This window comes from Herpetosiphon sp., assembly GCF_003512625.1.
In the GTDB taxonomy this organism is placed as follows: domain Bacteria; phylum Chloroflexota; class Chloroflexia; order Chloroflexales; family Herpetosiphonaceae; genus Herpetosiphon; species Herpetosiphon aurantiacus.
The window spans coordinates 1-57,671 of the sequence record NZ_DOPT01000006.1; the positions used below are offsets into that span (position 1 = coordinate 1).

At 51.2% G+C, this 57,671-nt stretch carries 47 protein-coding genes (1 of these 47 running past the window's edge); 33 read left to right on the forward strand and 14 right to left on the reverse strand.

The window, feature by feature from the left end:
• Positions 1-331 precede the first annotated feature (331 nt).
• From DEF47_RS01155 to DEF47_RS01170, 4 genes are read right to left on the reverse strand one after another with little or no spacing between them, the layout of a single operon-like run.
• Positions 332-709, reverse strand: coding sequence for an FmdB family zinc ribbon protein (locus DEF47_RS01155; protein WP_012191685.1), 378 nt, complete (start codon positions 707-709; stop codon positions 332-334).
• Between the two features lie 14 nt (positions 710-723).
• Positions 724-2,274 carry a DUF2357 domain-containing protein gene (locus DEF47_RS01160; RefSeq protein WP_012191684.1) on the reverse strand — a complete coding sequence of 517 codons (1,551 nt, stop codon included), beginning with the start codon at positions 2,272-2,274 and terminating at the stop codon, positions 724-726.
• Entirely contained in the window at positions 2,262-3,116 is an 855-nt protein-coding gene (locus DEF47_RS01165; RefSeq protein ID WP_012191683.1) for an arsenate-mycothiol transferase ArsC, read from the reverse strand. The genes DEF47_RS01160 and DEF47_RS01165 overlap by 13 nt, the downstream gene beginning before the upstream one ends.
• Positions 3,117-3,140: 24 nt before the next feature.
• A complete protein-coding gene (locus DEF47_RS01170) occupies positions 3,141-4,484 on the reverse strand; it encodes a nickel/cobalt transporter (RefSeq protein WP_012191682.1) in 1,344 nt (447 codons plus the stop codon).
• An 82-nt stretch (positions 4,485-4,566) separates the two neighbouring features.
• Between DEF47_RS01170 and DEF47_RS01175 the strand changes: the two genes are divergently transcribed.
• On the forward strand, positions 4,567-5,046 hold the full coding sequence (locus DEF47_RS01175; protein WP_012191681.1) for a hypothetical protein: 480 nt from the start codon (positions 4,567-4,569) through the stop codon (positions 5,044-5,046).
• A 105-nt stretch (positions 5,047-5,151) separates the two neighbouring features.
• Here DEF47_RS01175 and DEF47_RS01180 read toward each other — a convergent pair whose 3' ends face one another.
• Together DEF47_RS01180 and cutA are read right to left on the reverse strand one after the other, a co-directional pair.
• Entirely contained in the window at positions 5,152-5,850 is a 699-nt protein-coding gene (locus DEF47_RS01180) for a response regulator transcription factor (RefSeq protein WP_012191680.1), read from the reverse strand.
• The gene (gene cutA, locus DEF47_RS01185) at positions 5,850-6,185 is read right to left on the reverse strand and encodes a divalent-cation tolerance protein CutA (protein WP_012191679.1); all 336 of its coding nucleotides are present in this window, start codon (positions 6,183-6,185) and stop codon (positions 5,850-5,852) included. Before cutA ends, DEF47_RS01180 begins: the two co-directional genes overlap by 1 nt.
• Positions 6,186-6,413: 228 nt before the next feature.
• Between cutA and DEF47_RS01190 the strand changes: the two genes are divergently transcribed.
• Together DEF47_RS01190 and DEF47_RS01195 are read left to right on the forward strand one after the other, a co-directional pair.
• Positions 6,414-7,403 (forward strand): ABC transporter substrate-binding protein, encoded by a 990-nt coding sequence (locus tag DEF47_RS01190; protein ID WP_012191678.1) that lies wholly within the window; start codon positions 6,414-6,416, stop codon positions 7,401-7,403.
• A 29-nt stretch (positions 7,404-7,432) separates the two neighbouring features.
• Positions 7,433-8,710 (forward strand): HAMP domain-containing protein, encoded by a 1,278-nt coding sequence (locus DEF47_RS01195; protein WP_012191677.1) that lies wholly within the window; start codon positions 7,433-7,435, stop codon positions 8,708-8,710.
• Between the two features lie 35 nt (positions 8,711-8,745).
• Here DEF47_RS01195 and DEF47_RS01200 read toward each other — a convergent pair whose 3' ends face one another.
• Complete coding sequence (locus tag DEF47_RS01200) at positions 8,746-9,399, reverse strand: HAD family hydrolase (RefSeq protein ID WP_012191676.1); 654 nt, start codon at positions 9,397-9,399, stop codon at positions 8,746-8,748.
• Positions 9,386-10,285, reverse strand: a complete 900-nt coding sequence (locus DEF47_RS01205) for a DMT family transporter (RefSeq protein ID WP_012191675.1) — start codon at positions 10,283-10,285, stop codon at positions 9,386-9,388. The genes DEF47_RS01200 and DEF47_RS01205 overlap by 14 nt, the downstream gene beginning before the upstream one ends.
• Positions 10,286-10,578: 293 nt before the next feature.
• Between DEF47_RS01205 and DEF47_RS01210 the strand changes: the two genes are divergently transcribed.
• The 4 genes from DEF47_RS01210 to DEF47_RS01225 all read left to right on the forward strand — a co-directional run bounded on the left by DEF47_RS01210 (position 10,579) and on the right by DEF47_RS01225 (position 13,635).
• The gene (locus DEF47_RS01210; RefSeq protein ID WP_012191674.1) at positions 10,579-11,373 is read left to right on the forward strand and encodes a GNAT family N-acetyltransferase; all 795 of its coding nucleotides are present in this window, start codon (positions 10,579-10,581) and stop codon (positions 11,371-11,373) included.
• Positions 11,374-11,506: 133 nt separating this feature from the next.
• Positions 11,507-12,451, forward strand: coding sequence for a terpene synthase family protein (locus DEF47_RS01215; RefSeq protein WP_012191673.1), 945 nt, complete (start codon positions 11,507-11,509; stop codon positions 12,449-12,451).
• A gap of 69 nt (positions 12,452-12,520) precedes the next feature.
• Entirely contained in the window at positions 12,521-13,375 is an 855-nt protein-coding gene (locus tag DEF47_RS01220; protein ID WP_012191672.1) for a GNAT family N-acetyltransferase, read from the forward strand.
• Complete coding sequence (locus DEF47_RS01225; RefSeq protein WP_287044922.1) at positions 13,375-13,635, forward strand: hypothetical protein; 261 nt, start codon at positions 13,375-13,377, stop codon at positions 13,633-13,635. The genes DEF47_RS01220 and DEF47_RS01225 overlap by 1 nt, the downstream gene beginning before the upstream one ends.
• Positions 13,636-13,746: 111 nt before the next feature.
• On the opposite strand, the gene DEF47_RS01230 is transcribed toward DEF47_RS01225, so the two are convergent.
• On the reverse strand, positions 13,747-14,874 hold the full coding sequence (locus tag DEF47_RS01230; RefSeq protein WP_012191670.1) for a citrate synthase/methylcitrate synthase: 1,128 nt from the start codon (positions 14,872-14,874) through the stop codon (positions 13,747-13,749).
• 139 nt (positions 14,875-15,013) lie between these two features.
• Between DEF47_RS01230 and DEF47_RS01235 the strand changes: the two genes are divergently transcribed.
• The 14 genes from DEF47_RS01235 to DEF47_RS01300 all read left to right on the forward strand — a co-directional run bounded on the left by DEF47_RS01235 (position 15,014) and on the right by DEF47_RS01300 (position 31,715).
• Complete coding sequence (locus DEF47_RS01235) at positions 15,014-16,201, forward strand: citrate synthase family protein (protein WP_012191669.1); 1,188 nt, start codon at positions 15,014-15,016, stop codon at positions 16,199-16,201.
• A 393-nt stretch (positions 16,202-16,594) separates the two neighbouring features.
• Entirely contained in the window at positions 16,595-17,605 is a 1,011-nt protein-coding gene (argC, locus tag DEF47_RS01240) for an N-acetyl-gamma-glutamyl-phosphate reductase (protein ID WP_012191668.1), read from the forward strand.
• A gap of 9 nt (positions 17,606-17,614) precedes the next feature.
• Entirely contained in the window at positions 17,615-18,361 is a 747-nt protein-coding gene (argB, locus tag DEF47_RS01245; RefSeq protein WP_012191667.1) for an acetylglutamate kinase, read from the forward strand.
• Positions 18,361-18,882, forward strand: a complete 522-nt coding sequence (locus tag DEF47_RS01250) for an NUDIX domain-containing protein (RefSeq protein ID WP_012191666.1) — start codon at positions 18,361-18,363, stop codon at positions 18,880-18,882. Before argB ends, DEF47_RS01250 begins: the two co-directional genes overlap by 1 nt.
• A gap of 168 nt (positions 18,883-19,050) precedes the next feature.
• The gene (locus DEF47_RS01255) at positions 19,051-19,554 is read left to right on the forward strand and encodes a GNAT family N-acetyltransferase (RefSeq protein WP_012191665.1); all 504 of its coding nucleotides are present in this window, start codon (positions 19,051-19,053) and stop codon (positions 19,552-19,554) included.
• Positions 19,555-19,676: 122 nt separating this feature from the next.
• Positions 19,677-20,888, forward strand: a complete 1,212-nt coding sequence (locus DEF47_RS01260) for an argininosuccinate synthase (RefSeq protein ID WP_012191664.1) — start codon at positions 19,677-19,679, stop codon at positions 20,886-20,888.
• Between the two features lie 2 nt (positions 20,889-20,890).
• On the forward strand, positions 20,891-22,078 hold the full coding sequence (gene argJ, locus DEF47_RS01265; RefSeq protein WP_012191663.1) for a bifunctional glutamate N-acetyltransferase/amino-acid acetyltransferase ArgJ: 1,188 nt from the start codon (positions 20,891-20,893) through the stop codon (positions 22,076-22,078).
• A 353-nt stretch (positions 22,079-22,431) separates the two neighbouring features.
• A complete protein-coding gene (gene argH / locus DEF47_RS01270; RefSeq protein WP_012191662.1) occupies positions 22,432-23,796 on the forward strand; it encodes an argininosuccinate lyase in 1,365 nt (454 codons plus the stop codon).
• 50 nt (positions 23,797-23,846) lie between these two features.
• A complete protein-coding gene (gene argF / locus DEF47_RS01275) occupies positions 23,847-24,815 on the forward strand; it encodes an ornithine carbamoyltransferase (protein WP_012191661.1) in 969 nt (322 codons plus the stop codon).
• A 424-nt stretch (positions 24,816-25,239) separates the two neighbouring features.
• The gene (locus DEF47_RS01280) at positions 25,240-26,214 is read left to right on the forward strand and encodes a dienelactone hydrolase family protein (RefSeq protein WP_012191660.1); all 975 of its coding nucleotides are present in this window, start codon (positions 25,240-25,242) and stop codon (positions 26,212-26,214) included.
• A 297-nt stretch (positions 26,215-26,511) separates the two neighbouring features.
• Positions 26,512-28,287, forward strand: coding sequence for an arginine--tRNA ligase (gene argS, locus DEF47_RS01285; protein WP_012191659.1), 1,776 nt, complete (start codon positions 26,512-26,514; stop codon positions 28,285-28,287).
• Between the two features lie 113 nt (positions 28,288-28,400).
• Positions 28,401-29,204, forward strand: coding sequence for a class I SAM-dependent methyltransferase (locus DEF47_RS01290; RefSeq protein WP_012191658.1), 804 nt, complete (start codon positions 28,401-28,403; stop codon positions 29,202-29,204).
• Positions 29,205-29,519: 315 nt separating this feature from the next.
• Complete coding sequence (gene argS / locus DEF47_RS01295) at positions 29,520-31,250, forward strand: arginine--tRNA ligase (RefSeq protein ID WP_012191657.1); 1,731 nt, start codon at positions 29,520-29,522, stop codon at positions 31,248-31,250.
• 174 nt (positions 31,251-31,424) lie between these two features.
• The gene (locus DEF47_RS01300) at positions 31,425-31,715 is read left to right on the forward strand and encodes a hypothetical protein (RefSeq protein WP_012191656.1); all 291 of its coding nucleotides are present in this window, start codon (positions 31,425-31,427) and stop codon (positions 31,713-31,715) included.
• A gap of 441 nt (positions 31,716-32,156) precedes the next feature.
• Here the strand turns inward: DEF47_RS01300 and DEF47_RS01305 are convergent, their stop codons facing one another.
• Positions 32,157-32,369, reverse strand: coding sequence for a hypothetical protein (locus DEF47_RS01305; protein WP_041304812.1), 213 nt, complete (start codon positions 32,367-32,369; stop codon positions 32,157-32,159).
• A 245-nt stretch (positions 32,370-32,614) separates the two neighbouring features.
• Here DEF47_RS01305 and DEF47_RS01310 point away from each other — a divergent pair, with 245 nt between their 5' ends.
• From DEF47_RS01310 to DEF47_RS01325, 4 genes are read left to right on the forward strand one after another with little or no spacing between them, the layout of a single operon-like run.
• Entirely contained in the window at positions 32,615-33,001 is a 387-nt protein-coding gene (locus DEF47_RS01310; protein WP_287044923.1) for a hypothetical protein, read from the forward strand.
• Between the two features lie 11 nt (positions 33,002-33,012).
• Positions 33,013-33,411 carry a hypothetical protein gene (locus DEF47_RS01315; protein WP_012191652.1) on the forward strand — a complete coding sequence of 133 codons (399 nt, stop codon included), beginning with the start codon at positions 33,013-33,015 and terminating at the stop codon, positions 33,409-33,411.
• Positions 33,412-33,448: 37 nt separating this feature from the next.
• On the forward strand, positions 33,449-34,819 hold the full coding sequence (locus DEF47_RS01320) for a peptidase MA family metallohydrolase (protein ID WP_012191651.1): 1,371 nt from the start codon (positions 33,449-33,451) through the stop codon (positions 34,817-34,819).
• A gap of 11 nt (positions 34,820-34,830) precedes the next feature.
• Positions 34,831-35,184 carry a cupin domain-containing protein gene (locus DEF47_RS01325; protein ID WP_287044924.1) on the forward strand — a complete coding sequence of 118 codons (354 nt, stop codon included), beginning with the start codon at positions 34,831-34,833 and terminating at the stop codon, positions 35,182-35,184.
• Here DEF47_RS01325 and DEF47_RS01330 read toward each other — a convergent pair.
• The 4 genes from DEF47_RS01330 to DEF47_RS01345 all read right to left on the reverse strand — a co-directional run bounded on the left by DEF47_RS01330 (position 35,176) and on the right by DEF47_RS01345 (position 38,489).
• Positions 35,176-36,804 carry a flippase gene (locus tag DEF47_RS01330; protein ID WP_012191649.1) on the reverse strand — a complete coding sequence of 543 codons (1,629 nt, stop codon included), beginning with the start codon at positions 36,802-36,804 and terminating at the stop codon, positions 35,176-35,178. The genes DEF47_RS01325 and DEF47_RS01330 overlap by 9 nt on opposite strands.
• A 20-nt stretch (positions 36,805-36,824) precedes the next feature.
• Complete coding sequence (locus DEF47_RS01335) at positions 36,825-37,517, reverse strand: 7-carboxy-7-deazaguanine synthase QueE (RefSeq protein ID WP_012191648.1); 693 nt, start codon at positions 37,515-37,517, stop codon at positions 36,825-36,827.
• The gene (queD, locus tag DEF47_RS01340) at positions 37,514-37,915 is read right to left on the reverse strand and encodes a 6-carboxytetrahydropterin synthase QueD (RefSeq protein WP_012191647.1); all 402 of its coding nucleotides are present in this window, start codon (positions 37,913-37,915) and stop codon (positions 37,514-37,516) included. Before queD ends, DEF47_RS01335 begins: the two co-directional genes overlap by 4 nt.
• Before the next feature lie 217 nt (positions 37,916-38,132).
• Positions 38,133-38,489, reverse strand: a complete 357-nt coding sequence (locus DEF47_RS01345; protein ID WP_041304808.1) for a hypothetical protein — start codon at positions 38,487-38,489, stop codon at positions 38,133-38,135.
• 320 nt (positions 38,490-38,809) lie between these two features.
• Here DEF47_RS01345 and DEF47_RS01350 point away from each other — a divergent pair, with 320 nt between their 5' ends.
• The 8 genes from DEF47_RS01350 to DEF47_RS01385 form a co-directional block, all read left to right on the forward strand.
• Positions 38,810-39,232, forward strand: coding sequence for a PEP/pyruvate-binding domain-containing protein (locus DEF47_RS01350; RefSeq protein WP_012191645.1), 423 nt, complete (start codon positions 38,810-38,812; stop codon positions 39,230-39,232).
• 143 nt (positions 39,233-39,375) lie between these two features.
• A complete protein-coding gene (locus DEF47_RS01355) occupies positions 39,376-39,837 on the forward strand; it encodes a hypothetical protein (protein WP_012191644.1) in 462 nt (153 codons plus the stop codon).
• A gap of 3 nt (positions 39,838-39,840) precedes the next feature.
• Positions 39,841-41,130 (forward strand): cytochrome P450, encoded by a 1,290-nt coding sequence (locus DEF47_RS01360; RefSeq protein WP_012191643.1) that lies wholly within the window; start codon positions 39,841-39,843, stop codon positions 41,128-41,130.
• 11 nt (positions 41,131-41,141) lie between these two features.
• Positions 41,142-44,000 (forward strand): excinuclease ABC subunit UvrA, encoded by a 2,859-nt coding sequence (gene uvrA / locus DEF47_RS01365; protein WP_012191642.1) that lies wholly within the window; start codon positions 41,142-41,144, stop codon positions 43,998-44,000.
• Between the two features lie 170 nt (positions 44,001-44,170).
• A complete protein-coding gene (locus tag DEF47_RS01370) occupies positions 44,171-44,821 on the forward strand; it encodes a hypothetical protein (RefSeq protein WP_012191641.1) in 651 nt (216 codons plus the stop codon).
• Positions 44,822-44,985: 164 nt separating this feature from the next.
• Complete coding sequence (locus tag DEF47_RS01375; protein WP_012191640.1) at positions 44,986-46,284, forward strand: DapH/DapD/GlmU-related protein; 1,299 nt, start codon at positions 44,986-44,988, stop codon at positions 46,282-46,284.
• A gap of 38 nt (positions 46,285-46,322) precedes the next feature.
• Entirely contained in the window at positions 46,323-47,258 is a 936-nt protein-coding gene (locus DEF47_RS01380; RefSeq protein WP_012191639.1) for a response regulator, read from the forward strand.
• A 40-nt stretch (positions 47,259-47,298) separates the two neighbouring features.
• A protein-coding gene (locus DEF47_RS01385; protein ID WP_041304806.1) for a GAF domain-containing protein crosses the window boundary here: on the forward strand, positions 47,299-57,671 show its 5' portion. Its footprint extends 76 nt past the window's final position; the window shows 10,373 of its 10,449 coding nt (coding positions 1-10,373); its start codon is at positions 47,299-47,301; the stop codon falls past the right edge of the window.

A 57,671-nucleotide genomic window follows, 5' to 3' on the forward strand; every position in this document is an offset into this window, starting at 1 on the left:
CTGAAACCCATGTGCCAAATAAGCTTGGCACGAGAACGATTGTTGTTAAGCCCCCTCACTCACGCCTTACAAGGGTAAGTTTTTAACAATTCATTGATCACCACCCTTCCGTCCCGCCTCCAGGCGGGAGACGCAGTGGGCTTTAATCCCCCTGCACCCCCTCAAGGGCATGGATCGGCAGGTATTCATCCACCGATGAACCAGCCTATCCGTGGTTTGCAATGAAAACCTACCCTTGTAAGCTCTCCCGCACGCGAGGCGAGGGGGAGAGGCTAGGGGTGAGGGAATGAACCATTACAGCTATGCTCTATGTGCTATGCTCTATGCGCTTTTAACCCCAACCCAAATCGTTGCTGGCAGTACCGCCTGTTTGATTATCGCCCTCGCCACCCATTTCTTCATCGATCATCTGATCGACCATTTCATTCCAATCACCACCGAGATCATCGCCTAGCTCACGGCCCATTTTCTTGGCCCAACGAGCAACTGAACGCGGGTCGTTTTCATCAAGATCGTTGAACATCGACGAATCGGCCATTGCATCCAAACGGGCATCTTCGCTGCGCACCACCGCAACTCGTGAGATCGCCCGCCGCACTGCTTGGCTCGAACAGCGTGGGCATTGCAAATCGCTGGGGTCGCTAAAACCTCGTACCAAGCGGGCAAAACGCCCTTGGCATTCCGAACAAACATATTCATAGACTGGCATGAATTCGGTTCCTTTTATTGATCAAGCTGGTTGAGCCAACGCTCCAACCAGGTTTTTAGCTGATTAAGCTGATTGGGAATGAGGCCAATTGCCGCAATCGAGCCAAATTCCTCAAGTGTGTTTGCTTGTGGGTACAGAATTGCGGCGGCTAGCACACATGGCTGACCATTGTAGCCCAAGCTGCCACGATAGGCATAGACATCATCAAGCGCACTTTGCGGAACCCGCTGGTCAGGCGCTCGGCGATATTTGGCATCAAGCACCAACACCTGCTTGGCATTGGCCGTGGCAGTTTGTAACACCAAATCGGGGATGCGCAAATATCGATCAAGGCTATAAAAACCATCAGAATCGGGCTGGGCGCTAAATCGCGCTTGGTAGCGCAAATGCCAAAGCTGTGAGCCAATCCGCACGCTCAACAACGGTGTGGCGGAATTTAATTCAAGCACCCAACGTTCACGCTGAGGGTTATCGATCAGCAGATGTTGGGCTTCAACCTGGCCTAATTCGGCTAAAACCTGGGCGACAGCTAGCGCACACCATTGCTCATAGAGGGTTGGCACATCGGCCAAGGGCAAGGCCAAACTGCCAACTTCCAAGGTGAGCAACGGCTGTTCATGCAAACTTCGCGCCAACTGGCGAATCGGTCGGTAACGCGCATCACGGTTGATCAGTTGGCTTTGGACTGGCTGCTGGCGAGCTTTTAAACCCGCCAAGGGCGCTGCTTGGCGTAATTGGCGCAAAGCCGTCAGTCGTTGCTCAATTGTTGCTTGAATACTGGTTAAATCAAGCTGGCGTTGTTCACGAGCAAGGCGACGTAAATTGCGTAAACGCCGCTCAATTTGCTGAATCAAGCCAATCAACCAGCGATGCTCTGGCAGATCGAATGAAGCTTGGGCATGCTCAGCCTGCACCTGCTCTGGCACGAGGCCATACGGTTCGAGCACGTGATAACGCTCGCTGGGCTGAGCCAATTGATCGAGCTTAAATTGCTGAGCCGTGCCCAAGTCAGTTGTTCGCGGTTGGCGTTCAAGTGTCGATTTGGCCTGACGCTGCAAGCTGCGTACAATCTGGCTCGCTTGCTGGCTACTTTGGTTAATCAAGCTCAGCGCTTCTAAAAATGGGCTAGGATCATCGGGGAGCAACGGCACTAACACCGCTTGGGCAAAGCTGGGGCTGGCAATTCGCAAGGCGAGCGAACGAGCCAACGAGCTGAGATCGTTCAGCAATGCTCGCCACAATTCACGATCAAGCAAATGTGGCTGAAGCTCAAATTGAAACTGCTGCTGCTGAATTTCGCCATCAGCCCATTCAATCTGCAACCGGCCATAAACTGTGCCCGCCTGGCCACGTGGCAACCACGACCAACGCCAAGTTGGATCAAATGGGCTGACTTGGGGCACACCCAAATTATCAGCACCAATCGAAAGCTGCGCATTGCGCACATTGGTTTGGGCTGGGCAAGCCATGTTGACCACGGCCCACTCATTCCAAGCGCTGGCAGTGACATGCACAGTTGCTTGGCTATCGATACCGTTAATTGTCAGTGGAATTAACTCTGCCACCGCCCGATTGCTCCTGCTAAGCCCGCCAAATCTTGAGGATCAAGGGTTTGGGCCACCCGCCCGACAATTTCGCGTAGAATGGCTAGTTGATTCGCGTTTAGTGGATCGCTGCCATTGCCCAACACCCCGCCCAGCATCGCCAACGCCGCAGGCCGCAGATCGCTCGGCCCAGCACTAGCAGCGAGATAATTGGCAAACTGTTGCATGGCCTCGCGTAAACTATTCCGCGCTTTGCTCCAATCGATCACTTCAGGAATACCAGCGATGCCGAAGGCCAAAATATGCAAACGCCGATAGGCCGGATGCACCTCGGAAGCAAGCTCAACTGGACTAGTTTCTGCTTGAGTGACAGATTCAACCTGCGCTGCTTGAGCGGTTGGAGCGATTGCTTGGCCTTGGCAATAGGCAATAATTTTGCTCAGCGCTACTTTTAATTGATGCTCAAGCTCACGGCCATAAATCAGCCATGCATCAAGGGTCATGCGAAATGGGTCGAGCACCTCGCGCGGGGTTTCGGCCAAATCGGGCAGCACTTGCCAACGCCCGTTGGGGTATTGCAACTCCAAAGCGCGGCCAACCCCCCGATCAACCGCCAACAGCAAATCGGCTTGGTGGGCTAGTTCAGCGCTCAACGAACGCGCAGTATGCGTTGGTGGCGTAGCGCTCAAATGCTCCAAGGCCATGCGAGCTTCTGGTTGCCACGTATCGCCATCGTGGCCCAACACCCCAGCAGATTCAATTTGCCAGGTTGGGTACGATTCGAGCAACAAGCGGCGTAATAGCACCGCACCCATCGGAGCACGTCCAGTATCAGCTCCCCCAACGACCACAATCAATGCCATGCGCTGCTCCTGATTGCTAGAAATTTAGATTGTTTGAAGCATAAGCCCAATTCCAAGGATTGTCACCACACCAGCGCTGGCGATTGGCAGCCAACGCAACCAACGGGCATCGGGCTGGCTGGTTTTGATCAGGCGCGAGCCAAGTGTTACCAGCACAATCCCAATGCCGATTAAGACCGCCGCCAAACCAGCACTAAACGCCACAATCATCGCCAAGCCGAGGCCAATTCGGCCAAGCGTCGCCGCAACAATCATAATCACCAAGGCTTCGGGGCAGGGCACAAGCCCACCCGAAATGCCCAAGCCTAGTAATTTGCGGTTGCTCACATGGCTATGGCCTGCCCCACCATCGCCATGGCTATGAAACAAGCCACCATGGGAATGGCCTTGGTTGCCAGAACGCAGCGCTTGCAGCCGCTCCCAGAGCATGCGCAAACCCAAGCCTGCTACCAAAACTCCCGAAACGAATGTCAGAATTGGGATAAAGCGCTCAGGCGTAGCCCAAGCACTGAACAGCAACATCAACCCGCCCAAGGCAAAAACACTGGCAGTATGGGTCAGCGTAACAATTGCGCCCAGCAAGGTCGCTTGTTGAATCGTGCCGCGTGAGCCAACCAGATAGGCCGCGACCAAGGTTTTGCCATGGCCAGGTTGTAAGGCATGAACCGCGCCAAATCCAAAAGCCAGCCCCAGCGTTGCCGCGATCAAGCCAAACGAACTATCGCCAGTTTGCAAACGGGCCACGAGGCTTGAGCTTGGTTGTTGCGGGGCACTCGGTTCCGCCGTTGGCAAGGCAATCGCGCCATCGCTGCGAAAATTGCTAGGCCATTTAATTGGAAACTGAGCACTATGCAAGTCCATGGTGCTAGCATCTTGGGCCACAATCCCTGCTCGGCCACGGGTTTTGCTCCAATCGACAACACTAATATCATGGTAATTATTCGATTTTAAGCTGAGCAGATGTTCGCCTGTGGCGATTGGCCCAAGCGCTGCCTGCACCGTCCAGGTTAAATTCGTCGCATTCGAGCCAATAAAATCAGCTTTGGTGGTCGGAAATTCGCTGACTTCATACAAGGTCAATGAGAGTGCTTGGTGATCAAACGCCAATTCCAAATTGCGATTAAACTCAGCACACCAACGCTCAATTTCAATTTGATCCAGCGTTTGCGAACGATCAGTATCCAAGTGCTCCCACAAACGCGGCGTAATCAGCGGGCCAGCGATTAAGTGTACGGTCAGCACAATTTGAGTTGGCTGAATCTGCACCCGCATATCTTGAAAAAGCTGATCAAGGCTGTGTGCCTGAGCGGTTTGTGGTTGGCTGGCAAATAGTAACAGCAGCCAGCATGCGCATAAACAACGTTTCATAGCCGCATGATAACAAATTAATCCTAAACGCTGGCATAGCGCTTGCCTACAAATCGGTAGTTTTTACGATAAAGGAGCACATATGGCACGCTATCGCGTTATGGGAATTTTGACCGATCGGGCGGCGCTCGACGGATTACTCCAGCAATTGCATCAATCAGATGTCAAGCCTGATGATATTGGGGTTTTGTATGCTTCGGATGCAACGGTTGAGGCCAAACAGGATCGTACTGAAGTTGCTGCTGGGGCAGCGGCAGGGGTTACGGCTGGCAGTGTCGTCGGCGTTGTAGCTGGCTTAATGTCATTTGCCATTCCTGGCATTGGCCCAGCCTTGGGTGCAGGCATTCTTGGCTCGACGGTGGCAGGGGCAGCAGCAGGCGGAGTTTTAGGCGCTTTTAGCCAAATTGGCCTTGGCAACGATTTGGCCGCCTCGTATGAGCAAGCACTCAAAGCTGGCGAAACGATTTTGGCGATCGATAACGATAACGCCGATCAAGCTGGCGTGGTTGAAAGCCTACTGCGTGAACGCAATATCGAACTCGTCAATACCTTCCAGATTTAACTCAATTGAGTGAGTTTGGGCATTCCGCAATTGACGATTTTTGTATCCCCAGCCCTTCTCCCAGAGCGATAGGAGCAGTGGCTGGGGATGAACCATGGCTTATTTCTAACCCTCGATAAAGCGATAGCCAATGCCCCACTCAGTCTGAATCAAATTCGATTCAGCATCGATCTCGCTTAATTTTGAGCGCAAACGCCGAATATGTACATCGACGGTGCGGGCATCAACATATTCATCATAGCCCCAAACTTGCCCTAGTAGCACTTCGCGGGTAAACACTTGGCCTGGGTGCGAAGCCAAGTAGGCCAATAAATCGAATTCTTTGGGCCGCAAGGTGAGTTGCACATCACGGAAGGTAGCGCGGCGACGAGCATTATCGAGCTGTAAGCCACTTGAGGTTGGGGCTGCATCACCAATTTGTTGGCGCAAACGGCTAGCCTCAGCAGTACGCCGCAACAATGCACGTACTCTGGCCACTAGTTCACGCGGGGAAAATGGCTTGACCACGTAATCATCAGCGCCCAGCTCCAAACCGACCACTCGATCAACCTCATCGGCACGTGCAGTTAACATAATCACTGGTTGCTCAAAGCCCTCGGCTCGCATTTGGCGCAACACGCCAAAGCCATCGATCCCAGGCAGGCCAATATCCAAAATTAACAGATCATAGGTTTCGTTGCGCAAGCGTACCAAGGCATCTTCGCCTGAGCCAGTTTCGCCCACGGCAAAGCCTTCGCGCTCGAAGCGCGAACGCACTACATCAACCACACTTGGTTCATCATCAACAATTAAAATACGTTGCATTAGGCATCCTCATTGGTCATGACTTCGCTCAAAATCCAGTTTAAAAAGCGTTGTGAGCCATCAACAATTGGCAAAGCAATAATTTCGGGTAGCGAATAGGAGTGCAATTGTTCGACGCGCTCGATCAAACTGCCCAAGGCATCGGCTCGGGTTCGCACAATCAACAAGATTTCAGGCTCTTCCTTGAGTATTCCATCCCAATGATAAATCGAGGTAACTTGGGGCAAAATATTGACACTGGCGGCCAGCCGTTCAGTAACCAAGGCGCGGGCCAATGTGCGGGCCTCATCAGCATTGCTGGTGCTGATCAAAACAACATGGGCTGTATCCGACATAGCTCCTCCAGATCGATATAACCGATTGCTGCGTTTACTCTACCTTAAAGCCATCGATCTGCAAGAGGGTTAAGCTGTTACCACTTGTTAATCCCCCATAGCATCGAAGGCTATACCTAGAGAGTTTAGCGATTTAGCCTATTGAGTCGGGCGAATTGGCTGTGTTAGGATCGCCAACGCAGCATCACATGAGAGTGAGTGTACATAGCGTCCATCGGAGCGTACCCTATGTCACAGCATGCATTGATCAAACGTTTATTGATTTTGGTAACTCTGTTGAGTTTGGTAGCTTGTGGCTCAAGCCAAACCAACCAAACGGTAACTGCCGATAAACCCACTAAAACCTATGCCGATTTGGTGATTGGCTATTCGCAAATCGGCGCTGAAAGCCGCTGGCGCACCGCTAATACCCTCTCAATCCAAGAAAGTGCCCAAGATTTGGGCGTTGACTTACGTTTTGCTGATGCCCAACAGGAACAAATTAACCAAATTAATGCGATTCGTTCGTTCATCACTCAAAAAGTTGATCTGATTGGGGTTTCGCCAATTGTTGCCGATGGCTGGGATGAGGTGTTTGCTGAAGCCAAAGCCGCTGGAATTCCAATTATTGTGGTTGATCGCACGGCCAATGTGCCCGACGAATTAATTACCGCATTTATTGGCTCGGATTTTGTATTAGAAGGTGAACGCGCTTGCGAAGAAATGGCTCAGTTGCTCAATCAAAAAGGCACGATTATTGAGCTAGAAGGCACGGTTGGCTCGGCTCCCGCCCGCGATCGTAAAACTGGCTTTCATAATTGCTTGAAAAAATATCCCGAAATGCAGGTTTTGGTCTCAAAAAGCGGTGATTTTACCCGTGCTCAAGGCAAAACTGTGTTGCAAGGCTTGATCAAGCAATATGGCACTGATTTTGATGCGATTTATGCTCACAACGATGATATGGCCTTGGGTGCGATCGAATTGCTCAAAGAATTAGGCATCAAACCAGGGGTCGAGGTCAAAATTGTCTCGATCGATGCCGTTGAAGATGCCTTCAAAGCCATGATTGCTGGCGATTTGAATGTAACGGTTGAATGTAACCCGTTGCTTGGGCCACAATTTTTTGAAACTGCCCTGAAAATCGTCAACGGCGAGCCATTTGAACGCTGGGTTAAATCGAACGAAGGAATTTTTCGCCAAGCAACTGCCGCCCAAGATCTGCCTAAACGGCGCTATTAGTCGGTTGAGAATTGGCTGAGGTATGGTTCATGCAAGCTTTTGGTTTGTTCAAAACAATGGGGTTTCGTCAGCGTTTATTTTTGGCGCTCAGCAGCCTGAGTGTCTTAGTGCTAGCGGTCGCGCTGTTGGCCTTCTTTACCTTGCAATCAATTCGCCGCACCTCACGGGCTGCGGCGAACGACCGTGAAATGAGCATTTTGGCCAGCGAAATTTCAATCCATGCCTTGCAATGTCGGCGCTACGAAAAAGATTTTTTGCTCAATGCTGGCAATATTGCAGCCCAAGATGAACCATTGCAACAGTGGCATGCCGCCAGTTTTGAGCTAGGCAAGTCGATTAAAGCCTTTGAAGATGCGTCAACCAACGAACTTGATCAAGCACAGGCTCAGGCTTGGCGTGAGGCTTGGCGCGACTATGTGCGCGGCTTCAGCAGTGTGGAAATTGCGGTTAACGAAGGCTCGATCAACGATACGCAGGCGGCAGTCAAAACCTTTGAGGCTGCTCAAAACAACATTCAAATCTTAACCGACCAGTCCTATGATCTGGCCGAAGTCAAAAACCATGCTTCGCAGGCCAGTAGTGCCGAGCTTGATTTAGCAGGGCAGCAAGCGATTATGCGCCTAACGGTTATTTCTGGCGTGATTGTGCTGCTGGCATTATTGACCTCGTGGCGCTTCCCACGTTGGTTGATCAAGCCGATTCAGAAATTACAAACCAGCGCTGAACGCCTAGCCAGCGGCGATCTTTCGGCGCGAACTGGGCTGCGACTGAACGATGAAATTGGCATGCTGGGGCGCAGCTTCGATGAAATGGCCCAAACGCTTGAGCAAAATACCAACGATTTGGCCAATGAATATATTGTTGCCCAAACCGCCCGTGAAGAAGCCGAAGCCGCCCGTAGCCAAATCGAGCAACAGCTATTTATGATTCAGCAGCAAGCTCAAGTGATTGCTGAAATGAGCACGCCAATTTTGCCATTAACCAGCCACGCTTTGGTCATGCCCTTGGTTGGCGCATTGGATCAACAACGGATTCAACAGGCTCAAGCTCGTGCCTTGGAAGCAATTCAAGAACGGCGGGCCAAATATTTGTTGCTCGATATTACCGCCGTGCCAGTGATCGATACCCAAGTTGGACAAAGCTTGCTGCACCTCCTTCGTGCGGCGCATTTGCTTGGTTGTCGTTTGATGTTAGTTGGTGTGCGCCCCGATGTTGCCCAAACCATCGTTGGGCTGGGGATTGATCTTGGCGATATTGCCACCTGTAGCAGTTTGCAAAGTGGCATTGATCGGGTGCTTAATCACTAGGCTAAGCCAGAACAACGGCGTTCTGGCTTAGCCGATTAGGCATGAGCTTGCAGTTCAGCCAAGACTGCGGCTAAACTGGCATATTGGCGGGCCGCTACCGGGAATTCTAGATATTTGGTGACGCTATTGGGCACTGCATACACGGTTGCTCCCGCTGCCAAACCTGCTTGCACTCCTTGCGGCGCATCTTCCAACACAAGGCTAGCTTGGGCGCTGACTCCTAACAATTCGGCAGCCCGCAGAAAAATATCGGGTGCTGGTTTGCCGTTGGCAACTTCCTCACCCGTTACCGTCGCCCCAAAACAAGCATCCCAGCCAAATTTGCGCAACACCATGCTCAAGTATGGGCGCGGCGACGAGGTTGCAACCGCAATCGGGAATTGCTGTTGATTAAGCCAACGAATAATTTGATCAGCATAGGGCATGGCTTCGGCTTCGTGCGCAACCAGTTCAAAAATCAATTGGCGATGCTCGGCAATCGTTTGCTCGATACTCAAGGGCAAATCGAAGCTCTCGACCAACATTTTGGCATTATCATAAGCCCGCCGACCAACCATGCGATGGCCCCAGTCGGGCGCACAGGTTTTGCCATAACGCGCCAGAAAAACATCCAATGCTCGCATGCTAACAGGTTCGCTATCGACCAATACCCCATCGCAATCAAATAAAATCGCCTCAAACTGTTTCATTCGGCTCCTGCTTGTTAAATATCGCTAGTGGTGGCAATTCAGCAATTACAATGCCGATCATCATTAATAGGCCACCCCAAACAAAGGTTGATGAAATGGTTTCGTTGCCGAAGGTCGAGGCAAACAGCGCTGCAAAGACTGGCTCTAGCACGAAAATCAGGGCGGTACGGGTTGGCGAGGCATAGCGCTGCACAATAATCTGAATCGCTAGCAATACCGCCGTACAAATGATGCCCAAATAGGCTCCAGCCCAAAAAACATCGGCGGGCAAGGCGGGTACAGTTTCAAACAGCAGGCTGCCAATCCCTGCAACAACGGCCACCACTGCCACTTGAATCAAGTTCATGGCAATTGGCGAGGCCTGTTTGGTCCAGTGTCCAATCGCCAAAATATGGCCAGCAAAGGTCACTGCACAGATAAACACCAAGAAATCGCCCCACAGCGAAACAGGCTCCGTGCCAGCTTGAGCCGCAGGGTCAATCGAAAGTACATATAAACCTGCGACGGCCAACACCACTCCCGCCCAAACTTTGGCGCTGACTTTGGTGCGCCACAGCACTGCGCCCATCAGCGGCACAAAGATCACGTTCAAGCCTGTCACGAAGCCAGCCCGTGAGGCGGTGGTCATACTAATGCCAATGGTTTGGGTGATGTACCCAACACACAGCAAACCACCAGTAATCAAGCCTGCTTGCCAATCGGTGCGCGTCCACTGACCAAACGATTTAATCGCCCATGGCAGCAGAGCCAAGGTTGCCAATCCAAAGCGTAAAGCTACAAAAGCCAACGGCGGCCAATGATCAGTGGCATCGCGAACCACAAAAAATGTGCTGCCCCAAAGCATCACAATCAACAAAAGAACCCCATCGCTTTGCCAGCGCTTCATTGCAGCACCCTTTCAGGCTAGAATCAGATCGTGCTCATAGTATACGGAGATTTTGCTGGCCTATAATTGAGCGATTGATTGAACTAGCTTGGGTTTATGCACTCTCATCCAAAATAGATTTTCTCATACTTCGTCAGGCGAATGAGAATCATCAATTGTGCTTTAGGGGGTGCAGGGGGATGAAAACCCTCTGCGTTTCCCTCCGGCGGAGGGACGGAAGGGTGGCGAACCATGATGAGCATTGATTAATATACAGAATACGTAAATCCTATTGATTTAGAAGGATGGTTGAAATGCGTTTAATTTCTTTGCATGACCAAGAACGAATTGCAGCGTGGCTTAGCCGCAATGCTGATCTCAATATTTATCAAATTGGTGATTTAGATCGCTTTTTCTGGCTATCGACGGTTTGGTATGGGCTTGAGCAAGCAGGTGAATTATTCCAACTTGCGTTGATTTATCTTGGGCATAGCACCCCAATTTGGCTGATGTTTGATGATCAGCAGCACCGCTATTCGGCGTATTTGCGTGATGCCTTGCGCCCATTGCTGCCAGCCAAAATCTATTGCCATTTTTCGCCTGGAATTGCCGAAGGCTTGGCTGATCGCTACCAGATTGAGGATCATGGCCTGCATCAAAAAATGATCTTGCAGGATTTCAGCAAGCTTGATCAGGTAGTGATCGATCAAGCTGTGGTGCAATTGCACCCAGCCGATTTGCCAGCGATTAATCAATTGTATGCCGAGGCTTATCCCGACAATGCCTTCGACCCGCGCATGCTGGAAACAGGTTGTTGCTATGGGATTTGGCGTGATGATCAATTAATCAGCATTGCGGGCATTCATGTTTATTCGCCAAACTATCGGGTAGCAGCCTTGGGCAATATTACGACCCATCCGGCCTATCGTGGCCAAGGGCTGGCCAAGCAAGTAACTGCCAAGCTTTGCCAAAGCCTGCGCCACGAGATTAATCACATTGGCCTGAATGTGCATCGTGCCAATCAAGCGGCAATTAACACCTATCAAGCCTTGGGTTTTGGCTGGGTTGCTGATTATAGCGAAGTGCTATTACGCCAAAAAGATTGTTAAATCTAGCCAATACTCACACCTGCGCCTGCCGAATGTCATGGGGTTGGGTTAGGAATAAGGCACTATAGGTAATAGTAAGAAATCTCCGCATAATAATTTTAATGTTTTTTTGATCACTCGCGGAGGTGAAGTGGTGTTTGTGAATATTCAATTACCTTTTACGTCGAAACTTAACCCTCACCTAGAAGCAGTCTATGCTGAACACAGCCAATGGTTGAGTCAATCGCCCCATAGCGCTAAAAGTCAATGGGGGTTTTATCAGCGTTTGCGTTTGCCACAGCTCTTGGCGCGGGTTTATCCACATGCCTGCAGTGAGCGTTTGCGTTTGATTCTCGATTGGGGTGGCTGGCTGTTTTTTCAAGATCAATGGTTTCGTTCGTTGGCTGGGCAGCCCGAATTGGTCGCTAGCCTGGCCAATGACCTGATTAATGTTTTTAATGGAGCAACCCCGTTGTATCCCCAAAAACCGTTGGTGGTGATGTTTGCCGATTGGAGCCAACGCATGGCTGGCCTGACATCGAACCAATGGCGTGAGCGTTTTGGCCAAATGTTGAGCACCTATCTCCACGATTGGGTTTACGATGTGTATTGCAATGCCTACCAACCCACAATCAACAACCAACTAGCGGTTGAACTTCACCAACGCATCGGTGCGGCCACGAGTTCGCTCGATTTTGTCGATTTTGCCCAGGCTGAATTATTGCCTCCCTCGGTCAAGCAAGATCCAACTTTTCAAAGTTTGAGCGAAATCACCAACAATGTGGTGTGTTGGATGCACGATATTGCCTCATTAGAGCGTGATCTAACGCTTGCCGAACCTCAAAATATTGCTGTGTTGGTCAAGCAGCGTGAGCATTGCACTTGGAGTCGGGCGATCGAGCGGGTTGAGCAAATGTGCTATGGCGAGGTAGCAGCCTTTGAGCGAATTGTGGCTGAACGCCCGCATTATGGCGAATTTGAGCTGGTGGTCAGCGATTACATCGAAAACCTACGGGCTTGGATGCAAGGCACCATTGATTGGCTGCGGCTTGATTTAGTGGTAGCTAATGAGCCAGCAAATCGTTTAATTGCTGCTTAAGCACGATGATTTAGGCATTGGTTTACGTTATCCTCACTCAGCATACGGCTAGCTTAGTGAGGGTGATGTATGCGCGTCGAACAGTATTTTTCGGTTGATCCGTTTATTCATGAGCATCGTGAATTTCTTTTGCAGCACGAAGCGGAGAATAATCTGCCGCTTGGCTTGAGTATGCGCATTCAAAATGGTTGGCTGCCAGCAAACCCACCATTTTTCGCAGCAATTCGTGATGAGCAGGGCGTGGTTGGCGTTGCAGTGATGACTGCGCCGAATGCACTGACGATTTCGGCCTTGCGCGATGCCAGTTTAGCCGACCAAGCCACTCAAGCCTTAGCTAATTACTTGGTTAGCCAGAACATTGCACCTAATGGGGTATTTAGTGCGCCTGCAACGACCACCGCTTTCTGCATGGCTTGGCAAGCTAAAACTGGCAGACGACCTCTGTTGAGTATGCATGAACGCGTTTATACGTTGACCGAAGTTATTCCACCAACCCCGGTTGCTGGTTCGCTCAAACAGGCAACCAATGCCGATATTGAATGGTTGACCGAATGGCTAGCAGCGTTTCATGCCGAGGCCGTGCCCAACGAACCTGCCTGGGATAGTCGGGCGGTGGCCGAGCGCCAAATTGCCACAGCTAGCGCTTGGTATTGGGAAGTTGATGGCAAGCCTGTTTCTTCACTAGCTTCGAGCCGCCCAACAGTCAATGGCATCTGTATTGGCGCAGTTTCTACCCCACGCCAATTTCGCGGTAATGGTTACGCGAGCAATGCAGTGGCTGCATTAAGTCAACAGTTGTTGGATCAAGGCTTTCGTTTTTGTATGCTCTTTACCGATTTAAGCAATCCAACTTCGAATAAAATCTATCAAGCGGTTGGCTTTCGGCCAGTATGCGATGTTGATCAATATCGTTTTGAGGAGTGATGATGTATCACGTGCCACCAAGCTCGCCGTATGTGCCATGCCCTCGCTGCCAGAATCCACTACCCACCAAAGTAACCATGAGTTGGTGGGGTGGGATTGTTGGCCCAAAAATGGTCAACTTAGTCAAATGCCCGCAGTGCAAGCTACAATACAACGGCAAAACCGGAGCTAGCGTCAGCAAATTTATTGTGATCTATGTTGGGGCTTGGGTGCTATTGTTTTTGATTGTGGTCGCGGTGTTGTTTTTTGCCCAAGGCTAGATTGGGGATGATCCCTCACCCCCTCGCCCGCCCAGCAGACGAGGGGAACCATTCTGAAATTGCACCTCTCGTTCGCCGCAGTGGGCGAGGGGGCGAGGGTGATGGGATATTTTACCGCTCGGCAACCTCAACCCACGTGCGGTTGCGTTCGCCAGTATAAATCGATTGTGGGCGAATAATTCGGCCAACGGCGCGTTGCTCGAAGGCGTGGGCAATCCAACCAACAGCGCGGCTGATCGTAAAGGTTGGGGTAAACAGGTCGGTTTCAAAATCGATGCCATGCAACAGCAAGGCAGTGTAGAACTCGACATTGGTTTGCAATTTGCGGCCTGGCTTGTGTTCTTCGAGCAGCCGAATCGCGGTTTGCTCAACATGGCGTACAAGTTCGTATAACTCGCGGTTGCCATCGTTGGCAAAAAGTTGATCGGCTGCGCCTGCCAAAACCTCGGCCCGTGGATCGCGCACCTTGTAGACGCGATGGCCAAAGCCCATCAAGCGCTCGCCGCGTGCTAACTTGGCGCGAAGTACTTCCTCAGCGCGATCGGCTGTGCCAATTTCAAATACCATATCCAAGGCTGGGCCAGGTGCGCCGCCATGCAACGGCCCTTTGAGCGCTCCAATCGCCCCAGTAATCGCCGAAACCAAATCCGATTCAGTCGAGATGATCACGCGAGTAGTGAAGGTCGAGGCATTCAGGCCATGGTCAACTACGGTGTTGAGATAGGTTTCGAGTGCCCGCACCTTCTCAGCGCTTGGCTCTTTGCCAGTCAACATCCACAAATAATTGGCAGCATGGCTTAAATCGCTGCGTGGCTCGATAAATTCGGCTTGGTTGCGTGCTCGCCAATAGGCCGCCACAATCGTGGGCAAGGCTGCCACAATTCGTTGGGCCGTAGCTTTTTCGTCAGCCAATGGGTTTAATGTAGCGGTCGCAGCCCGCAATGCATCCATCGGGTCGGCCTGTTCGCGGCCCAGCTGTTGAGCGACTTCTAAGGTAAGGGCTGGCAATTGGCGCTGGCTGGCAAGGCTCTGGCGCAATTCGGCCAACTCGCTTTGGCTTGGCAAATGGTCATTCCACAAGAGAAAAATCGTTTCCTCGAAGGTCGCAAACGGGGCCAAACGCTCCAAGGGAAAGCCTGCAATAATTAATTCCCCAGCTTGGCCATCGACACTGCTGAGCCGCGTTGCCGCTGCAACGATCCCTTCTAAACCTACATGAACTTGGGTTTCAGTCGCCATTGACAATCGATCCTTTCCAGCGTGTTAGGCCTTGAGCGGCAATTTTGCCGCTTGAAATTCCTGCTGCTATCGACTATAAATAGATTTATCAATGTTGTCAATGTTGATTGATAAATCAATATTGGAATGGAGCAACGCAATGACGCGCTATTTGAGTGCTCGCGAAGTGGCCGAGCATTTGGGAATTAGTGTGCCAACCGTTTATGCCTATGTAAGCCGCGGGTTGTTGCACTCGGAGCCAGCCGGAGCGCATGCGCATCGCTATTTATTTGATGAGGTTGAGCAATTGAAATTACGCCGCGAAGGTCGGCGCAATCCGGCCAGTGTGGCGGCTGGCGCATTGCACTGGGGCACGCCAGTGCTCGATTCAGCGATCACGCTGATCGACAATCAACAGGTCTATTATCGTGGGTTCGATGTGCGCGAATTGGCCAGTAGTGCCAGCATCGAAGAGGTTGCGAGCCTGATTTGGGTCGGCGATCGGCAACAAAGCCAGCAATTATGGGGAGATTTGCCAGCGCTAAACATTCCCCAGTTGCCTGATCTACCGTTGCTTGAGCAATTTGTCGTGGCGTTGGCGATGGTTGGCAGCAACGATCATGCCGCTTTCGATCAACGCCCGCAAGGCTTGCAACGCACAGCGGTACGCGTGGTGCAGTTGTTGATCAGCGTAGCCGCCAAACGTCCCTTGCAAGGCCCAATCGTGGCGCAATTGGCCGAGGCATGGCAGATTCCGCCAAATTTACAGCCGTTGCTCAACGCTGCATTAATTGTCAGCGCCGATCATGAACTCAATGTTTCATCGTTTACTGCTCGCTGCGTAGCTTCGGCAGGCACAACCTTATATGCTGTAGTTAGTGCGGGTTTAGCGGCGTTGGGTGGAGTGCATCATGGCAAGCAAAGCGAATTAAGCGAACTGCTGTTGGATGAACTTTTGCGTAGCCCCGATATCTATGCGGCGTTGGCTCAAAAACTGCGCTTAGGCCAGCCAATTCCAGGTTTTGGCCACCCGATGTATCCCAATGGCGACCCACGCGGCAAGGTGTTGCTCGATCTGATTCGGCAATTAGCGCCGCAATGTAGCAACGATATTGATCGCATTATCCAAGCCGTTTATGAATTGTTGGGCGATCATCCGACGATCGATTTTGGCTTGGCGTGGGTTGGGCGGGTGCTAAATTTGCCCTTGGGCAGCGCAATGAGCCTATTTGCCCTAGGCCGCAGCGTTGGCTGGATTGGTCATGCCTTAGAGCAATATAGCGATGCACGGTTGATTCGGCCACGCGCTCGCTACACCGGCGAACGGCCAAATATAATCAAGATTTAACCTGTGCTGCAACGCGTTATTTAGCCGATTCTAATGGGCTAAATTGAGCTTTTAAGCACTACTTGACAAAATATCTAAATCGCACTATTATTCGCGACATTATGAAGAAACAAATGCTCACCAACCTTTTTTCGCCAGCATTGCGGCTGCGTCGTCCCCGTACCAACGAGGTTCGGTGGGCTTGCGCCGTTTGTGCTGCATAACAGGCAACGAGCAAGATAACAAACGCCCAAGCGTTTCCCCCCGAACCTCATTTGATGGTTCGGGGGGAATCTTTTTTAGGCAAAAATTTGGCAAGGCAAAAATCAAAAATCAAAAGTCAAAAAATCCTATCCAAGCGGCCATTTTGACTTTTGACTTTAGCCTTCTGCCTTTTCGCATAGGGAGTTCGCAATGATTCGTGTTGGTATTTTTGGCGTAACTGGCTATGCTGGATACGAACTAGCTCGCTGGTTGCAGCGCCACCCAAGCGCCAGCGTGGTTTGGGCTGTTTCCGAATCGTCGGCGGGCAAACGCTTGGCGCAGGTTGTGCCTGGCCCACTTGACATGCCGTTGTTGGCTGCGAATCAGGTTGATTGGCAGGCGGTTGATCTGATTTTCACGGGGTTGCCGCATGGTGTCGCTGCCCAAACGGTGGCAGAGGCCCGCAAGCATGGTGTCAAAGCCATCGACCTCTCCGCCGACCTTCGCCTGGACAGCCCCGCCGCTTACACCCGCTGGTACGACCACACGCATCCCCACCCTGAACTTTTGAATGCTCCCTATGGCTTACCTGAACTGAATCGCGCTGTATTGGTTGATGTGCCAGCGATCGCCAACCCAGGTTGCTATCCCACTAGTGTTTTGCTTGGTTTAGCACCTTTGCTGGAACAAGGCTGGTGGCAAACTGGCCAAACCATCATCATTAATGCTGCTTCGGGAGTTTCGGGCGCTGGCCGTGCACCCAAACAGCACTTACATTTTGTCGAGGCTCACGAAAATTATAGCCCTTACAACATTGGCCATACCCATCGCCATGTTGGCGAAATTGAGCAAGAACTGAGCAAGTTGGCAAACGCACCAGTTAATACGATTTTTGCACCACACCTCTTGCCGACCCAACGCGGTATTTTAAGCACAATCTATGTGCCAATTCAGCCAGAGCTGGATTTGGCCAGCATTCATGCGCTTTATCGCCAACGTTATGCCGCTGAACCATTCGTCAATGTGCTCGATCAAGGTCAGTTGGCAAGTTTGGCGCATGTTGTGCATACCAACGATTGTGCAATTGGCTTGACGCTCGCTCAGCCTGGCATGTTGATCGTCACAGCGGCGATTGATAATTTGCTCAAGGGTGCTTCGGGTCAAGCAATTCAAAATATGAATATTATGTTTGGTTTGCCTGAAACCACGGGCTTGCGCTAGGAGTGTGCAATGCGGATCTTGAAGCTTGGCGGCAATGAAATAGATGACCCAACTTGGTTGGCTCGCTTGGTCGCGGTGATCCAAACCATGGTCAATGTCAACGATGTGCCGATTTTGGTGCATGGCGGTGGCAAGGAAATTGGCCAATTGCAGGTAGCGCTTGGTGGCGAACCGCAATTTGTGGCTGGCCTGCGCGTGACCGACCAAACGGCGCTCAAAGCGGCCACAATGGTGCTTTGTGGCATGGTCAGCACTCGCTTAGTTGCAGCCTTGAATGCAGTTGGCGTAGAAGCCCTCGGCTTGTCAGGCGTTGATCGCAACTTGGTGTATGCCACCCGCTTGGAGCATGCCGCTGGCGATTTGGGTGCCGTTGGCAAGCCAGCCCGCATTCGTGCCACGGTTTTATATGAAGCCTTAGCGGCAGATGTTGTGCCTGTGCTAGCTCCCTTGTGTGCTGATGGGGTTGGTGGCACGCTGAATGTCAATGCTGATGTGTTTGCGGGAGCGATCGCCGCCGCCGTTGGAGCCGATGAAGCGGTGTTTATCTCGAATGTGCCTGGAGTTTTGGTTGATGGTGTGGTTGCGCCACGGCTCAACACCGACGACATTCAGGCATTAATCGCCAACGGTACAATCAGCGGCGGCATGATTCCCAAGGTCGAATCGGCCTTGAGCGGCTTGCAAGCTGGCGTAAAAATCGTGCGCATCACGAATATCGATCAGCTTGATGCTGGCACAATTATCGAGGCCGCCTAATGCCGAGTCATTCGGTTTACGACAATATTCGAACCCGGGTGATTGTGCTGCGTGAGCAAGAACTCTTGATTATGGCCACCGAAGATCAGCCAGAATTGGTTTGGCGCTTGCCTGGTGGTGGTTTAGAACAGGGCGAATCGTTGGCCGATTGTGCCGCCCGTGAAGTTTGGGAAGAATGCGGCATTCGGGTGCAAGTTGGCAAAGTTGCTTTCTTGCGCGAGTGGGTTATTCCAACCTATGCCATCATCGACCCAAATGATCGTGAGCCAAACTATGGCTTAGAAGTGTTTCTGTATGCTACGCCGTTAGATCCACAGGCTACACTTCGTGCCGAGGCTGCCGATAAACCAATGCCCGAATGGCGCAGCTTGGTTGAAATAGCCAGCATGCCATTTTGGCCCAAAGAGCTGAAATCGTTGGCAACGTTTTTGGCCGAAGGCCAACGCCCAAGCGCCGCCCATTCATTCGTTAGCAGCTTTGAATCTGGTTGGGCAATCCCACCAGCAATCGACTGGGCCTGATACCCTCACCCCCTGACCCCCTCTCCCGCCCAGCAGGCGAGGGGAACCGCTCTAAGAGTCTCCCCCTCGCCCGCCGCAGTGGGAGAGGGGTTGGGGGTGAGGGCATGGTACATCATTATCGATATTTAAACATTATCCGGCGCAAGCCGTTTTGGGAGTAACCAATCAATGGTTGCCATTCAACACAGTACACTTTTGGCTCCAATCGATCCTGCGGACATTGTAGTTCGGCCCGCCCATGAAGACGATGTGGCTGGCATGAGTGAATTGGTAGCTGAAAATGTGCGGGCTGGGCATTTATTACCCCGTTCCGCTGACGAAATTCGTGCTTCTTTAGCAAATTGGGTAGTTGCCTGCCATGGCCAACGGGTGATTGGCATCGGCTCGTTGTTGCTGATGAATCCTGATCTGGTTGAGGTTCGCTCATTAGCTGTGGCAACCGAGTATCGTGCCGCTGGCGTAGGAGCCAAAATTGTGCTCGAACTGGTTGCCCAAGCCAAATTGCGCCGCATTCATACCGTTTTTGCCTTGACCCGCGCTGTCTCGTTTTTTGTGCGCTTGGGATTTAGCATCACCGACAAAGAACGCTTCCCCGAAAAGGTTTGGCGCGATTGTGTCAAGTGTCCACTCGTCACCTGCTGTGACGAAACCGCCGTCGTTTGGGAACATTAATTAAATCAAAAGTCAAAGGGCAAAAATCAAAATGTCCCTATGAAGCATTACAATTCGATGATTAGCCTACGATTTTGCCTTTTGCTTTTTGCCTTCTGCCTTTCATAAGGAGTTCATTGGTCATGTCGAATGCGACTGCAAATAAAGTTGTGCTGGCCTACTCTGGTGGTTTGGATACCAGCGTGATCGTGCCGTGGTTGAAGGAACACTATGGCTGTGAAGTCGTCTGCTATTGCGCCAATCTTGGCCAAGATGACGATCTGAGCGGCGTAGAGGCCAAAGCGATTGCTTCGGGCGCAAGTGCCTGCTATGTCGAAGATTTGCGCGAAGAATTTGTGCGCGATTTCTTGTTCCCGATGTTGCAATCAGGTGCAACCTACGAACGCACCTACTTGCTCGGCACAAGCATCGCCCGCCCATTGATCGCTCGTGGTCAGGTGCAAACCGCCTTGAAAGTTGGCGCTGATGCACTTTCTCACGGCTGCACGGGCAAAGGCAACGATCAAGTGCGCTTTGAATTGACCTACATGGCCTTGGCTCCGCATATGAAAATTATCGCCCCATGGCGTGAATGGCATATTCGCTCACGGGAAGATGCATTGGATTATGCTGCATTACATAATGTGCCAGTCACCAGCACTCGCGCCTCGATCTACAGTCGCGATGGCAATATTTGGCACTTGAGCCATGAAGGTGGCTCGTTGGAAGATCCATGGTTAGAACCAGAATTGACCATGTTCCAACGCACCGTGACCCCTGAAGAAGCTCCCGATTTACCAGAATACTTGGAAATTGGCTTCGAACGTGGTATTCCGGTGAGTGTGAATGGCGAGCAACTTGGCCCCGTGGCGTTGCTGCAAACCCTTAACGACATTGGCGCTCGTCATGGCGTTGGTCGCGTCGATTTGGTCGAAAATCGCTTGGTTGGCATGAAAAGCCATGGCGTATACGAAACACCAGGCGGTACATTGCTCTATCGTGCCCACCAAGGCCTCGAAGAATTGGCGCTTGATCGCGAAACCTTGCACTTCAAAGATACCTTGGCAATCCGCTTCTCAGAGTTGATTTACAACGGTCAATGGTGGTCGCCGTTGCGCTATGCCTTGTCGGCCTTCTTCACTGAAACCCAAAAGAACGTTACAGGCGTGACTCGCTTGAAAGTCTTCAAAGGTGGCGTGTATTTGGTTGGGCGCAAGGCTGAACGCAGCTTGTACGTACCCGATTTGGCAACCTTCAGCGAAGATGCCGTTTATAACCAAGCCGATGCTGAAGGCTTTATCAAGCTCTTTGGCTTGCCTCAAAAAGTCGAAGCCTTAACCTCAGGAGCCGAATAAGCATGAGTATCTTTCGTTTTGCCGCCGGCTTCCGCAGTGCTGCGGGGCGATGTGGCTTGAAGGCCAGTGGTAATCCTGATTTAAGCTTACTTGTTGCTGATAATGTTTGCACCGGGGCTGGGGTTTTTACTACCAGCCTCGTCAAAGCCGCGCCAGTGCTCTACGATCAAGCAGTTTTGGCCGAGCATGCCAGCGAAATTCGGGCAATTATTGCCAATGCTGGCTGTGCCAACGCTTGTACCGGAGCGCAGGGCGATGCGGCGGCTCGTGAGATGGCACGTTTAGCGGCTGAAGCAGTTGGTTGCGAGCCACACCAAGTTTTGGTGCTCTCAACGGGCGTAATCGGCCATCAACTGAATGTTGAAAAAGTTGCCAAGGGCGTGGCGGCAATTGCGCCTGAACTGGGCGTTGAGCATGCTCCAGCGCTGTCCGAGGCGATTATGACCACCGATACCCGCCCCAAAACGTCGAGCGCCACGGCGGTGATCGATGGAGTTGAGGTAACGGTAGCTGGGGTGGCCAAAGGCGCAGGCATGATCCATCCGATGATGGCAACCATGCTTTCAATTGTCACCACCGATGCAGCAATCGATGCCGATTTGGCCCAAAGTTTGTTGCGCGAAGTCACCGATGCATCATTTAACTGTGTAACGGTGGATGGCGACCCGAGTACCAACGATACGCTATTGTTGTTGGCCTCAGGCGTGAGTGGTGTGACGATCAATGCCAGTAATATTGCAGCCTTCCGCCAAGCGCTTGAAATTGTCTGCATTGATTTGGCCAAACAAATTGCTGCCGATGGCGAAGGCGCAACCAAGCTGATTACGATTACGGTTGATCATGCGCCGAGTGTGGCTGCCGCCCGCACCGTTGCCCGCAAAATTGCCTGCTCACCCTTGGTCAAAACCGCGATTCACGGCGGCGATCCCAATTGGGGGCGAATTTTGGCAGCAGCCGGAGTCGCGGGTGTGCCATTCGATCCCAGCCACGTTGAATTGTGGTTGGGCGAGGTGCAATTAGTTGCTGGTGGCACGCCCACCAACTACAACGAACGCGAAGCCGCCAGCCAAATCGGCGGCCAACAAGTGGCAATTCGCCTAAATCTTGGGGCTGGCGCGGCCACTGGCTACGCTTGGACCTGCGATTTTAGCGCGGAATATGTGCGAATTAACGCTGATTATCGGACGTAGAGGTTGGGGATCGGGGATCGGTTATTGGGGATCGGGAGTTTTAACCCAGAGGCACAGAGATGAGTAGGCTATAGGCTATGTGTAATGGTTATAGCATTAACAACGGCTTGCATGCCCTCACCCCCTAGCCCCTAGCCCGCCCGCGAGGCGAGGGGGAACCGCGCTCGGAGTGATCCCCTCGCCCGCCGCAGTGGGAGAGGGGCTGGGGGTGAGGGGGCGAAATTCACTGCGAACCGTATAAACCATTACAGCTATAGGCTAGTGGAATTTCGTTGGAAGATCAACAAAAGCCTATAGCCTTACCGATCCCCAATCCCCAGCTACCGACATCCAAATAACGAGGTAACCAAACCATGTGGGGTGGACGATTTAGTGGCTCGTTGGCTGAGCATATGCGCTTATTCAACGATTCGTTTCCAATCGATCGGCGCTTATGGGCCGAGGATATTCGCGGCTCAATTGCTTGGGCCAATGGCTTAGAACGCGCTGGCATTTTGCAAGCCGCCGAATGCCAAGAACTGATCGCAGGCTTGCGCCAAGTCTATCAAGAGTTTGAAGAAGGCCTGTTTTTGCCATTAACCAGCGACGAAGATATTCACACGGCGGTCGAACGCCGCTTGGGTGATTTTATCGGAGCCTTGGCGGGCAAATTGCATACTGGCCGCTCCCGCAACGATCAAGTGGCGACCGATACCCGTTTGTGGACATTGGGCGCACTCAAATTGGCCGATGATCTTATTCGTGATGTGCAAGCGGCCTTGCTGGAACAAGCCAAAGCGGTTGGCGAAGCAATGTTACCTGGCTATACCCACCTGCAACGGGCGCAGCCAGTCTTGTTATCGCACGCACTTTTAGCCCATTTTTGGCGTTTAGATCGCGATCGCCAACGCTTGCACGATGCAACCAAGCGCGTCAGCGTACTGCCGTTAGGCTCAGGCGCACTGGCTGGTACAGCCTTCGCGGTTGATCGGGCGGCACTGGCAGCCGAATTAGGCTTTACCAGCATCAGCCAAAATAGCCTCGATGCTACCAGTGATCGCGATTATATTGTCGAAATTTTGGCGGCAATCGCGCTGTTGGGTGTCCACATTAGCCAGCTCGCCGAGGATTGGATCATCTGGAGCAGCTCGGAATGGGGTTTTGTCGCGCTAGACGATGCCTATTCAACTGGCTCAAGTTTAATGCCGCAGAAGAAAAACCCTGATTCGTTGGAGTTGGCTCGTGGCAAATCTGGCCGTTTGATCGGCAATTTAATTACCGTTTTGACCTTGCTCAAAGGCCTGCCATCGGCCTACGACAAAGATTTACAAGAAGATAAAGCGCCCTTATTCGATGCGATCGATACATTAAGCCTGACGTTACCAGTGGTTGCAGGTGCAATTCGTACCGCTCGTTTCAACACCGAACGCATGGAATCGGCGCTTGATGATGCAATGCTGGCAACCGATGTAGCCGATGAATTGGTACGCCGGGGAGTGCCATTCCGCGAGGCGCATCATATTGCTGGGCGTTTGGTGCGCGAAGCCGAACAACGTGGGGTTGGCATGCGCCAATTGCCTGCCGAAAGCTTCGTAGCCGCCCACCCAAGCCTGACCGATGTTGCTGGTTTATTCGATTTTGCTCGTTCCGTCGCCATGCGCGACGTACCTGGTGGAACAGCGCCCAACGCCGTGCGCGACCAACTGATTGCTGCTCAACACGTTTTAGCAGAAGGTTGAGGTGGCTGCTAGCACCCTCGCCCTGCCGTTAATCAAACGGAGGCTTCCCAATGACACACCCACTTCTTGGTCGCGATTTACTGGCCTTGGCGGATTGGAACGACACTGAATTATTCGACGTGCTGGAAACTGCCGCCGAACTCAAACTACGCCAACAACGCCGCAAAGCTCACCCTCTTTTGGCCAACCGCACCTTGGCGATGATTTTCGAAAAGCCCTCAACCCGCACCCGCGTTGGCTTTGAATCGGCGATGGTTCAACTCGGCGGGCATGGCATCTACCTCAGCCCACGTGATACCCAAATTGGCCGCGGTGAGACGATTGGCGACACTGCTCGGGTACTGAGCCGCATGTGCGATGCGATTATGGCACGGGTCAATGATCATGCAACGTTGGTCGAGTTGGCTCAGGCAGCCGATGTGCCAGTGATCAACGGGCTTTCCGATTGGCTGCATCCAGTGCAAGCACTTGCCGATGCCCTGACCATTCGCGAGCATTTTGGCAGCTGCCAAGGCGTAAAATTAGTCTATCTCGGCGATCCCAATAATGTTTCCAATTCGTTGCTTGAGCTTGCCCCACGCTTGGGTATGGATTTTGCGATCGGCACGCCATTTGTGGCCAATGTTGATCAGCATTTGTTGGCCCAAGCTCGCCTGCAAGCCGCTGCCAATGGCACCAAAATCATTATCACCAATGATCCCTTGGAAGCCGTAAAAGATGCCGATGTGTTGTATACCGATGTCTGGGTCAGTATGGGTCAAGTCGTGGCCGAAGGTCATTTGGAAGCCTTACAACCATTTCAAATTAATGCTGAGCTTTTAGCCGCAGCGCGGGCTGGAGCCAAAGTTATGCACTGTTTGCCAATGCATCGCGGCGAAGAAATTAGCGCTGATATTGCCGATGGCGAACGTTCGATTGTGTTTGATCAAGCTGAAAATCGCTTGCATACCCACAAAGCCGTTTTGGTTGCAACCATCGCTGGCTTAGCCTTACGCCGCACCAAGCGCCTAGCGGCCTAAGCTGAGGGATCGGTTGTCAGGGGTTAGGGTTCAGGCGGACGGAACCACGAAGGATATGAAAGGGAGAGATGAGGATCGGTTATTGGGGGACGGGGATCGGGAATCATCTATTGCTAAGTTCATCAAAAAACCGCTGTTTACCACCAATCGTCCTTTAGGGGGTGCAGGGGGATGAAAACCCCTTGCGTCTCCCTCCGGCGGAGGGACGGAAGGGTGGTGAAATAATCAGGCATCAGTTGTCAGGGGCTAGGGTTCAGGCATATGGAACCGCGAAGGACGCAAAGAGCGCGAAGGCGCGAGTGAAGAGGAGTGATGATGTATAAATAGTAAATGAAATTAATAAATCCTCATTTTTCAAGCCATCCGTTAAGGCCAAACCAGGCGTAGACTGAGCTATGGACTGAAATTCATGTGAGGATGAACGATGAATCATTTACAACAGTATCTGGTCGATGAGTTCGTCGAGGATTATCAAGAAGGGCTGATTAGTCGGCGGCAGGCCTTGAAGAAAATCGCAGGTATTACGGGACTAGTGGTAGCAACCCAGTTGTTGGCAGCCTGTGGCGATCCTGCTACGCCTGCAACGGCAACCAGTGCCCCCAACCCAACTACCGCGCCAACTGCCACGACTGCCGCTGCAACTGAAGCCACGCCAACCACCGCCAGTACAGGCGGCAGCGTGCCCAACAGCGTGGCCGAAAATGATCCAGCGATCAAAGCGGCAATGGTGGAGTTTGCTGGCGGCGACGGTCAGTTAATGGCCTATCTGGCGCAGCCGGTTGGTGATGGTGCATTTCCAGTTGTGTTGGTTTGCCACGAAAACCGTGGGCTTACGCCGCACATTCAAGATGTTGCGCGACGGGTCGCCAAGGCTGGCTATATTGGCTTAGCTGTCGATTTGCTCTCGCGTGAAGGCGGCACGGCCAGCATTACCGACGCTGATAGTGTGCCTGGCTTGCTCAGCGGTGCACCACCCGAGCGCCATGTAGCCGATTTCAAGGCCGGAGTCGAGTATCTCAAAACCCAGTCGTTTGCCGACACCAGCAACATTGGCATGGTTGGGTTTTGCTTTGGTGGTGGGGTTACCTGGTTGGTTGCGGCGGGCATGCCCGAATTAAAAGCCGCCGTGCCATTTTACGGCCCACCAGTGCCAAGCAGCGAAATTCCCAAAATCAATGCCCCAGTTTTGGCAATTTACGCCGAACAGGATGATCGAATTACCAGCACGGTAGCTGAGGTTGAAGCAGCAATGCAACAAAACAACAAAGTCTATCGCAAAGAAATTTATCCTGGGGTCAATCACGCTTTTCATAATGATACTGGACAGCGGTATAATGCAGAGGCTGCCCAAGCGGCGTGGGCTGAAACGCTGGCTTGGTTTAAGCAATATTTGGTCTAGTCGATAGCATCCAGCAGCTTTTTCTGCTCGCACTCATCGACGACGATGGGTGCTTTTTGATCGGCTAAAATAAGGCTTTTCGGCTATACTGCCGCTAGATATTAACTGTAATGGTTTATGACCTTAAAAAACGCTGGTATTCCCTCACCCCAACCCCTCTCCCACGGAGCGGGAGAGGGGAGTACGAGTGGCGATTCCCCCTCGCCTCGCGTGCGGGAGAGGGGGCTAGGGGGTGAGGGAAGGCGATTCATTGCCAACCGAATCAACCATTACAATTAACCAATTGGAGTTTTAATAATGTATACCTTTGCTCGCTTCGAGCAAGCCATTCGCGAGGCCTTGCTTGCCACCAATTTAATTAGCGCCGCCGATATTGATTTAGGCGCACCCAAAGCTGCTGGCGTACAGGCCGATTTAGCCTTGCCTTGTTTTCGTGCTGCCAAAAGCCGTGGCAGCACCCCTGCTCAAGTTGCCCAAGAATTAGTTGCCGCGCTGCAATTTGCCCCCGATAGTTTGGTTGCCAGTGCGACTATTTCTGGCCCCTATGTTAATTTCAATCTCAACCCTCAAACCTTTGCTAAAGCCGTTTTGGCCGATATTCAGGCTGGCGGCGCAACCTATGGCAGTAGCACCAAGGGCAACAATCGCAAAGTAATTGTCGAATATTCATCGCCCAATATTGCCAAGCGTATGCACGTTGGTCATATTCGCTCAACGATCATCGGCCAAGCGATTGCCAATCTCTACCAACGCTTGGGCTACGAAGTGATTCGCGATAATCACTTAGGCGATTATGGCAAACAATTCGGGGTCAATATTGCCGCCACCTTGCGTTTTGGCAAGCCCGAAGGCGAAGGTGAGGCCGTGCTCGCAGCGATTGAAGAACAATACAAACGCTATAATTTGTTGATGAAGGGCGCAGTTGCCGAAGATACCGAGTATGACCCTGATTCAGATGCTGGCTTGGATGATGAAGCCCGCGCTTGGTCGTTGAAATTAGAACAGGGCGATCCCCAAGCAGTTGAAATTTGGCAATGGATGGTTGATTTGACCAAAACTGCCAATCAGCCCAATTATGATCGTTTGGGCGTGCATTTCGATCTGCAACATGGCGAAAGTTTTTACAAAGATATGTTGGCCGAAATCATCAGCGATGCTGGCGAGAGTGAGCTGGCAGAACGTGATGGCAATGCTATTATTGTCAAAGATTTACCCGACCATCGCGGCAAAAAATTACCAACCTTTTTGATTCAGCGCTCGGATGGCGGCACGCTCTACATGACCCGCGATATTGCCACCATCAAATATCGTGAGCAAACTTACAATCCCGATGCGATGATTTACATTGTGGGTCAGCCACAAGAATTGCACTTCCGCCAAACCTTTGCCATCAGCAAGGCCTTGGGCTACACCGATGCCGAGTTGATTCATATTTCGTTTGGTACGGTGTTTGATGCCAAGGGCCAGCCACTTTCAACCCGCAAGGGCAATATGATCTATCTCGAAACCTTGCTGGATGAAGCCCGTAATCGCGCCAAAGCCTTGATTGAACAAAAAATGGCTGAAGGCAAAACTCAACTTACCGCCGAATTGATCGATCAAGTTGCCGAGCAAGTTGGGGTTGGCGCGGTGATGTACAACGATTTGTACCAAGATACCAAGCGCAATATCACCGTCGATTGGGATCGCATGTTGGCATTCGAGGGCAATAGCTCGCCCTATTTGCAATATATGCATGCTCGTTGCTGCTCGATTCTGCGCGATTTTGGCAAATTACCCGCTAGCTACGATGGCAGTTTGTTGAGCCATTCAGCTGAAACTGGCTTGTTGAAAGAGCTTGCCCGTTTGCCACAAATTATTGAAGAAGCAGCGGCACGGTATGCGCCGTTCGTGGTCGCCGATTGGCTGTATGCCACGGCGCGGGCCTTCTCGGCTTTCTACGATGCCTGTTCAGTGCTCAAAGCCGAAACGCCAGAGTTACGGGTTGCACGTGGTCATGTAGTTGCCGCCACCGCCCAAGCGCTCCGCAATGGTTTAGCGTTGCTCTCAATTGCTGCTCCTGAACGCATGTAAAAACGTGGCTGTAGGCTTTGGGCTATCGGCTTATTGGTGTACCTACCAATCGTCGATAGCCCAAAGCCTACAGCTAATCATCATATATTCGATGGATCATAAGGACCAACTCTATGACTGATTCTAGCGCAGTATGGGTTGGTGAAGCTAAGCGTTATGATCAAACGCGCCCGACACCACCCTTGGTCTTGATCGATATTCTGACGCAGTTGATCCATATTCCATGCCCCGAACTCGTGGTTGATTTGGGGTGTGGTACGGGTCGCTCAACGACGATCTGGAACGAACGGGCAGCACAAGTCATTGGAATTGAGCCAAGTGAGCCAATGCGCAGTGTGGCAATCCAAAATCTTGCGACCCTTACTTCATCTACAACTATCAGCTACCAAGATGGAGTAGCACACCAAACGGGTTTTGAATCTAACAGTGTGGATATTGTTACCTGTGCTCAAGCCTTTCACTGGATGGAACCAACGGCAACGCTGGCTGAAATTGCTCGCATTCTTCGACCTGGCGGTGTGTTTGCAGCTTATGATTATAGCTGGCCACCAACCATTCATTGGGAAATTGATCAGATTTTTCAAGAGGTTGATCGGCGGTTTGAGCACCTAATTGCAACTCGTGGTACACCAGCGGAACGCCCAGGTTGGGCCAAAGAGCAACATCTTGAGCGCATGCAGCAGAGTAGAGTATTTCAACATACCCAAGAATTAGTGCTCCATCATTGCGAATATGGCGATGCGAATCGTTTTATTGGCCTGATCTTGAGTAGTGGATACAGCCATCAGCTCAAGCATGGCACGGTTACTGAGCAGGAAATTGGGTTTGATCGGCTCAGGCAAGTAGCCCACGAGCTGATTGGCAAGCAGCCAATTCCGTGGTATTTCAGCTACCATGTGCGAATTGGCATTCGTTAGATTCGCTCAATTCGCGCAGAATTTGAATATATGGCGATCGACTATCGGCTTTGGGCTGTTGGATTGCTGGTGTTCCTATCAACGAGGCTGCGATAGCCGAGTGCTAATCGCCATAGTTGCTTTGCACCTCTGCGTTAACATCTAGTCCCTGATCGCTGAATCCTGATCCCTCTATACTTTTGCCTTTTGACTTCTGCCTTTTGATTTTAAAATCCGTCTTTTGCCCGACCAATTTAGGACTTACGAATTGCCAACATTATGTTAGGATATGGAGTCGATACGACCTAAATTTGCTAGACTGATTTGGAGCCTGAAATGGACACTTTTGCTCGTTTTGAGCAAGCCATTCGTGATGCATTGCTTGACACCACGTTAATACCTGCCGACTTGATCGATTTAGTTGCCCCCAAAGCCAGCGGCGTGCAGGCAGACCTCGCCCTGCCATGTTTTCGGGTGGCCAAACTGCGCGGAATTAATCCGGCCCAATTTGCTCAGACTCTAGCAAATGCGCTTAAATTTACTCCTGAGAGCCTCGTGTTAAAAGCCTCGGCCTTGGGCGCGTATGTCAACTTTTCGCTCAATCCGGTTACCTTTGCCCAATCGGTGTTGCACGATATTAGCCAACGCAAAGCCGAGTATGGCCGTAGCACCAAAGGCCAAAACCAAGCGGTTGTGGTCGATTATTCGTCGCCCAATATTGCCAAACGCATGCGCGTCGATCACATTCGCTCAACCATGATTGGACAAGCGATTGTTAATATTTACCGTGCCTTGGGCTACCACGTGATTCGCATGAACCATTGGGGCGATTACGATCCTCAATTGGGCATTTCGTTGGCAGCCATGCAGCACTTTCAACATCGCAATGGCAATGGCGAAAGCATGTTAGCTTCGTTGGAGCAACAAACCCAACAATATCATGCCGATGATCAAGTGCACGATTTAGCTCAGGCTTGGGCTAGCAAACTGACCAAGGGCGAGCCGCAAGCGATCAAGCTTTTACAGCAGCTTGTTGATTTGAGTTTAACTGCCAACCAAGCCAATTATCGCCGTTTGGGCGTGGCCTTTGATGTGCAACATTGCGAGAGTTTTTATGCTCGCGAAGCCCAAGTGGTCATCAAAGAAGCTTTGCATTACCAAATTGCCCAACTCGATGGTCATGTGGCGGTCGTCAAGGATTTGCTCGATGAACAGGGCAAAGCATTACCAACTTTGTTGCTTAATCGCTCGGACGGCAGTAGTTTGTATATTACTCGTGATATTGCCGCAATTAAATATCGCGAGGAGCTATACCAACCCACTAAAATTATTTATGTGGTTAAGCAAGCGCAAGAATTGCATTTTCGCCAAGCCTTTACCATCAGCAAAACCCTTGGCTACACCAAAGCCGATCTGTCCCATGTGGCGTGTGGCATGATTCTAGGCCCAGAACGGCGCTCGCCCAGTGGCGCACGATTTAGCACCATGATTTATCTGGAGCCATTGTTGGATGAAGCCTGCACCCGCGCCAAAGCCTTGATCAAACAAAAAGCGCTTGAATCGAAAATCCCCTTTTCGAGCACAGAAATCAATGAAATTGCTGAGCAAGTTGGGGTTGGTGCAGTCATTTATCACAATTTACAGCACGATCCAGCCCACGATGTGGTGGTCGATTGGGAGCGCATGTTGGCCTTCGATGGCAATAGTTCAACCTATTTACAATATATGCATGCCCGTTGCTGCTCAATTTTGCGTGATTTCGGGCGCATTCCCCAAAACTACGATGGGCGGGTGCTGACTCATTCGGCTGAGCAAGCGTTGTTGAAAGAGCTAGCCCGCTTGCCGCAGGTAATTGTGGATGCAGCTGAGCGTTATGCGCCATTCGTGGTTTCCGATTGGCTGTATGCGACGGCCAAAGCTTTTGCGGTGTTCTACGATAGCTGCTCGGTTTTGAAAGCTGAAACTTTAGCGCTGCGAGCCGCACGGGGCCAATTGGTTGCTGCCACCGCCCAAGCCTTGCGCAACGGTTTAGGTCTACTCTCCATTGCCGCCCCCGAGCGGATGTAATTGGCAGATTTCCCTCGCTCCCCTTTTCCCCCTCTCCCACACGTGAGGAGAGGGGGAAACTGCACCTCTCCTCCGTGCTTCGGCGATTAAACTGCTCCTTATTGTTCAATTGCAACGTTTATGGCAAACTCACGTAGAGAAGCGCGAGAGCCACGACAACAAAGGAGTGTCATCATGATCAAAGTTCTGCTACTTGGGTTGGTACTTTGTGCCGTTGTGCTTATCGTAGGCTTGGTAATTGCGGCATTTGTTGCCAAAAAGGTCTTACGCACCCGTAATCTTAAAGGCCTCTATAACCAATTTGCCTATCGCTTCAAAGGCTCGAAGCATCACTATCCGTCACGCAACCAATATTATCAATCACACGATTACAATCACTATCGCCCAAAGCATAAGAAGAAACACTACTATGGTCATCGCCACGGTCACGACGACGATTACGATGATGATTATGATGACGATTAGGAATTACTAAATTGGCATTGTAATTATTAACGAGAGGAGTAGGTATGCACTTTTCGTTTGATATTAGTGGCATTTGCTGTTGTATTCCGATTATTGCCTTGGTTGGATTGCTCATTTTCTGGGTAGTAAAAAAGCAATCTGGCTCACGATCACATTCACATAGCTCTGGTGTTTACTGGGGCTCGAGTTCGAGCGATGATTATAGCTCTAGCAACGATTCGCATTGGAGTTCCGATAGCAATAGCGGCGATTCCAGTGGTTCTTGGGGCGATTCCGGCGGTTCATCGGATAGCGGCGGCGATTCCAGCGATTAGCAATCGACGAGCAAGGAGAGAAATTCGATGGACTCATTTGAAATAGTATCAACGATCATGTCGATCTTTACACTAGTGTTTTTTCTTTTCGTATTTTCGATATTTGGCTTTGTGTTTTGGCATATTATCAAAAATGCCAGAAATCCCAATCGCTACCAATCGAATGTGTATTCGAATCGTCGGCATAATCGCCGACATCATGCTTCGTTTCATCAGCGCCATATGCACCCGTCATTGCATCAGCATCCATCGTTGCAGCATCACCAGCAGCATCACTTTGATTCCGATGATCTCGCGGCTGGGATTGGTATCGCAGCAGGCATGCACGTTGCTCAATCATGGGACTCCAATAATTCAGGTTGGGATAGTTCATCCAGCTTTGATAGCGGTTCCTGGTCGAACAACGATTCTGGTAGCTCATGGTCAAGCGGCGATTCGGGCGGCTCATGGTCAAGCGATTCGAGTAGTTCGTCTAGCTCGGATAGTTTCAGCGGCGATTCAAGCGGTTCTTGGTAATACGCGATGAATGGATTTATGATAGTAATCGGCCTTAGCTTGGCACTCGTGCTGTCTTTGCTCAGTATAATGTTGCTCGGTCGTCTTCGATCGGTGCGGCCAGCCAAAACTAAGCAACGCCGAATCCATCAATCCTATCCCTATTCAGCGCCGAACCCTAAAAGCAATAAAGCCAAACGTCGGGCTAAAGCACAACACAACAAACGTAATAAAGTGTATTCGAGCCAAATCCAACCGGATCAAGCCCAACATTCGCTCAATAATTCAGCCAGTAACGATCAATCCACGGCTGCCTCCTATGCAAGTTCGAGTAATGATTCGGCGTGGTCGGCAAGCTACGATTATTCACAATCAACCTATGATTCGTCCTCAAGTGGCGATTCGGCTGGCTCTTGGTCAAGCGATTCGAGTAGTTCATCGGATAGTAACAGTGGCGATTCAAGTGGCTCGTGGTGAGAGGATTTAACATGATTTTACAAAAACTTGCTCCACATAAACCAACCGTGATCGTTTGGCTTAGTTCACTAGCCTTGATCAGTATGCAGTTGCTCTTGCCCTTTACTACGCTTAGTTTTTTGTTGGCAATAGTGATCGTGCCTGGGTTTTTGTTGTCAAGTTATGTGATTTGGATTATCTTTTTTCGCCCACGCTCATTACAAGCTCGCTTAGAGCCGCGGCGTGCCCATGATCCCACCATTCCGCGTAAAAAGCCACGTTGGCGCTACAATACCTATCAAGATCCGCCAGTCCATTTGCCGAATGTGCATTGGAATCCGATTGATCCCGATTTTATCGATTTAGAGTCGCTGGCTCCGAATAATAGTTCATCAAGCTCAGGTGGTGGCGATTCGAGTGGCGCGTGGTAGCCATGGTACAATTGGCGCATAGGAAAGGGATTTACCGATGCGCCGATTGTTATGTTTGCTGATCATTCTGCTGCTCTGGCCGCATCCTGTGGCTGCTCAAACCAATCTTCCTCAATGGCTTGAACGCAAAACTACCTATATTTCTATTTTGTATCCCCAAGGCAGCGAAGCCGAAGCCGAGCGCTATGCTGGCTATAGCGACGCGATCTACGAGGAAGTTACGGCGGTCGTTGGCTATCGACCTGCCCCACCCTTGACGCTGCGCATCTACCCTACCAAAGAACTCTATCAACAGGTAAACCCGGCGGCCCGTTGGCTGGAAGGCATCGTGGCTCATGCCCACACTGGGCGACGCGAAATTAGCATTGCTGTGCAGCAAACTGTAGGCATGAGCGATGAAGAATTACGCAATAATGTGCGCCATGAATTAATGCATATCATTGCTGCCGAGCTTTCCGATGGCCGATTAAGTACGATGTGGCAGGAAGGCATTGCCCAATATGTTGAAGTGCCAACCAGCCAAAGCGGCTATAAAATTGCCTTGCTCAAACAAGCCCTCGAGAATAACGCGCTTGCGACCTGGCGCTTATTAGATAGTGCTGGCGCAGTCTACGATAATCCAGAACTGGGCTATCCACAAAGCTGGTCGATGGTCTCATTTTTGATTCAGCGTTATGGTATGGCACGATTTTTGGCTTTTTTAGAGGCGTTGCGCACGGCTAGTGGCTATCGTTCAGCCCTCAGCCAAGCCTATAGTCTTAGTGCCGAAAGCCTTGAAAGTGAATGGCTGGCTCAACTGCCAACCTGGATCGATGGTGGTTGGAAGCAAGCGCCGAGTGTCGCCTTCGATCAAGCGAGCATCGAAACAGCTCTGGCTGCTGGACGTTATAGCGAGGCCTTGACTGCCGCCGAAACCGCCCTGACGATCAAGGATGATCCGGCGATTGCGGCGCTGCGCGAACAAGCTCGCAAAGGCGTGCGAGCCGAAGATGCTGCTGCCGCCGCCCGCGTGGCGCTATTGGAAGGCCGTTATGCTGAGGCCAAAACCGCGATCGAACAAGCGTTGCCATTATTTGCTGATTTGGCGCGAATTGATCGCCAAAAGCTGCTGAATGATTACCTACAACGCGCTGACCAAGGCCTCAAAGCCCAGCAACTACTCGAAACCGCCCGCCGCGATTTGAATGGAATTCGCATAGTTGCTGCGCGTAATAATATTGAGCAAGCTGCTAATTTATTTAGCCAGCTTGGCGATAATAATGGGCGCAGCCAAGCCGCTCAGTTGCTTGAATCGCTTAATCTACGGCTAAAAATTGTGGGAATTGGCTTGATTGTGGTGGTTGGGTTGGGTTTAGCGTGGAATATTGATCGGCGACGAGCTATGCGCAAGCGGATGTTGCCGCTGTAGAGAGCATGCTGATGATGATTAATCTCAAAAATGCTGAACATTATGTTTGGGGCGATGGCTGCGACGGCTGGTTTTTACATAAATCAGCGGCGTTCACGCTGATTCAAGAGCGTGTGCCCGTTGGCAAAGCCGAGGTGCGCCATTACCACGAATATGCCGACCAAGTGTTTTATGTGTTGCAAGGGGTTGCGACACTTGAAGTTGATGGCATAATTCACCAGCTTCAAGCAGGCGATTCGTTGGCGATTCCGGTTGGAGCAGCCCATCAATTGAGCAATCAAGGCCCAGATGAGCTGCATTTTTTGCTGATTTCGCAACCAAATAGCCATGGTGATCGAGTGCTAGCGCCGCTAGAATCAGCTTGATGCTTGGGGGCGTAACTTTTTAAACATCCGCGCAGCCAATTCGCGTTCTGTTTGGCCGATGCTGCCGCTGAACCATAAGCCAGCGCCATAGATTAATCCGGTTACGACTCCTGCCAAATACACATTGATGCTGAGCAACAACCAGCCGATACCACCAGCCAGCAATGCTGCCAGCGCAGGCCGCCAAAATAAACTCGCCAAGTTGATGTTAATCTGTTCGCGGCGTAGTACCAGCCAGAGCGGCAAAAATAACACAAGCTCAGAAACAATCGTGATTGCGGCGGCGGCAAAATAGCTATAGCGTGGAATCAACCAAATATTCAAGCCCAAATTGACCATTGCAGTTAAACCAAAAGCCTTAGTAATTGCCTGTTTCTTGCCCAGCGCGATAATCACATATTGAGTCAGGCCATTCAGATAGCTGCCTGGTAAATACCAAATCGTAATCATCAAGGCATAGACGCTGCCTGGCAAATATTCAGGCCGATCGGCGAGCCATGTGGTTAGTGGCACAGCGATAATTGTAGCCACAACGGCGATGCCAAACGCTAAATTCAGCAACATACGCAATGTGCCAGCATAAGCCCGACTCATTCCAGCTCGATCATCGCCGGAACGGCGAATTAGCGTCGGGAAAATCGCGTTAACCACAATTGGCGGCACAATTTGGGTGAAATTAATCAGTTTATAGGCTACGCCATAGGTTGCCGAGACCACAAAGCCGTGGAAGGCGCTCAACAAAATGGTGTCGAAACGAAAAAAGATCGTCATCAACAAACTATTGAGCAAGAGCGGGTAGCCCTCTTTGAGCAAGGGTTTGGCGGGTAAGGTTGGGCCAAACCACGCTACTTCGGGGAAGAAACGCCGCATCGCCAGCCAAAATAAGAGGGCGCTGAGCAATGCTCCCGCCAAGGCTCCGCTAGCAATCCCAATAATGCCAAAGCCCAAAATCAAGGCAGTTAAGCGAAATGCTGCACTCCCAATATTGGTCAAAAGATTGACGACCGCAGCCGCGACCAAGCGCTCGTGGCCTTGCAACCAAGCGGTGACGCTGGCCGAAAGTGCCGCCGGAAACAAGGTCAGCATCAAAATTGTGATCACCGTAATTTGCTGACTGGTCAGGCCAACCGCCGTAATCTCAGCCTGCGCCAAGCCGTTGTAGATCAGCACAAAAATCACGGCAATTGGCAAGGCTAAAATTGCAAAACGCAAACGGAGCCAGAGCGTTGTGCGAAATGTTTGGGGCGCTTGGCTTGGCTGGCGCACAATTTCGTGCGTTGCCAAAACCGTTAAGCCCCAATCGGCAATTGTGCCAAAATAATTGACGACAATCACTGCCGCAAAGTCGTAGGCTCCAACGGTTTCGGCAGCCAAAAAGCGATAAAGAATCATCGCAAAGACCAAATCAAGCATGCGACTGGCCATTTGTAGAGCAAAGGGAATACTAGTGTTGCGGCCAATCGTGCTCAAATGGTCGTCAGTTGCTTGGCGTGGCTTGCTCCAACGGCGAATGCCTGCCAAGGTTAAGCCCAATAAGCCTACCAGCCCCAAACTGAATAAGCCTACCAAAACCCAGCTTCGCAATGAAACTGTTGGTAGGCTTAGGAATTGTAGTGCCACACAGAACTCCCTTGGAAGCATTAGACAAGCCGTTTTTGGCCCCAAATCAGCACATGCATTTGCGGCAGCACGCGCACATTGAACGGTCGCCATTCAGGCAATTGAGCACGTTCGGCCAGCCATTCGAGAGCATGAGCATAATCGCGCTCGGCCCAGCGACCTTCTGGCTGCCAAATAATTGGCAATTGAGCCTCGGCAAAAGCCTGATGTTCACTGACAAATTGATGCAATTGAGCTAAATCGCTCTCGCCAGTGATCACAAATTTCCATTGTTGCTGTTCGGCTGGCAATTGCATAAATTGGCGTAACGGTTCGAGCCGCAACATGCCGGTGTTGGCTCCGGCCAATTTTGGCGATAAGCTCCAGAGATTGATCAACTCAACCAGTTCGGGGCGAAAGAGGGTGCTATTAGTTTCAACTGTGAGATGATGGCCAGCAGCTCGAAGGGTTTGAGCCAAGGCTGGCAATTCGCGCTGCAACATTGGCTCGCCGCCAGTTAATACGACATGGCGTGCTCCTTGGTCGGCAATGCGCTGCGCGAGGGTCGCAATTGGCAAATCTTCCCATTTACCGCCCTCTTTGACGCTCCATGAATATTTGGTATCGCACCAGCTACAGCGCAAATTGCAGGCAAAAAAGCGTACAAACGTGGTTGGCACACCCATCAAGGTGCCTTCACCTTGGACTGAGCGATAAACTTCCATCACATTCATGGCTGGGCCTCGCGTTCGGCACGGCTAATTTCAACATAGCCACTGGCAGTCTCCCACAGCCGGATTCTCCATAGCAAGGCGGCAAATTCAGGCGCTTGCTGTTCAAGCTGATCCCACATCCAATGGGCGATATTTTCGGCGGTGCTGGGCACACTCAAAAAATCGTTAAGATTATAGTGATCAACGCGAGCAATAATAATTTCGTTGACCAACTGCTTAATTTGTTCTAAATCAATCACCATGCCATCATCGCTTTGACCACGAGTGGGCTGAATCAGCCCACGCACACTGACCTCTAATAAATAGGAATGGCCATGTAACCGCGCACATTTGCCGCGATGATTGGGGAGTTGATGGGCTGCTTCGAAGCGAAATTGTTTGGTAAGAATCGCGTACATATCATCTACTAGGTGTTTAAATGTCAAAAAAAGCGCCAACGGTTGACGCACATGGCTATTGTACCATGGGGACGGGGCAAGTAGAACATAGAGCAAAGAACATAGAACATATTTAACCACGAAGGACGCGAAGAACACGAAGAATCAAATGTCTGGATTACTGCTAAATGCTGAGCAATTAATCAACGAAGCTTAGCGATCTTCGTGTTCTTTGTGGTTACAAAACATAGATAAAGAGATAGAGCAAATTCCAAATACTCAAGGTCATACAGCTTAGGCTGACTAGTTGGAGGAATAGAATCAGATTGTATTTACGTTTGGATTCTTGCCACTGCTTTTTAATAGAGCGTGACCAGAAAAATGCCGCCAATGCTAAGCTACCCAAACTGCCTATGCTAAGAATCTGCCAACTACTATTAACAGCATTCGATCTTGTGCCAAAATAAAAATCATCAAGCGCCTTGGATGTTTGATAGGCAAAGAAAATTATAGGAATCGAAAGAACGCATAAACAGCTAAAAATAATCAGCATGATCTTTCTGATTCGCGCGTTGCCTTGTGGATTATTTGGCATCTGATAGCTCATCAATACCTCTAACGAGTGAATCCAAAACGATCGTATCGGTAGCATAGCAGAAGAAATCATGGTTATCTAGGCTGATTGACGGCTGTAACGTAGCGGCGTAGCGGATGGGTGGCTATGGGCTATTGGCTCTTGTAATAATGCTTGGTATTTCACAGGAATTGCCAGCCAAAAGCCTATAGCCAAGCTCTTCGTGTCCTTCGTGGATCAATCTAAATTCTGAAAACTGGCCTCTGATCACTAACCCCTCTACTTAACGATTGTTATAATACCCTTTGACTATTGTGATTAACCGCTGATGGAGGCGTGTTGTGAATTTTCTGATTGCTCTTGATCAGGCTGCTACTGTTGAGCCAGCCTTGGTTGGTTTAGTTGCCCGCGATTTAGCTGGCACAACCCCGGGTTTTGTGCTGAATACCAAGGTGTACCATACTGCGCCGCATGGCGAAATCACCCCCGATGTTGAAGCCGAAATTGCCCAAGCCTATGCCCAATTGGCGGTTGAAAAAGTTGATCTGATCGCCTCGCCAGCATTTGCGGGCACTGCTCCAGCCGAAGCTGCCACCGCCTTTGCTCGCTTTTCGGCAATTCAGGGCATCGACAAAATTGTGTTGGCGGCAGAACGTTGCTGGCAATCGGCGACCAGCGAGGCTGCCCGTAAATTGTATCGTGACCATGCGATTAACCCAGATGATGTGCAAATTGCTGTGGTGATTATTCCTAGTCGTGGTTAGGCCTAGTGCAAGATTTTGCCAAGGCTAGGCTCTTTGCAAAACACCCGAATATTAATCAGAATTTGGGCGTTCAAACTGGTATAATAGCCTTATACCCACCTGAACCCTAACTTAGCAGAATCAGTTTTGTCGAGAGGTTGCTTATGTTTCGTCGTTTCTCTGGCTTGTTTGCTGCCGCCTTGCTAGGAGTGCTTAGTTTGGTCTTGCTCCAGCCTGCTGCTGCTAGTAGCCTGGCTCAACCACCACGCCCAACGTTAACGCCCACGCCGCCGCCGACAGAAACACCGTTGCCCACGGCAACTCGGGCACCAGTAACATCAGTTCCAGGTGCCACGGCTGAGCCAACTCTTGAGCCAACCGCAACTGCTTTACCAACGGCAACCGTTGAACCAACCGCAACTGCCTTGCCAACTGCCACGCCAATTCCGGCGACTGCTACGCCAGTGCCACCGGTGACCTTGCCTGATACTGGCGTGGTCAAGCCTGTGCCTGTTGCTTTACCAGTAACCAGCAGCCCACAAAGCTCAAATACTTGGTTGTGGCTGGGTGTGAGTTTGGTTGTGTTAGGCTTGGCTGGACGCTTTGGCTTGAAATTGATGCGCTAACAGGTGAAACGGCGTTTAGCTCCTCAGGCTGGCTGTCCGCCTGGCTCGTTTGGTGCGCCCGTGATTGGCGAGATTCGCGAGTGGGCCGCTGACCCATTGCAATTTGCCCAAGCACGCGCCCAACGCTATGGCCCGATTTGGTCGACCCATCTTTTGGGTCGGCCTTGTGTCGTTTTATTGGAGCCAGCAGGCAATCGCTTTATGCTGAGCCAAGGTTTACAGTATTTTTCGTGGCGAGCTGGCTGGGGCCGGGCTATGTTGCGGCTCATGGGTGGTGGTTTATCGTTGACTGATGGTCATCAGCACGATCAGCAACGTAGCTTGCTCAAACCTGCTTTTGCCCATGCCGCCCTTCAGCAACTGCAACCACAAATTCAACACCTGATTCGGCAACAATTGCAAACCTGGCCCGATGCTGAACCGATTTGTTTGTTGGAACGCTTGCAAACGTTGGCGTTTGACGTGGCATTGCTCGTGGTTTGTGGCCGCACGCCAGCCCCAATTGCCGAGGCTTTGCATCATGATTTTGCGGCGTTTACCGCTGGTTTGTTTACCCCGTTGCCCTATCCAATTCCAGCAACACCTTATTTTCGGGCGCAAAAATCTGGCGAGCGGTTGCGCCAAACCTTAAGTTATTTAATTGAACTCCGCCGTTTGAACATAGCAGCTGATGCCTTGGATAGCTTAAGTTTGATGCTCCAAGCTGAGCCAAATCGCCCTGATGATGAATTAATTAGCGAATTATTATTGTTGTTATGGGCTGGCCACGATACCGTTGCCTCGTTGCTGACTTGGATTTGTATTGAATTGGCGCAACACCCCGAAATCCTGCAACGTTTGCGTCAAGAATTAAGTACTAATCACCATAGTTTGCTCGATCATGTGCTGCGTGAGGCTGAGCGGTTACATCCGCCAGCGCCTGGTGGTTTTCGCGGAGTTGTTGAAGCTTTTGAATATGCTGGCTATCATGTGCCGCAGGGCTGGCTGGCGATGTATTCATCAGTCTATACCCACCAGATGCCAAGTCTGTGGCATAATCCTACTCAGTTCAATCCCAATCGCTTTGCAGCGCCTTGTAACGAAGGCAAACAAGCCTATAGTTTGGTTGGCTTTGGCGGCGGGCCACGGATTTGCATTGGTTTGGCGTTGGCTCAAATTGAAATGCGCCTAGTGTTACGCGAATTGCTCGCCAATTATCAATGGCAACTTGTGCCTAACCAAGATTTACGGCCTGTCTGGTTGCCAACCAATCAGCCGCGTTCAGGTGGCCTGATCACAATTCAGCGGTTTTAGAGGAAGCGGTTATGGCCGAAATTGATTCGATTCAGATTGTTGGCGCACGCCAGCATAATCTCAAAAATATTGATTTAGCCATTCCCAAAGGCAAATTGGTGGTATTCACCGGCCCATCGGGGGCTGGCAAATCAACACTCGCCTTTGATACGATTTATGCTGAAGGCCAGCGTCGCTATGTTGAATCGCTTTCGAGCTATGCCCGCCAATTTTTGGGTCAATTGCCCCGACCTGAAGTGGATAGCATTCGTGGTCTAGCGCCAGCAATTGCCGTCGCCCAACAAACGATCAACCGTTCGCCGCGCTCAACCGTTGGCACAATCACCGAAATTTATGATCATTTGCGCTTGTTGTATGCGCGGATTGGCAAACCGCATTGCCCAGTCTGTGGCCGTGCGATTGAGCAACAAACTGCTAGCCAAATCGTCGATCAGATTTTGGGTTATCCTGACGGCACACGCCTGATGATTTTAGCGCCCTTGGTGAATGAAGAACTTGGTTCGCATGCCACGGTGCTTGAGCAAACGCGACGGGCTGGCTTTGTGCGGGTACGGGTTGATGGCGCAATTGTTGATCTTGATGAACCAATTGAGTTGGATCATCGTCAAGCCCATAGCATAGATGTGGTGGTCGATCGGCTGATTATTCGCCACAGCGAGGCCGTGAGCTTGAATGACCATCCGGATCGGGTACGGGTGAGCGATTCGGTTGAAACAGCCTTGAAAACTGGCGCGGGAATGGTCTGGGTTCAGCCGCTTGATGGTCAACAGCTGCGTTACAGCGAACATGCTGCATGCCCTGAACATGGGCCATTGGCCAGCGGCGCGATCGAACCACGCAGCTTTTCATTTAATAGCCCACATGGTGCTTGCCCGATTTGCGATGGATTAGGCACAGTTGATGATTTCGACCGGAACCTGTTACAATCTCAGGCAGCGCAAACCCTTGGCGAACTGCTTTCGAATCCACTTCGCGCCAGCACCACGACCTACCAACAATATTGGGAAGAAACCATCCAAGGTTTAGCTGAAGCTTTGGGCAGCGATCTCGAACAGCCTGTTGACACAATGGCTAGCTGGGCGTTAGATTTATGGCTAGAAGGCACAATTCCAAGCGATGATCAACTACATTTAAGCAAAAAGCTACGCCAACAGCTCGCCAACTGGTCAGGTTTGCTCGGTTGGTTGCGTCAACATTGGCAACAAGCAAGCGAACAACAGCGCGAAAGCCTCAGCATCTATCGCCAAGGCACCATTTGTTCGGCCTGTGAAGGTTCGCGCTTGCGACCAGAGGCGCGGGCAGTTACACTACAGGGGCTAGCAATCGATCAAGTTACAGCAATGTCGATTGAGGCTAGTTTTGCTTGGGTTAGTGAACTACCCAACAAATTGCGGCGCGAGCGTGAGCAACAGATTGCAGCGCCGATTGTGCGTGAAATGTGCTTGCGTTTACAGTTCTTGCGCGAAGTTGGCCTAGACTATTTGAGTTTGGCGCGAACTGCTGAGAGCCTATCGGGCGGCGAGGCTCAACGGATTCAATTGGCCACCCATATTGGAGCTGGATTATCAGGGGTCTTGTATGTCTTGGATGAGCCATCGATTGGCTTGCATCCACGCGATACTGAGCGTTTATTACAGACATTATTGCAACTACGCGACCTTCGCAATTCAGTTTTAGTAGTCGAGCATGATCCAGCGATTATTGCTGCTGCTGATTGGGTGGTTGAAGTTGGGCCGACAGCGGGCGTGCAAGGTGGCTATATTATGGCCAGCGGCACGCTTGAGCAACTGATAGCTCAGCCCAATTCCCAAACAGGCCAGTATGTAGCTGGGCAACGGCAGCTAAGCCTGCCTCAAACACGGCGAAAGCCAACCCATGCTACACTAATGCTACGTGGAGCCAAACAGCATAATCTCAAAGATCTGGATGTAGCGATTCCATTGGGATGTTTGGTTGCGATTACGGGAGTATCAGGTTCGGGGAAATCGACACTTATTCATGAGATTCTCTACCCACGGCTGGCCAACGAACTGCATGGAAGCCGCCTGCCAGTGGGCCGACATCGAAGCCTTGAAGGCTATGATCAACTTGAAAAAGTGATTGCAGTTGATCAAACGTCACTGGGGCGCTCAGGTCGTTCCAACGCTGCCACCTACACCGGTATTTTCGACGCATTGCGTCAATTGTTTGCTGGGACACCTGAAGCCAAAGCGCGGGGCTATGGAGCCAGTCGATTTTCCTTTAATCTTAAGGGAGGGCGGTGCGAACAATGTCGCGGCGAAGGTGTGGTATCGATTGCCATGCAATTTCTGCCAGATCTAGCGGTGACCTGCGACGCATGCGGCGGGTTGCGTTATAATCGAGAAACCCTTGATATTCGCTATCGTGGGTATACCATTGCTGATGTGCTCGCCATGACCGTAGGCCAAGCCTTAAGCGTTTTTGAACGGCTACCGGCTTTGGCGCGAAAACTAGAGAGTTTGGTTGAGGTCGGGTTAAGCTATTTGACGTTAGGGCAGCCAGCGGCGACTCTTTCGGGAGGCGAAGCGCAACGGGTAAAACTGGCGGCAGAGCTAGCGCGTCGAGGAACAGGCCGAACCCTGTACATCCTTGATGAACCAACCACCGGATTATATTGGACGGATGTCGAACGGTTAATTGCGATATTGCAACGATTGGTTGATACAGGAAACAGCGTTGTGGTGATCGAACATCATCTCGACCTGATCAAGACCGCCGATTGGGTGATCGATTTAGGGCCGGAAGGTGGGGACACTGGTGGCCGGCTGGTAGTGGCTGGTACGCCGGAAGTAGTCGCTATGAATCAAGCTTCATGGACTGGCCGCTTCCTTCAAACCGTGTTAGCTTGACGGTATGCCCAAAGCGTGAACAGCAACTGTGAATTTGGGGCATTATAAAGGCACATTGTGTTGACGAAGGTATAGCCTTAATGTACAATGTGCGTGCTGGCCGGGCCACGTTCCGAACCACGCCGTGTTGCCCCACTGCGAAGCTCACAGCATAGTGCAAGGAGTTACTCATGGCAGAAGAGCGCACCAATACGTCTGACGAGCTTGAGCGCCTGTTCTACCCCAATAAAATCGCACGATTGTATCTTCTCAGTTTGGAAGATGTTATGGGCCGCACGGGGGTCAATGCGCTGCTAAATATGGCAGGGATGAAACACCTCGTCAATAACTATCCGCCCAACGACTTGAAACGCGAATTTTCGTTCTTTGATCTGGCAACGATCAGCGAAGCCACCGAAACAATGTTCGGTCCACGGGGTGCGCGTGGGATGGAACTGCGGGCCGGACGGTATGCGTTCAGTCTTGGGTTGAAAGAATTTGGCCCACTATTGGGGATGGCCGACCTTGCGCTCAAACTGATGCCCATGACCATGAAAATGAAGATCGTGTTGAATGCGGTAGCACAAACTTTCGACCGCTTCAGCGATCAGCCGAGTCGGGTGGAAGATCAAAAAGGTCGTTTCCTCTATTACATTGATAAATCGCCAGTGTTCTGGGGACGCGGCAATAGCACCCCGATCTTCTATTTGGCGCAAGGGATTATCGAAGAAGCCTTGACGTGGGTGACCGGCGGTCATAACTTCAAGGTCGAACAAGTTGCAAGTCCACGCAATGGCGATCCATATTGTGCGTTTGCCATTGACAAGGAGCCAATAGATTAGGACGATGTAAGTCTGCCAATCTGTGCGCTGGCGACGAGCAGGACGCTCACAGACATCCAACTGTAATCTGCTAGATTCCCATATTCGTGCAAATGCGAGTATAGTACATGGTAGATACCAGGTGGTTTCGGTGGTCGAAACGTCTTGAGCTGCAGGGACTCGTTATGAAACGGATTGTTCTCCGCGATCCTACGCTTATCGCTCCCTTTGGAGAACCAGCGCGTGATTTGCGGATTCTCAATAAGCCGCTGTGGCTGCTACACCGTGATCTGCTTGCACGCCACTGCCAAAGTGTTGCGGAAGTAGACGATTGGTCTGAAATTTCACCAAGTAGTGATGAACTCTTGGTGCATAAAGATAATCTCTATTTCAACCGCGATTTCATTGAGACGTTTATCGCTGAGGCACGCGCCACTGGGCAACCTTGCCAAGTGGCTTTTGCTGCTGATGATGCGATGATTACGGCCCATGCTTTGCGATTACAAGAGGGTATTCGCAAGCATGGCAACCATTTTATCGCCGACCTCTACTATTTCCCTCGCGGCGTTGTCCCGAATCCACAACCGCTGGTGATCGATACCAATGCCATGGAGATGGGCTACTACCATATTCCAAGCTATATGGCGCCCAACCAAGGGGATTTGGTATTCCAGGTGCCAATTCGTGCGTTTTGTTCAATCGAAAGCTGGGTCCATATTTTCATGACAAACTCTCCGCTCGGGGTGTTTGCATGGGGTCGGAAGCTCGAGCAAGAAGTTGCCGCAAGTTGGCGTTTGAAGTTGAAGATTGGCTTTCGTTCATTCATCGAACGTAAGCACTTTCTTTCATCATCTCCGGTGGTCAAGATTGGCAAGAACTGCTCAATCGATCCTTCGGCGATTATTCAAGGGCCAACTGAGATCGGTAACAACGTGAATATTGGCGCTGGAGTGGTGATTACGAATAGCTTGATCGGTAATAACGTGACGATTATGCAAGGCTCTCAAGTGATGCTTAGCGTAGTCAGTGATCGTTGTTATTTACCATTCCGGGCTGCTCTGTTCATGACTGTCTTGATGGAAAATTCGATGGTGGCGCAAAATACCTGTTTGCAGTTATGCGTCGTTGGCCGTAATACCTTTATCGGGGCTGGCAATACCTGTACCGATTTCGATCTGCTGGGCAAGCCAATCAAGACGCTCCATCGCGGGCGCTTGGAAGAAGTTGGTCTGCCAGTTATTGGCTCGGCAATTGGCCATAATTGTAAAATTGGCTCAGGCTTTGTCATTTACCCAGCCCGTAATATTGAATCAGGCACGGTCTTGATTTATGGCGATGACCATTCGGTTATTCCTAAAAATGTTTCGAGTGGTATTTATACGCGCCCACCAGTTTTCTATCCCGACCGCGATCCGCGCGTTCAACGTGTTCCAGTTAACGATCGCGTCGCAGATGAGTACCCAGCAGAACAATTCCGTGATTAACGCTGCATCGCACGCGGCGTGCGATGATGGAGGATACTGTGAGCAAAGAACGCATCTTAGTCGTCGAAGACCAAGCCGATATCTCTGGCTTGCTCAAAATTTACTTCACCTCGCAAGGTTATGAAGTGATGACCGCGATGCGCGGGCAGGTAGCGCTCGATCTTGTGAAACGCACGCCGCCGCATTTGGCCTTGCTTGATGTGAATTTGCCCGATATGACCGGGTATGATATTGGAAAAGCACTGCGTGCCAATGCCCGTACAAAGCATATTCCAATCATTTTCTTGACCGCCCGTGGTGAAAAAAGCGATAAAGGCATTGGCCTCGGTGAAGTCCAAGCCAATGACTATATCGTCAAGCCCTTCGATATTGAAGAAGTCCATATGCGGGTGCGCAATAACTTGGCCTTGGCTCGCGAAAAGAGCCGCACCCACCCGGTGACTGGCCTGCCAACCGCCGAATTGATTAACGAAGAACTCCGCCGTTTGCTCTCAGCCGAAGTTTGGACGCTGGCAACCGTGCATATCAATGGCTTCGATACCTTTACCCAAGTCTATGGCTCGGTCGTCGGCGAGGATGTGCTGAAGTTTGGCGCATTGTTGATCAACGAAGTCGTCAGCGAGTTGGGTGGCCAAGAGGAGTTCATCGGTCAATTGGTCACAGGGCCAGATTTCTTGATTACGTCGATGCCTGAACGCGCTAAAGCAATTGTCGATCGTATCGCTGAACGCTTTGATCAAGAAATTGGCTTGCACTATAGCTATCCCGACCGTAAACGTGGCTATATTTTGGCTAAAAATGCCGATGGTACTGAACGCCAAGAACCACTGATGACGGTTTCAATCGGGGTGCTCGATAGCAACGATGGGCCATTCTACGATATCCGTGAACTCAGCGAAACGGCTGAAAGTGTGCGCCCATTGCCCAACCTGCAAGATGGTTCAGTTCGTAGCGCTGTGAAATTTGGCCGCTAAGCCAGGAGTTAATTCCTGTGCCTAAAGAACACAAATGCCCATGAAAATCTCTCCTCCTTCCACCGCAATTTGGCACGTGTTAACAGGCATTGCTCACCTCGCCCGTGAGCAATCGCCTGATTTGCCAACGTTCGCGCAGCGCTGTGCCGATTTGCTCAAACAAAGCGGCATGTTTGCTCAAGGGGCGATCTTACGCCTTGGTCAACAACGTTCGTTGTTGACTGCATGGGGCATGAATAAACGCGCAACCAATCGGTTGTTGCCTGCTCGCGTTTTAAATGGTGGAAGTGAGGTTCGCCTGCCAGATGGTTGGCAGATGTTTGAGATTGGCACTGCCGAGGTGCCTGGCGTTTTGGTCGCTCCAGTTACAATTGAGCCTGAACCACTGACGGTTTTGGTCGCGCAACTAACCAGTTTGTGGCAGGGCGTGGCCTTGCAAGAGGAATTTGCCCGCCGTGAACGCACGGTTGCAGCCATGACTGAATCGTTGCAAGGGTTGGCTCAGCAACTCAATGCCGACGATTTCTTGCAAACCTTGGTCACTCAAGCAACCGAATTACTGGGCGCTGCTGGCGGTGGGGTCTACATGACCGATTCCAACCAGCAATACTTGGAGTTGCGCCAAGTTGTGCAATTTCCGGCCAATTGGAATGGCGCACGGATTCAGGTTGGCAAGGGTGTGGCTGGCAAGGTGGCCCAAAGTGGCAAGCCGATGCTGGTCAATGATTATGCCCAAGCTAAAGAAAAATACGATAATCTGCCCGAGGGAATTAACTTCACGGCTGTGATGGCCGCGCCGCTCCGCGCCGACGAGGCGATTATCGGGGTCTTGGTGCTGGTGCATATCGAGCCTGATCGCGGTTTTCAAAATGCTGATTTGGCCTTGCTTGAATCATTCGCTGCCCAAGCTTCGTTGGCGATGCGCACAGCTAAACTCTTCGATGCCCAACGTCAACGCTCGCGCGAATTGTATTTGCTGTATGAAAATAGCTTGACGGTTGGCTCATCACTTGATCTTAGCCATATTCTCAATCGATTAACTGAAAATGTCTTGCTGGCCCTTGGGGTCGAGCAATGTTTGCTGTTGCTATGGGATGATCGGCGCAAACTCTGTGAGTTGGTGGCTCAAGCCACCGACGATGATGCTGCCAATTCGCTTGATCTCTCGATTGGGGCAACCTATGAGTTGCGGCCTGAATCGATTTTGAAATTATCGTTTGATACCCAACAACCGGTCGTGGTTGTCGATATTGATACTGACCCGCGGATCAATGCTCAACGTTCATGGCTCAAGTCCCGTGGCATTCGCAGCGCTTTAGGTTTGCCGATGCTGCTCAAGGAGCGGGTAATTGGGACATTGCTCTGTACCACTACCTCGAAAACCCGTACCTTCAATCCTGGCGAAATTACCTTGGCCCAAACCTTGGCGGCCCAAGCAGCCACAGCGATTGGCAATACGCGCTTATTAAATGATGAGCGCCGCCGCAATGCTGAGCTTTCCGTGCTGCAATCGCTGAGCGCCAAATTGACCTCAGGCGTGAGCCTGCAAGTTGCACTCGAAAGCATTGGCGAAAGCGTTGTCCAGCTCTTTGACAATATCGATCTGGAAATTTGTCTCTACGATCCGCAAAATCAGGTCTTGAATAGCCAGTTTGCCACGCCACGCACTCGCCAGCACTATGCTAGCGAAGGTGGTTCGTATGGCATCGATCAAGGCTTGACTGGTTGGTTGGCGCGGCATCGCTCCACCTTGCGCATCGACGATTTGCAACGCCAAAAGATTGTCAAGCCAATTCGACCCCACGAAACTGAAAGTGGCTTGGCCTTCCGCTCATTCTTGGGCGTGCCAATGCTGATTGGCGATCAATTGATCGGGACGTTGGAGCTTGGTTCAAGCACGGTTGGGCGGTTTGATGCTGAAGATGAGCGCTTGTTGAATATTATTTCTTCACAAGCAGCCCAAGCGTTGCGCAATGTTCAACGCTACGAAGCCACCGACGAAGTGTTGCGCGAACGGGTACGCGAGCTTTTGGCGCTCCAACGCATCAGCCGCGAACTAACCTCGACCTTGCAGCTAGAGCAATTGCTGCCCGCGATGTTAACCGAAATCACCCAAGCTACTGGCTGTGGCTATGGGATTGTCGTGCTGCATAACGAGGATGAATCGCTGCAAGTTATCGCACAAACTGGCTACAATTCAGCCGAAGCTGCTGGCGTTCTGGCGCTACCATTGCTGAATAATGGCTTGCTGAGTGCGCCAATGCAACGCGCCGAAGCCCTGATTTATGATGATGTAACCGTCTTAGAAGCGAATATTGCCTGGGGCGAAATTCGTTCGTTGCTCATGGCTCCAATTTTGTATGAAAATCGGGTGGCTGGGGCAATTATTGCTGGCGATGCCAAAGGTTATTCTTTCGATCACGCTGCGCTCGATTTTGTACGAGCTGTGGCCGACCAAGCTGCTTTGGCCATCGGTAATGCTCAACACTACGAGGAGCAAGTTAAGCAACGTGAATTGTTGCAACAACGCGCAAGCCTCTTAAATGAAGTGTTGGAGATTGGTAACGCGCTACGGGCCGATATGGAGCTGAGCAATCTGCTTGAGCAAATTGCCTTTAGTGTAACCGAAGCCGCTGGCTATCGCATGGTCTTGTTCAATCTGATCGATCCAGCGCGTCCGACGATTATGCGCACCGCTGCCGGCGCGGGGATTGCCCTCTCCGATTTGGAACAATTGCGCAGCGAAGATATTTCGATCGAAACTGTGCACCCCTTGCTCGACCCCCAATATCGGATTGGCCGAGCCTATTACATCACCCGCGGCAGCGATTCGAATGCTTGGCACGATGGCGATCAACTGCTCGTGCCGCTCTACTCGACCGAACGCGAATTAATTGGGATTATGACGGTCGATGATCCGTTTACCCACGAAGCGCCAACTCGCCGCACGGTCGAAACCTTGGAAATTTTCGCCAACCAAGCAGCAATTGCAATCGAAAATGCTTGGCTGTTTGATCAGCGTTCGCGCCAAATTGCCGAGCTGGCGATTATCAACCGCATTAGCCGTGCTGCAACTGCTAGCCTCGAATTCAATGATTTGGCGCGTGAAGTCTACAATGTGCTCCGCGAAAACCTGCCAATTCGTGCCTACTATTTGGCAGTCTTTGATACCCAGCGCAATAGTGTGGTCAAATCGTTGGCGATTGATGACGAACACTTTATGCCCGATGTGGTCAATGGGCCAATTAACGAAAGCTCGTTGATGGCACGAATCATCAAGCAGCGCAAAACGTTGTATTTCAATGATATGACCACCGAATTTCATTACGACGAGGAGAATAGCCCACCGCGTAATGATGAAGGCAATAGCACCGATGTTCCGCGTTCGTGGATTGGCGTGCCACTATTGTTGGGTGATGGTACGGTGCGGGGGGTGCTTTCGCTGCAACATAATGAAGCTGGGCGCTATGGCGAACGCGATGCGGCGGTGCTCGATACGATTGCCAACCAATTGGCTGTGGCAATTGAAAACTCGCGCCTCTACACCGATACCCAATCGCGCTTGAATGAATTGGCGCTGATCAACAAAATTGGTAGCCTAACCAATTCAACCCTCGATTTTGTCGAAATTCTCAAGGGTGTTTACGAATCATTGCGCACAACCTTGGAATTGAACGTCTTCTATAGCTTCGTCTATGATCCAACTCATGGCGAGATTGTGCTGCGGGTCAATGTTGAAGAAGGCAAATTCTTCATCGAAGAGCAACGCGAGAAGCTGTTGCCCAACTCGCCGTCAGCCCATGTTGTTAACGCCCTTGAACCCTTGGTCTTCCGCGATATGCCCCAAGAAATTGAGGGCAAATATACGATCAAGCGCTTTGGCAACCCCGATAAATGGGTACGCTCGTGGATTGGCGTGCCGCTGAAGATTCGCGATGACACCGCTGTGGGGATGCTCTCGGTTCAACACTACGAGCCAAATATCTATAGCGAACGTGAAGCTGAGTTGCTGCAAACAATCGCTAGCCAAGTGGCCTTGGCGGTGCAAAATGCCCGCCTCTTCGGCGACCGCGAACGCCAAATTCGCGAGTTGGATGCGATTAGCCAAATTGGCCAGTTGATGAGCGCCTCACTTGATCTGGGTGAAATGCTGGGTTTGACCGCTGAATACTTACAAGAAGTAACCTCAGCTCCAGTTTTTTACACCATGATCTACGATGCTGAGCACGACCAAATTACCGATGGCTATGCTGTCCAGGAAGGTGTGCCAGCTGAACGCACGCCGCGTGGCAAGCCACGCCCAGGCAGCCCAAGCGCGTGGGTGGTGCAAAATCGTGCGCCCTTGATTTTGGCCGATGTTAATAATAAAGCTGAGTTGCAACAAAAGGGCGTTCAGCCAATGGCCAATCCAATCGAGGGCAAAAATAAATCGCCCCGCTCATGGATTGGCGTGCCGATTATTGCTCGCGACGGCGCACCAATTGGGATGCTCTCGTTACAAGATTATCGGACGAATGCCTTTGATCAGCGCACAGTCGCCTTCTTAACCAATGTGGTTTCGCACATTAGTTTGGGTGTGCAAAAAGTTCAGCTGTTCAACGAACGTGATCGTCAAATTAAAGAGCTGGATGTGATTCGCCGCGTCGGCCAAGTTACTAGCTCAACCTTGAACGCTGATGAATTGATGCAGGGCGTGTATAACGTGTTGCGTGAGTTCTTGCCGATTGAAATTTTCAATCTGAGCGTTTTTGATAGCGATCTGACGATACGTATCCATAGCTTTGTGATTGATCGTGGCTTGATTATTCAATATCCCAAAGCTACTCCGATTACGCCGCACTCGCTAACGGCTTGGATTTTGGAGCATCGTCAACCATTGCTGTTCAAGCATGTTGACGAGGAAATGAAGGCCTATCCCGATATTCATCCACGGGTGCAATCTGCCGATACGGTGCTTTCGCAATCGTTGATGGGTGTGCCATTGCTCACCAGCAACGACGAACCGCTTGGGATTTTGCTGCTACAACACTATAAGCAAGCGATGTTCGATGAACGCGATTTGCAATTGCTGATCAACGTGGCCTATCAGGTAACGTTGGGGATGCAAAATGTGTTGTTGTATAGCCAAACTCAGGATGGTTTGGAGCAACTGGCAACTGAAGCTGAACGTTTGGCACTGATCAATCACGTTTCTGATCTAACCGCATCGACGCTTGATACCCAAGTGCTCTACGATTTGGCGGTTGAAGAAATGGCCCAAGTGACCGATGCTTCGCAAGCTCGCTTGGTGATTTTCGATTACGAAGCCCAAGTTGGCTACACCCGCGCCGAATTCCCCAAAGGTGATATGAGCATCGAAGTACCGGTGGCCAACAACGGCACGATTCCATGGATGCAGCGCCATCGCCGCCCATTGGTCATCAACAATCCGCTTGAGCACGAATTAACTGAATCGTTCCGCGAAACGATCAGCCAATTGGGCATTCAAGCGCTGATGTTGGTTCCGTTGATTGTCAAGGGCGAAGTCGTTGGCTCGATCGGGCTTGATCATATTGGTCAGGGCCGTCATTTCAGCCAACGCGATGCTGAAACTTGCCAAACCATCGCTAACCAAATTTCGCAAGGCTTGGAAAATGCCCGTCTATTTGCTGAAACTGAACGCCAAGCTCATGTGCTGAGCCGCAAAGTTGGCGAATTGTCGGTGCTCTTGGAAGCCGGTCAAGCGCTTAGCTCAATCCACGAGCCAACTCAAGTCTTGGATACCTTGGTACGCTTGGTGGCTCGCCAACTCAATATCGAAACCGTGATTCTGTTTACTGGTGATGAAGAACTTCAGCCAGCAGCCTCGTTGGGCTTGCCAACCGATTTTGTGCAAAGCTTACGGGTCAAGCGCGGCGAGGGTTTGGTTGGTACGGTCGCTGAGCAACGTAAACCGCTAACAACCAGTGCTACCGATGGCGAATCGCCGATCATCTCGCAACATGTTGAGTTCAATCGCGACCATGGCCTTTCGGTCTTTATGGGCGTACCGATTGTCTATCGCAATGAGTTGCTGGGTGTGTTGAGCGTGATGTCGGGGGCTGGCGCTTCATTCAACGAAGATGATACAGCGCTGTTAAGTGCTTTGGCCGACCAAGCGGCAATCGCGATTGAAAATACTCGCCTGTTTGTTGAGCGTGAACGCCAAATTACGGTGTTGCAAGCATTAAATGATGTGACTCAAGCGATCACTTCGACGCTTGATCCACAAACCTTGCTGCGCCAATTGCACTTACGCCTGAGCAGCGTGGTCGATACGCGCTACTCGTTCATCGTGCTCTACGACAGCGATCATAATGTGCTGACCTTCCCTGTGGTGATGAATGCTGGCCGTGAGGAGCGGCTGGAGCCGCAAGCTTTGGCCGAAGGCGTGCTGAGCCGAGTGATTCGCGGTCGGCGCACGATTGTGCTGAACACCATCGAAGAAACTGCCAATGCCTCGCGCTTCTTGCTGGGCCACGATACGCCGATGGCTTCGTGGGTCGGGATTCCGATTATGCTGGGCGATATGGTTTTGGGGGTTATTACCATCCAAAGCCCCCATCAACGAGCATTCAGCACCGAAACCATTCAATTCTTGCAAGCGGTCGCCAGCCAAACGGCAATTGCGCTTGAAAATGCCCGCTTGTTTGCTGATCGCGAACGTCAAGTAACCGAAGCAGCAATTTTGTCGTCGATCAGCCAATCGATGACTGCGACGCTCTCGCCCGAAGAATTGGCTAGCTCAATTTTGAAGGGCTTGACCGAAATCTACAATACTGACAATGCGTATATCGTGTTCTACGATGCGCCAACCAATATGATCTCGACCACGGTTGGCTTTAGCAATGGTCAGCCCTATTCGTTGATTTCGCATGTACTGAGCAACAACTTCCTCAAAACGATGTTGTTTGAGCAACGTCCATTGATGTTCAACAGCAGCAGCGATTTGCTGAATGAGCGTTTCTCGCCACGGCTTGAAGGCATTCCCGATGCGATTGAACCGGAATCGGTAATTGCGGCTTCGATCACCATGGGTAGCCAAACCTATGGGATGAATATCAATCAGCCGTTGGGCGTGCTTGTTATTCAAAGCCCACAACCTAACACATTCAGTCGGGCACAACTTCAGTTCCTCGAATCGTTGGCTAATCAATCGTCGGCAGCTGTGCAAAAAGCCATGCTGTTTACCGAACGTGAACGCCGGATTCGTGAACTGGATACGCTCAACCGCATCAGCCAAGGGATTACCTCAACCATTAGTTTGGATGAAATCTTAGAGCGCTTGTATGCTGGTTTGGGCGAAATTGTTGATGTTAGTACCGCCTTCATTGGCTTGTACGATCCACAAACCCACTCGATGGAATTCCGTGAAGCCCATGATCGGGGTGCACCAGTCACGATTGGTTCACGCCGATTGTCGGTTGGCGTGCCAGCGTGGGTTATCGAACATCGCCAGCCGTTGTTGCTGAACACCTCGGAAGAAGCCAACGAATATCGTGATGCCCAAACCCAAATCACCTCGGAAACCAGCGCCATGCGGGTTGGTGGTCAAGGTGAGATTGAACAATCGTATCTGGTTGTGCCAATTGTGGTCGGCGTTGATGTGATTGGGATTATCAATATTCAGAGCTATGAAGAGTATTCGTTCTCTGAATATGATATGAGCTTTGTCACCACGGTTGCGGCGCAGGCAGGCGCGGCGATTGCCAATGCTCGCTTATTCTCCGAGCGTGAACAATCGATTCAGCGCTTGAATACCCTGAACAATATCGGCCAAGCCTTGAGTTCGACGGTGCGTTTCGACGACTTGCTGCGGGTGATTTACGAACAAACTGGCAAGTTGGTCAAAACCGAAAACTTCTATCTGGCGCTGTATGATGAGCGCAATAAAGAAGTGACCTTCCCACTGTATTACGAATATGGCCATCCAATTAACGTGATGCCGCAGCGCGGCGTAAATGGCTTGACTGAATATGTCATTCGTAAGCGCCAGCCGTTGTTGCTGCAAGGCCCACATATCGCCGAACGCATGACCGAAATGAAGGTCGATCAAGTTGGCGATATGGCGCGTTCATGGCTAGGGATTCCGCTGATCGCCGCCGATAAGGTTGTCGGGGTTATGACGGTTCAAAGCTATGAGCAAGATAATGCCTATAGCGATGAATTGGTGCAATTGTTGCTCACGATTGCCTCGCAAGCCGCCCAAGCCCTGGAAAATGCACGGCTCTTCTCCGAATCACGCCAGAGCGTGCGCGAACTTTCGACGCTTTCAGAAACCAGCGTTTCCTTGGCCAGTACCTTGGAAATCGACGAATTGATGGCGATTAGTGCTTCGAGCGCAATCGAAATGTCGCGGGCCGATTTCGGCGGGATTATCGTGGTTGGAGGCGATGGCTATACAATTACCAACTCATTGGCGCTCAACCGCGACCATATGGAATTGGAACTGCCCGATACCAACGAGCTTGATGTTGGCAGCATGGAAATTCTGCGGCCATTGCGCTCAGGCCATCCATTGGCGTTGTTCGATGCTAGCACCGACGAAGGCTTAGCGCCATTCGTTAATAGCATCGGCATGCGTGGCTCGATCTTCTTGCCAATGTTGCGCGAAGGCTTGCGCGGCGTGGTGTTCGTGGGGATGGACGAACCATTTACCTTCAACGAACGCACAATTTCGAGCTTGATGATTTTGGCAACCCAAATTGGCCAAGCGATCAATAATGCTCAATTGTTCGATCAAATTCGCCGTTTCAACCTTGAACTCGAAGAAATCGTCGATCAACGAACCTTGGAACTTAAGGGCGAAAAGGAACGGGTCGAAGCGCTCTACAACATTGCAACCGAACTTGGGACGACCCTCGACCGCGACGAACTCTTGTTGCGCACACTTGATCTTGCGGCTTCGGCCTTGATGGTACGGCGTGGGGCGGTCTTCTTGCTCGACCGCGAATCCAAAGATTTGGTGTGTCATGCAGTGCTCAACGAAGAATTGGGCTTGAAATCAATCGAAACGCGAGTACGCTTCCAACACCCAGGCTTGGCCAACTGGATCATCGAACACAACGAAGGCGTGGTGATTTCCGATGTTTGGTTGGATGAGCGCTGGACGAATGCTCAAAGTGGTCGCGGCGACGATGTACGCTCGGTGATTGCTGTGCCATTGCTTTCGAGCGACGCACCGCAAGGTGTGTTGATGCTCTATAGCAACGAAATTGGCTTCTTCACCCAAGATCACCTGCGCTTCCTCTCGACGATTGGTGGTGAAGTTTCTTCGGCCTTGCACAACGCCGACCTTTACACCTTGGTGTATGATTCGGCTGACCGGCTCTCTGATGCGATGTGGCAACAACGCGAAGAAGCCAGCAAGACCGCTGCTATTCTCCAGAGTGTTTCGGAAGGGGTTATGGTGCTTGACCACCAAACCGAGAAGATCATTCTGTACAACCCTGCCGCCGAAGATGTGCTGCGGATTCCGCGCTCGGAAGTGATGCACAACAGCTTGCAAGTGGTGGCGGCTCCGCGCAACGAAGAAGAACTCCACGAAGAAGGTCGTTCGTTGCTGCTGTATGCTGGTTTGCACGAAGGCATTCAGGTGGTGCAACGCTCTGAAGGCGTGCATCGCAGCATGATCGAATTGCCAGGCCAATCGATTGCGGCTAACTTTGCCCCAGTGGTTGGCGAAGAAAGCTCACGCTTCGGGGTTGTGGTGGTCTTGCGCGATATCACCCGTGAAGTTGAAGCCGATCGGGCTAAGCGCGACTTTGTGGCGACGGTTTCGCACGAGTTGCGCACGCCGCTTACTCCAATTCGCGGCTTTGTCGATTTGCTCTTGCTGGGTGCGGTTGGCCAACTCTCCGACCCACAACGCGAAATGTTGAATACTGTCAAGACCAATGCAATGCGCATGGTGGGCTTGGTCGAAGACCTGTTGGAAATTGGGCGCTTGGAAGCAGGCAAGATTGTCTTGAACACTGCGCCGAACCAAATCAACCAATTGGTGCGCGATATCGTGGCGACTTGGGGACTTGAGATCGAGAAGAAGAATATGACGCTGAAACTCGAGCTTGACGACACATTGCCATTAATCGAGTATGATAGTAAGCGGATTGGACAGGTCTTGACGAACATGGTTTCGAATGCGATCAAGTATACCTACGCTGGTGGCGATGTGATAATCCGCACCTTCATCAACGAGGACAAGATGATCCAGCTTGATGTCAAAGATACCGGGGTCGGTTTGACAGCCGAGCAACAAAAGAGCATGTTCAAACGATTCTATCGAGCCGATAGTCCCCTACGTGATGAAGTTGGCGGCACAGGCTTAGGGCTTTCCATCGCTAAGTCGTTTATCGAATTGCATAATGGCGATATGTGGGTGCAAAGTGTCTATGG

Coding starts and splice junctions, on each gene's coding strand:
- DEF47_RS01155 (WP_012191685.1), bottom strand. CDS start 709: ATGCCAGTCTATGAATATGTTTGTTCGGAATGCCAAGGGCGTTTTGCC.
- DEF47_RS01165 (WP_012191683.1), bottom strand. CDS start 3,116: ATGGCATTGATTGTGGTCGTTGGGGGAGCTGATACTGGACGTGCTCCG.
- DEF47_RS01170 (WP_012191682.1), bottom strand. CDS start 4,484: ATGAAACGTTGTTTATGCGCATGCTGGCTGCTGTTACTATTTGCCAGC.
- DEF47_RS01175 (WP_012191681.1), top strand. CDS start 4,567: ATGGCACGCTATCGCGTTATGGGAATTTTGACCGATCGGGCGGCGCTC.
- DEF47_RS01180 (WP_012191680.1), bottom strand. CDS start 5,850: ATGCAACGTATTTTAATTGTTGATGATGAACCAAGTGTGGTTGATGTA.
- cutA (WP_012191679.1), bottom strand. CDS start 6,185: ATGTCGGATACAGCCCATGTTGTTTTGATCAGCACCAGCAATGCTGAT.
- DEF47_RS01190 (WP_012191678.1), top strand. CDS start 6,414: ATGTCACAGCATGCATTGATCAAACGTTTATTGATTTTGGTAACTCTG.
- DEF47_RS01195 (WP_012191677.1), top strand. CDS start 7,433: ATGCAAGCTTTTGGTTTGTTCAAAACAATGGGGTTTCGTCAGCGTTTA.
- DEF47_RS01200 (WP_012191676.1), bottom strand. CDS start 9,399: ATGAAACAGTTTGAGGCGATTTTATTTGATTGCGATGGGGTATTGGTC.
- DEF47_RS01205 (WP_012191675.1), bottom strand. CDS start 10,285: ATGAAGCGCTGGCAAAGCGATGGGGTTCTTTTGTTGATTGTGATGCTT.
- DEF47_RS01210 (WP_012191674.1), top strand. CDS start 10,579: ATGCGTTTAATTTCTTTGCATGACCAAGAACGAATTGCAGCGTGGCTT.
- DEF47_RS01220 (WP_012191672.1), top strand. CDS start 12,521: ATGCGCGTCGAACAGTATTTTTCGGTTGATCCGTTTATTCATGAGCAT.
- DEF47_RS01225 (WP_287044922.1), top strand. CDS start 13,375: ATGATGTATCACGTGCCACCAAGCTCGCCGTATGTGCCATGCCCTCGC.
- DEF47_RS01230 (WP_012191670.1), bottom strand. CDS start 14,874: ATGGCGACTGAAACCCAAGTTCATGTAGGTTTAGAAGGGATCGTTGCA.
- DEF47_RS01235 (WP_012191669.1), top strand. CDS start 15,014: ATGACGCGCTATTTGAGTGCTCGCGAAGTGGCCGAGCATTTGGGAATT.
- argC (WP_012191668.1), top strand. CDS start 16,595: ATGATTCGTGTTGGTATTTTTGGCGTAACTGGCTATGCTGGATACGAA.
- argB (WP_012191667.1), top strand. CDS start 17,615: ATGCGGATCTTGAAGCTTGGCGGCAATGAAATAGATGACCCAACTTGG.
- DEF47_RS01250 (WP_012191666.1), top strand. CDS start 18,361: ATGCCGAGTCATTCGGTTTACGACAATATTCGAACCCGGGTGATTGTG.
- DEF47_RS01255 (WP_012191665.1), top strand. CDS start 19,051: ATGGTTGCCATTCAACACAGTACACTTTTGGCTCCAATCGATCCTGCG.
- DEF47_RS01260 (WP_012191664.1), top strand. CDS start 19,677: ATGTCGAATGCGACTGCAAATAAAGTTGTGCTGGCCTACTCTGGTGGT.
- argJ (WP_012191663.1), top strand. CDS start 20,891: ATGAGTATCTTTCGTTTTGCCGCCGGCTTCCGCAGTGCTGCGGGGCGA.
- argH (WP_012191662.1), top strand. CDS start 22,432: ATGTGGGGTGGACGATTTAGTGGCTCGTTGGCTGAGCATATGCGCTTA.
- argF (WP_012191661.1), top strand. CDS start 23,847: ATGACACACCCACTTCTTGGTCGCGATTTACTGGCCTTGGCGGATTGG.
- DEF47_RS01280 (WP_012191660.1), top strand. CDS start 25,240: ATGAATCATTTACAACAGTATCTGGTCGATGAGTTCGTCGAGGATTAT.
- argS (WP_012191659.1), top strand. CDS start 26,512: ATGTATACCTTTGCTCGCTTCGAGCAAGCCATTCGCGAGGCCTTGCTT.
- DEF47_RS01290 (WP_012191658.1), top strand. CDS start 28,401: ATGACTGATTCTAGCGCAGTATGGGTTGGTGAAGCTAAGCGTTATGAT.
- argS (WP_012191657.1), top strand. CDS start 29,520: ATGGACACTTTTGCTCGTTTTGAGCAAGCCATTCGTGATGCATTGCTT.
- DEF47_RS01300 (WP_012191656.1), top strand. CDS start 31,425: ATGATCAAAGTTCTGCTACTTGGGTTGGTACTTTGTGCCGTTGTGCTT.
- DEF47_RS01305 (WP_041304812.1), bottom strand. CDS start 32,369: ATGATTGAGCAACGTGCATGCCTGCTGCGATACCAATCCCAGCCGCGA.
- DEF47_RS01310 (WP_287044923.1), top strand. CDS start 32,615: ATGTTGCTCGGTCGTCTTCGATCGGTGCGGCCAGCCAAAACTAAGCAA.
- DEF47_RS01315 (WP_012191652.1), top strand. CDS start 33,013: ATGATTTTACAAAAACTTGCTCCACATAAACCAACCGTGATCGTTTGG.
- DEF47_RS01320 (WP_012191651.1), top strand. CDS start 33,449: ATGCGCCGATTGTTATGTTTGCTGATCATTCTGCTGCTCTGGCCGCAT.
- DEF47_RS01325 (WP_287044924.1), top strand. CDS start 34,831: ATGATGATTAATCTCAAAAATGCTGAACATTATGTTTGGGGCGATGGC.
- DEF47_RS01335 (WP_012191648.1), bottom strand. CDS start 37,517: ATGAATGTGATGGAAGTTTATCGCTCAGTCCAAGGTGAAGGCACCTTG.
- queD (WP_012191647.1), bottom strand. CDS start 37,915: ATGTACGCGATTCTTACCAAACAATTTCGCTTCGAAGCAGCCCATCAA.
- DEF47_RS01345 (WP_041304808.1), bottom strand. CDS start 38,489: ATGCCAAATAATCCACAAGGCAACGCGCGAATCAGAAAGATCATGCTG.
- DEF47_RS01355 (WP_012191644.1), top strand. CDS start 39,376: ATGTTTCGTCGTTTCTCTGGCTTGTTTGCTGCCGCCTTGCTAGGAGTG.
- uvrA (WP_012191642.1), top strand. CDS start 41,142: ATGGCCGAAATTGATTCGATTCAGATTGTTGGCGCACGCCAGCATAAT.
- DEF47_RS01370 (WP_012191641.1), top strand. CDS start 44,171: ATGGCAGAAGAGCGCACCAATACGTCTGACGAGCTTGAGCGCCTGTTC.
- DEF47_RS01375 (WP_012191640.1), top strand. CDS start 44,986: ATGAAACGGATTGTTCTCCGCGATCCTACGCTTATCGCTCCCTTTGGA.